At 71.1% G+C, this 57,327-nt stretch carries 52 protein-coding genes and 1 tRNA gene (1 of these 53 only partly in view); 27 read left to right on the top strand and 26 right to left on the bottom strand.

Features of this window, described 5'->3' with window-relative positions:
- The 7 genes from VFO68_RS33510 to VFO68_RS33480 form a co-directional block, all read right to left on the bottom strand.
- Positions 1-557: the 5' portion of an amidohydrolase gene (locus tag VFO68_RS33510; protein WP_325162447.1), read on the bottom strand. The gene continues 754 nt to the left of window position 1, outside the view; 557 of the gene's 1,311 nt are visible here — the first part of the coding sequence; it begins with the start codon at positions 555-557; its stop codon lies beyond the left edge, outside the window.
- Positions 558-702: 145 nt separating this feature from the next.
- On the bottom strand, positions 703-1,338 hold the full coding sequence (gene trmB / locus VFO68_RS33505; protein WP_325162458.1) for a tRNA (guanosine(46)-N7)-methyltransferase TrmB: 636 nt from the start codon (positions 1,336-1,338) through the stop codon (positions 703-705).
- Positions 1,339-1,393: 55 nt separating this feature from the next.
- The gene (locus VFO68_RS33500; protein ID WP_325162446.1) at positions 1,394-1,972 is read right to left on the bottom strand and encodes a hypothetical protein; all 579 of its coding nucleotides are present in this window, start codon (positions 1,970-1,972) and stop codon (positions 1,394-1,396) included.
- A 237-nt stretch (positions 1,973-2,209) separates the two neighbouring features.
- The gene (locus VFO68_RS33495; protein WP_325162445.1) at positions 2,210-2,971 is read right to left on the bottom strand and encodes an ABC transporter permease; all 762 of its coding nucleotides are present in this window, start codon (positions 2,969-2,971) and stop codon (positions 2,210-2,212) included.
- Positions 2,968-3,915: an ABC transporter ATP-binding protein gene (locus VFO68_RS33490; protein ID WP_325162444.1), complete on the bottom strand. Its 948-nt coding sequence runs from the start codon at positions 3,913-3,915 to the stop codon at positions 2,968-2,970. The genes VFO68_RS33495 and VFO68_RS33490 overlap by 4 nt, the downstream gene beginning before the upstream one ends.
- A gap of 183 nt (positions 3,916-4,098) precedes the next feature.
- A complete protein-coding gene (locus VFO68_RS33485) occupies positions 4,099-4,755 on the bottom strand; it encodes a response regulator transcription factor (RefSeq protein ID WP_325162457.1) in 657 nt (218 codons plus the stop codon).
- A gap of 31 nt (positions 4,756-4,786) precedes the next feature.
- Positions 4,787-5,959 carry a sensor histidine kinase gene (locus tag VFO68_RS33480; protein WP_422652905.1) on the bottom strand — a complete coding sequence of 391 codons (1,173 nt, stop codon included), beginning with the start codon at positions 5,957-5,959 and terminating at the stop codon, positions 4,787-4,789.
- A 66-nt stretch (positions 5,960-6,025) separates the two neighbouring features.
- Between VFO68_RS33480 and VFO68_RS33475 the strand changes: the two genes are divergently transcribed.
- The gene (locus tag VFO68_RS33475) at positions 6,026-6,169 is read left to right on the top strand and encodes a hypothetical protein (protein WP_325162443.1); all 144 of its coding nucleotides are present in this window, start codon (positions 6,026-6,028) and stop codon (positions 6,167-6,169) included.
- Here VFO68_RS33475 and VFO68_RS33470 read toward each other — a convergent pair.
- Positions 6,154-6,663 carry a hypothetical protein gene (locus VFO68_RS33470; protein WP_325162442.1) on the bottom strand — a complete coding sequence of 170 codons (510 nt, stop codon included), beginning with the start codon at positions 6,661-6,663 and terminating at the stop codon, positions 6,154-6,156. The two genes, VFO68_RS33475 and VFO68_RS33470, sit on opposite strands and share 16 nt — an antisense overlap.
- Before the next feature lie 102 nt (positions 6,664-6,765).
- Here VFO68_RS33470 and VFO68_RS33465 point away from each other — a divergent pair, with 102 nt between their 5' ends.
- From VFO68_RS33465 to VFO68_RS33440, 6 genes are all read left to right on the top strand, one after another.
- The gene (locus VFO68_RS33465) at positions 6,766-8,352 is read left to right on the top strand and encodes a dynamin family protein (RefSeq protein ID WP_325162455.1); all 1,587 of its coding nucleotides are present in this window, start codon (positions 6,766-6,768) and stop codon (positions 8,350-8,352) included.
- Between the two features lie 20 nt (positions 8,353-8,372).
- Positions 8,373-8,888: a nucleotide exchange factor GrpE gene (gene grpE / locus VFO68_RS33460; protein ID WP_325162441.1), complete on the top strand. Its 516-nt coding sequence runs from the start codon at positions 8,373-8,375 to the stop codon at positions 8,886-8,888.
- Positions 8,885-10,726 (top strand): dynamin family protein, encoded by a 1,842-nt coding sequence (locus VFO68_RS33455; protein ID WP_325162440.1) that lies wholly within the window; start codon positions 8,885-8,887, stop codon positions 10,724-10,726. Before grpE (VFO68_RS33460) ends, VFO68_RS33455 begins: the two co-directional genes overlap by 4 nt.
- Positions 10,727-10,797: 71 nt before the next feature.
- Positions 10,798-11,541, top strand: a complete 744-nt coding sequence (locus VFO68_RS33450) for a DUF6802 family protein (RefSeq protein WP_325162439.1) — start codon at positions 10,798-10,800, stop codon at positions 11,539-11,541.
- Between the two features lie 293 nt (positions 11,542-11,834).
- Positions 11,835-13,658 (top strand): phosphoenolpyruvate carboxykinase (GTP), encoded by a 1,824-nt coding sequence (locus VFO68_RS33445; RefSeq protein WP_325162438.1) that lies wholly within the window; start codon positions 11,835-11,837, stop codon positions 13,656-13,658.
- 292 nt (positions 13,659-13,950) lie between these two features.
- On the top strand, positions 13,951-14,529 hold the full coding sequence (locus VFO68_RS33440) for a peroxidase-related enzyme (RefSeq protein ID WP_325162437.1): 579 nt from the start codon (positions 13,951-13,953) through the stop codon (positions 14,527-14,529).
- 191 nt (positions 14,530-14,720) lie between these two features.
- On the opposite strand, the gene VFO68_RS33435 is transcribed toward VFO68_RS33440, so the two are convergent.
- The 7 genes from VFO68_RS33435 to VFO68_RS33405 all read right to left on the bottom strand — a co-directional run bounded on the left by VFO68_RS33435 (position 14,721) and on the right by VFO68_RS33405 (position 24,635).
- Positions 14,721-15,653 (bottom strand): bifunctional helix-turn-helix transcriptional regulator/GNAT family N-acetyltransferase, encoded by a 933-nt coding sequence (locus tag VFO68_RS33435; RefSeq protein WP_325162436.1) that lies wholly within the window; start codon positions 15,651-15,653, stop codon positions 14,721-14,723.
- Between the two features lie 36 nt (positions 15,654-15,689).
- Entirely contained in the window at positions 15,690-16,613 is a 924-nt protein-coding gene (locus tag VFO68_RS33430) for an ROK family protein (RefSeq protein ID WP_325162435.1), read from the bottom strand.
- 35 nt (positions 16,614-16,648) lie between these two features.
- Positions 16,649-17,476, bottom strand: a complete 828-nt coding sequence (locus VFO68_RS33425) for a peptidylprolyl isomerase (protein ID WP_325162434.1) — start codon at positions 17,474-17,476, stop codon at positions 16,649-16,651.
- Entirely contained in the window at positions 17,473-21,618 is a 4,146-nt protein-coding gene (locus VFO68_RS33420) for an NEW3 domain-containing protein (protein WP_325162433.1), read from the bottom strand. The genes VFO68_RS33425 and VFO68_RS33420 overlap by 4 nt, the downstream gene beginning before the upstream one ends.
- 183 nt (positions 21,619-21,801) lie before the next feature.
- A complete protein-coding gene (locus VFO68_RS33415; RefSeq protein ID WP_325162432.1) occupies positions 21,802-21,936 on the bottom strand; it encodes a hypothetical protein in 135 nt (44 codons plus the stop codon).
- A 153-nt stretch (positions 21,937-22,089) separates the two neighbouring features.
- On the bottom strand, positions 22,090-23,283 hold the full coding sequence (locus tag VFO68_RS33410) for an ATP-binding protein (RefSeq protein WP_325162431.1): 1,194 nt from the start codon (positions 23,281-23,283) through the stop codon (positions 22,090-22,092).
- Positions 23,284-23,354: 71 nt separating this feature from the next.
- On the bottom strand, positions 23,355-24,635 hold the full coding sequence (locus tag VFO68_RS33405; protein WP_325162430.1) for an acetyl-CoA C-acetyltransferase: 1,281 nt from the start codon (positions 24,633-24,635) through the stop codon (positions 23,355-23,357).
- A gap of 83 nt (positions 24,636-24,718) precedes the next feature.
- Here VFO68_RS33405 and VFO68_RS33400 point away from each other — a divergent pair, with 83 nt between their 5' ends.
- A complete protein-coding gene (locus VFO68_RS33400) occupies positions 24,719-26,053 on the top strand; it encodes a 3-oxoacyl-ACP reductase (protein WP_325162429.1) in 1,335 nt (444 codons plus the stop codon).
- A 73-nt stretch (positions 26,054-26,126) separates the two neighbouring features.
- Positions 26,127-26,972 carry a MaoC family dehydratase gene (locus tag VFO68_RS33395; RefSeq protein WP_325162428.1) on the top strand — a complete coding sequence of 282 codons (846 nt, stop codon included), beginning with the start codon at positions 26,127-26,129 and terminating at the stop codon, positions 26,970-26,972.
- Here the strand turns inward: VFO68_RS33395 and galT are convergent.
- Positions 26,956-27,969, bottom strand: a complete 1,014-nt coding sequence (gene galT, locus VFO68_RS33390; protein ID WP_325162427.1) for a galactose-1-phosphate uridylyltransferase — start codon at positions 27,967-27,969, stop codon at positions 26,956-26,958. The two genes, VFO68_RS33395 and galT, sit on opposite strands and share 17 nt — an antisense overlap.
- Before the next feature lie 47 nt (positions 27,970-28,016).
- Between galT and VFO68_RS33385 the strand changes: the two genes are divergently transcribed.
- Entirely contained in the window at positions 28,017-28,436 is a 420-nt protein-coding gene (locus VFO68_RS33385; RefSeq protein ID WP_325162426.1) for a hypothetical protein, read from the top strand.
- On the opposite strand, the gene VFO68_RS33380 is transcribed toward VFO68_RS33385, so the two are convergent.
- From VFO68_RS33380 to pdhA, 4 genes are all read right to left on the bottom strand, one after another.
- Positions 28,433-29,077, bottom strand: coding sequence for a TetR/AcrR family transcriptional regulator (locus VFO68_RS33380; protein ID WP_325162425.1), 645 nt, complete (start codon positions 29,075-29,077; stop codon positions 28,433-28,435). The genes VFO68_RS33385 and VFO68_RS33380 overlap by 4 nt on opposite strands.
- Before the next feature lie 101 nt (positions 29,078-29,178).
- Complete coding sequence (locus VFO68_RS33375; RefSeq protein WP_325162424.1) at positions 29,179-30,546, bottom strand: dihydrolipoamide acetyltransferase family protein; 1,368 nt, start codon at positions 30,544-30,546, stop codon at positions 29,179-29,181.
- Between the two features lie 12 nt (positions 30,547-30,558).
- Positions 30,559-31,578 (bottom strand): alpha-ketoacid dehydrogenase subunit beta, encoded by a 1,020-nt coding sequence (locus tag VFO68_RS33370; protein WP_325162423.1) that lies wholly within the window; start codon positions 31,576-31,578, stop codon positions 30,559-30,561.
- Positions 31,578-32,783 carry a pyruvate dehydrogenase (acetyl-transferring) E1 component subunit alpha gene (pdhA, locus tag VFO68_RS33365; RefSeq protein WP_325162422.1) on the bottom strand — a complete coding sequence of 402 codons (1,206 nt, stop codon included), beginning with the start codon at positions 32,781-32,783 and terminating at the stop codon, positions 31,578-31,580. The genes VFO68_RS33370 and pdhA overlap by 1 nt, the downstream gene beginning before the upstream one ends.
- 221 nt (positions 32,784-33,004) lie before the next feature.
- Here pdhA and VFO68_RS33360 point away from each other — a divergent pair, with 221 nt between their 5' ends.
- The 8 genes from VFO68_RS33360 (at position 33,005) to VFO68_RS33325 (ending at position 44,545) form a co-directional block, all read left to right on the top strand.
- Positions 33,005-34,486 carry a M20/M25/M40 family metallo-hydrolase gene (locus VFO68_RS33360; RefSeq protein ID WP_414635616.1) on the top strand — a complete coding sequence of 494 codons (1,482 nt, stop codon included), beginning with the start codon at positions 33,005-33,007 and terminating at the stop codon, positions 34,484-34,486.
- Between the two features lie 197 nt (positions 34,487-34,683).
- Positions 34,684-37,374, top strand: coding sequence for an MGH1-like glycoside hydrolase domain-containing protein (locus tag VFO68_RS33355; RefSeq protein ID WP_325162420.1), 2,691 nt, complete (start codon positions 34,684-34,686; stop codon positions 37,372-37,374).
- Between the two features lie 159 nt (positions 37,375-37,533).
- Positions 37,534-38,319, top strand: coding sequence for an ABC transporter substrate-binding protein (locus tag VFO68_RS33350; RefSeq protein ID WP_325162454.1), 786 nt, complete (start codon positions 37,534-37,536; stop codon positions 38,317-38,319).
- Between the two features lie 76 nt (positions 38,320-38,395).
- Positions 38,396-39,226, top strand: a complete 831-nt coding sequence (locus VFO68_RS33345; RefSeq protein WP_325162419.1) for an amino acid ABC transporter permease — start codon at positions 38,396-38,398, stop codon at positions 39,224-39,226.
- Entirely contained in the window at positions 39,223-40,002 is a 780-nt protein-coding gene (locus tag VFO68_RS33340; RefSeq protein ID WP_325162418.1) for an amino acid ABC transporter ATP-binding protein, read from the top strand. The genes VFO68_RS33345 and VFO68_RS33340 overlap by 4 nt, the downstream gene beginning before the upstream one ends.
- A 107-nt stretch (positions 40,003-40,109) precedes the next feature.
- The gene (locus tag VFO68_RS33335; RefSeq protein ID WP_325162417.1) at positions 40,110-42,326 is read left to right on the top strand and encodes a hypothetical protein; all 2,217 of its coding nucleotides are present in this window, start codon (positions 40,110-40,112) and stop codon (positions 42,324-42,326) included.
- Between the two features lie 104 nt (positions 42,327-42,430).
- Complete coding sequence (locus VFO68_RS33330) at positions 42,431-42,724, top strand: co-chaperone GroES (protein WP_325162453.1); 294 nt, start codon at positions 42,431-42,433, stop codon at positions 42,722-42,724.
- A gap of 69 nt (positions 42,725-42,793) precedes the next feature.
- Positions 42,794-44,545 carry a VanW family protein gene (locus tag VFO68_RS33325; protein ID WP_325162452.1) on the top strand — a complete coding sequence of 584 codons (1,752 nt, stop codon included), beginning with the start codon at positions 42,794-42,796 and terminating at the stop codon, positions 44,543-44,545.
- Positions 44,546-44,558: 13 nt separating this feature from the next.
- Here VFO68_RS33325 and VFO68_RS33320 read toward each other — a convergent pair whose 3' ends face one another.
- The 4 genes from VFO68_RS33320 to VFO68_RS33305 form a co-directional block, all read right to left on the bottom strand.
- Complete coding sequence (locus VFO68_RS33320; protein WP_325162416.1) at positions 44,559-45,515, bottom strand: DUF1152 domain-containing protein; 957 nt, start codon at positions 45,513-45,515, stop codon at positions 44,559-44,561.
- A gap of 93 nt (positions 45,516-45,608) precedes the next feature.
- A complete protein-coding gene (locus VFO68_RS33315; RefSeq protein ID WP_325162415.1) occupies positions 45,609-47,441 on the bottom strand; it encodes an acyl-CoA dehydrogenase in 1,833 nt (610 codons plus the stop codon).
- 120 nt (positions 47,442-47,561) lie between these two features.
- A complete protein-coding gene (locus tag VFO68_RS33310) occupies positions 47,562-48,314 on the bottom strand; it encodes a response regulator transcription factor (protein WP_325162414.1) in 753 nt (250 codons plus the stop codon).
- 79 nt (positions 48,315-48,393) lie between these two features.
- A complete protein-coding gene (locus VFO68_RS33305; protein ID WP_325162413.1) occupies positions 48,394-48,699 on the bottom strand; it encodes a metalloregulator ArsR/SmtB family transcription factor in 306 nt (101 codons plus the stop codon).
- 134 nt (positions 48,700-48,833) lie between these two features.
- Here VFO68_RS33305 and VFO68_RS33300 point away from each other — a divergent pair, with 134 nt between their 5' ends.
- Both VFO68_RS33300 and VFO68_RS33295 read left to right on the top strand, forming a co-directional pair.
- Complete coding sequence (locus tag VFO68_RS33300; protein WP_325162412.1) at positions 48,834-49,331, top strand: hypothetical protein; 498 nt, start codon at positions 48,834-48,836, stop codon at positions 49,329-49,331.
- A gap of 23 nt (positions 49,332-49,354) precedes the next feature.
- A tRNA-Gly gene (locus tag VFO68_RS33295) sits at positions 49,355-49,428 on the top strand.
- On the opposite strand, the gene VFO68_RS33290 is transcribed toward VFO68_RS33295, so the two are convergent.
- Entirely contained in the window at positions 49,417-49,683 is a 267-nt protein-coding gene (locus tag VFO68_RS33290; protein ID WP_325162411.1) for a hypothetical protein, read from the bottom strand. The genes VFO68_RS33295 and VFO68_RS33290 overlap by 12 nt on opposite strands.
- 126 nt (positions 49,684-49,809) lie before the next feature.
- On the opposite strand from VFO68_RS33290, the gene VFO68_RS33285 reads away from it, so the two are divergent.
- The 7 genes from VFO68_RS33285 (at position 49,810) to VFO68_RS33255 (ending at position 56,229) form a co-directional block, all read left to right on the top strand.
- Complete coding sequence (locus VFO68_RS33285; RefSeq protein WP_325162410.1) at positions 49,810-50,277, top strand: TFIIB-type zinc ribbon-containing protein; 468 nt, start codon at positions 49,810-49,812, stop codon at positions 50,275-50,277.
- Positions 50,278-50,321: 44 nt separating this feature from the next.
- Positions 50,322-50,906, top strand: coding sequence for a dCTP deaminase (gene dcd, locus VFO68_RS33280; protein ID WP_325162409.1), 585 nt, complete (start codon positions 50,322-50,324; stop codon positions 50,904-50,906).
- A 109-nt stretch (positions 50,907-51,015) separates the two neighbouring features.
- Positions 51,016-51,831: a DUF4097 family beta strand repeat-containing protein gene (locus tag VFO68_RS33275; RefSeq protein ID WP_325162408.1), complete on the top strand. Its 816-nt coding sequence runs from the start codon at positions 51,016-51,018 to the stop codon at positions 51,829-51,831.
- A 156-nt stretch (positions 51,832-51,987) separates the two neighbouring features.
- Positions 51,988-53,847, top strand: coding sequence for a molecular chaperone DnaK (gene dnaK / locus VFO68_RS33270; protein ID WP_325162407.1), 1,860 nt, complete (start codon positions 51,988-51,990; stop codon positions 53,845-53,847).
- Positions 53,844-54,554, top strand: a complete 711-nt coding sequence (gene grpE / locus VFO68_RS33265) for a nucleotide exchange factor GrpE (protein ID WP_325162406.1) — start codon at positions 53,844-53,846, stop codon at positions 54,552-54,554. Before dnaK ends, grpE (VFO68_RS33265) begins: the two co-directional genes overlap by 4 nt.
- Before the next feature lie 20 nt (positions 54,555-54,574).
- Positions 54,575-55,768 carry a molecular chaperone DnaJ gene (gene dnaJ / locus VFO68_RS33260; protein WP_325162405.1) on the top strand — a complete coding sequence of 398 codons (1,194 nt, stop codon included), beginning with the start codon at positions 54,575-54,577 and terminating at the stop codon, positions 55,766-55,768.
- Positions 55,769-55,809: 41 nt separating this feature from the next.
- Positions 55,810-56,229, top strand: a complete 420-nt coding sequence (locus tag VFO68_RS33255; RefSeq protein ID WP_325162451.1) for a heat shock protein transcriptional repressor HspR — start codon at positions 55,810-55,812, stop codon at positions 56,227-56,229.
- Between the two features lie 84 nt (positions 56,230-56,313).
- On the opposite strand, the gene VFO68_RS33250 is transcribed toward VFO68_RS33255, so the two are convergent.
- On the bottom strand, positions 56,314-57,327 hold a 1,014-nt coding region (locus tag VFO68_RS33250; protein ID WP_325162404.1), incomplete at its 5' end, for an FAD-binding oxidoreductase.

Below are 57,327 nucleotides of genomic sequence, written 5' to 3'. Positions count from 1 at the left end.
TGCGGCCCGTACCCGACCTCGATCCGCTCACCCGGCCCGCTGCGCAGCCCGTCCGCGTCGATCCAGGCGTCCACCCCGGCGAGCATCGCCTCCCAGTCCCAGCCCGGCGCGTCGATGATCCCCATGGTGGCCACCAGCCGGGCGCCGGAGGCCAGCACCGCCCCGGCCAGCTCCTCGCCGTGGAAGTACATCTCGGTGCTCGTGGTGACCCCGGCGCGCAGCATCTCCACCGATCCGAGCAGCATCCCGGCCCCGATGTCGGCCGGCCTCAGCCGGGCCTCGGCCGGCCAGATCACCTCGTGCAGCCAGCGCAGCAGCGGCAGGTCACCGCCCATCCCGCGGAGCACCGTCATCGGGCTGTGCGCGTGCGCGTTCACCAGGCCCGGCAACAGGATCCCGGAGCAGTCCAGGACGGTGGCCGGGCTCTCCGGCGCCGCCGCGGCCGGCCCGACGTAGCCGATCCGGCCCCGCTCGTCGATGTCCAGCACGGCGTCACGCAGCACCGAACACTCCGGATCGCAGGGCAGCACGACCGGTGCCCGCAGACGGTAAGACATTTCCGCCTCCCCGGATTTCAATGCGGTCGTCGCGTTCCGGCGAACGGTACCGATTTCGGGCGGATTGTGGCTGGGCGCCGTCACGGTCCCCTGAGGTGCGGTTGGTCGGGCACGGGACTTTCCCACAACCTCTGCGGGGCAGGCCCTAACCGAGGCGCTCGAACTCGAGGTCGTGGCTTGGCCGGCCGGCGGTGTTGGCGCGGTCCTCGAACTTGGTGACACTGCGCCATTCCGGGCGCGGGGCGTAGTCCGGGTGCGGGTTGCGCAGGGCCGGTTCGGCCTGGCAGACCTCCAGCATCTGCTCGGCGTAGGGCGCCCAGTCGGTAGCCAGCCGCAACCGGCCGCCCGGGCGCAGCCGGTCGGCCACCAGGGCCACGAAGCCGGGCTGGACCAGCCGGCGCTTGTGGTGCTTGGTCTTCGGCCACGGGTCGGGGAAGAAGATGCGCACCTCGGTCAGCGAGCCCGGGGCCAGGTGTTCGGCCAGCAGCACCACGGCGTCGCCACGGACCAGGCGCAGGTTGTCGATCCCGCCGGCCTCGGCGCGCATCATGAGCTGCGCGAGGCCGGGCTGGTAGACCTCGACGGCCAGGTAGTTGACCTCCGGCTCGGCGGCGGCCAGCCGGGCGGTGGTCTCCCCCATGCCCGATCCGATCTCCAGCACCAGCGGCGCGGACCGGCCGAACCAGGCGTCGGTGTCCAGCGGGCCGGGCGGCAGTTCGGCGAGGTCGCGGCCCATCCGCTCCCAGTTCCGCTGCCACGCCCGGGCCTGCCCGGAGGTCATTCGCCGCCCACGGTGGACGAAACTCACGACGGTCCGTTGGCTCACCCGCGGAATGTTAGGCGGGCGGCAGCGACTCCAGCCGGGCGAGGTTCGCCCGGAGGTCGGCCAGACCCTGCACCGGGATCGGGCTCGGCGGGGAGCCGGCGTGCGCCGGGATCACGTCCAGCCAGCCGCCATGCCGGTGGGTCAGGGTCAGCGTGGTCGGCACCCCGGGCACGGTCAGGGCGCGTTCCGAGGGCATGTACTCCCAGAAGCCGGAGTCGCCCTCGGCCGCCCACGGGACGAACACCCACCCCGGACGGGTGGCCAGCATCTTGGCCACCCGGTCCTCGACCGAGAAGCCGTCGGTGCGCGACCGGATGTCCCCGGCGGCCAGGGCACGCAGCCACCAGGGCGCCGGCAGGTGCGGGTCGAACTCGCGGGCGGACAGGTAGAAGTTGAGCACCTGCTGTTCAGGCGCCCGGTGCAGCCAGGCGCCCCGGGCCTCGGCCGGGCTCTTCGCCCGCTCGCTGCCCCACTGCTCGATGGCCTGCGACCATTCGAGCGCGATCGTGGGTTCGACCCGCAGCTCCTCGCCGCTGCTGTAGGTGTCGCCCGTCAGGGCGAGGTCCCGGGACGAGCTGGCGTCAACCACCGGCAAAATTCAGCTCCCACACACCGTTCGCTGACCGTCACCATCCGATATGACCGGGTTCCGCGCACCCCTGTCCCCGTGGTGTGGTCAGGATCACAACAGCTTAACGTAGCTTTTACCCGTGGGTCTGCTGTACAAAACACGGCCCCAAAGAATCGTGGTGAACGACACGAACCCGGGCCACCCCCCGTCGGTGGCCCGGGTCCGTCCCCCGGCAGCGGTCCCCAACCGCCGTCTCTAGGCGTCGCGCCTGTTGGTCACGAACAACGCGGTCAGCAGGCAGGCCAGCGCGATTCCGGCGAAGTAGGCCAGCGCCCACCACGGGGTCAGCACCGATTCGGACGGCGGCGGGCCCTCCTCGATCGGCCGGTTGGTCAGGTCCGGGTTGCCGGTCAGGAACCGGTTGGCGACGTAGAACGGCATCCACTTCTGGATGTCGTCACCGACCTTCGGGATCAGCGCGACCAGGCTCTCCACCAGCATGACCCAGATCAGCAGCAGCGAGATGGCGCCGGCGGAGTGCCGGATCAGCGTCCCGACCGCCACCGCGATCACCGCGGAGACCGCGTAGACCAGGCTCACGCCGGCCACCGTCCGCCACTCGAAGGCGGTGTTCAGCGCCAGGTCCGCGTTCGGCTGAACCAGCTTGGAGATGGCCAGCGAGCCGAACGCGGCGGCCAGCCCGATCAGCCCGGAGACCAGCGCCACCACGGCGGTCTTGGCCACCAGCACGGCACTGCGGTTCGGGATGGCCTGGAAGGTGGCCCGGATCGTGGAGAACCGGTACTCCGTGGTGATCGCGAGCGTGGCCATCACCATCACCACGACCAGCCCGAAGTTGTAGCCGAACTGGGTGCTGGCGACGGTCACCGGGCTCTCCGAGTCGACGCCGGCGATCAGCGCGGCGAATCCGACGGTGAGCCCGAGGGCGAGCAGCGTGCACCACAGCGGCGAGCGCGTGGTGAACAGCTTGATTCGTTCGACGGCGAGCAGAGTCATCGGGTCACATCCCCACTGGTGACGAGTTCGGACGGGGTGGCGTCCAGGCCGGCGTGGTACTCGACCGAGTCGCCGGTCAGCTGGATGAACGCCTCCTCGAGCGAGCCGCGCTGCGGGCTGAGCTCGTGCAGCACGGCGCCGTTGGCCGCGGCCAGCTCGCCGATCTGCGCACTGTCCATTCCGGACACGACCAGGCTCTCGCCCTCGTCCCGGACCTGCACGCCCTCCCGGCCGAGCACCGTGCGCAGAGCGGCCAGTTGCGGGCTGCGCACCAGCACCGTGCTCTCGGTCGCGTGCGCGACGAAATCCTCGGTGCTGCTCTGCGAGATCAGCTTGCCCCGGCCGATCACGACCAGCTCCTGCGCGGTGAGCGCCATCTCGGAGAGCAGGTGGCTGGAGACGAACACCGTGCGGCCCTCGTCGGCCAGCCGGTGCATGAACCGGCGGATCCACAGGATGCCCTCCGGGTCCAGGCCGTTGACCGGCTCGTCGAACAGCAGCACCTGCGGGTCGCCGAGCAGCGCCGCGGCGATGCCCAGCCGCTGCGACATGCCGAGCGAGAACCCGCCGGCGCGCCGGCCGGCCACATCGCTCAGGCCGACCAGGTCGAGCACCTCGTCCACCCGCCGGGCGGGCAGGCCGTTGGACCGGGCCAGCCAGCGCAGGTGCGCGCGGGCGGAGCGGTTGGGGTGCACCCACTTGGCGTCGAGCAGCGCGCCGACCATCCGCAGTGGCTCGTGCAGGTCCCGGTAGCGCTTGCCGTCGATGCGGACCTCGCCCGCGGTGGGCGCGTCCAGCCCCAGGATCATCCGCATGGTGGTCGACTTGCCGGCGCCGTTCGGCCCGAGGAACCCGGTCACGCGTCCGGATGCGACGGTGAACGACAGATCGTCGACGGCCACCGTCCGTCCGTATCGTTTGGTGAGGCCTACTGCCTCGATCATGGCTTCTTCCCCTCTGGTGAGCTGACGTGTTCACATGCTGTCGCCGCGCCGGGTCTGCGCACGTCGGCCTGAGGTCGACAGTTGAGATCAGCTTGTAGACGTAGGGTCCATCAGCCTGAGGTCGAATGCGATCAGTGAGGACCCTGAGGCGACCCTGAAAAACCGACCCAGGGGTATGGGGGATCAGGAGTCGCCGGGACGGACCAGACCGGTCTCGTAGGCCAGTACGACGGCCTGCACCCGGTCCCGCAGCTCCAGTTTGGACAGCACCCGGCCGACGTGCGTCTTGACCGTCGCCTCGGACAGGAAGAGCTTGCGGGCGATCTCGGTGTTGGACAGTCCCTGGGCGATCAGCAGCAGGACCTCACGCTCCCGCTCGGTGAGCGCGTCGAGCATGGTCGCGTCGCGCAGCTGCCCGCCGGCCGACCCGAGGAACCGGTCCAGCAACCGGCGGGTGACGCTGGGTGAGACCACCGCGTCGCCGCTGGCGACCGAGCGCAGCGCGGACACCAGATGGTCCGGCGGGGTGTCCTTGAGCAGGAAGCCGCTGGCTCCGTTGCGCAACGCCGACAGGGCGTACTCGTCGAGGTCGAAGGTGGTCATCACGAGCACCCGGGACAGGCTCCGCTCGGTGATCAGCCGGGTGGCCTCGACCCCGTCCAGCACCGGCATGCGCACGTCCATCAGCACCACGTCCGGGCGCACGGTCTCGACCAGCGCCACCGCGTCGCGGCCGTTGCCGGCCTCGCCGACGACCTCCATGTCCGGCTGCGCGCCGAGCACCATCCGGAACCCGACCCGCATCAGCTCCTGATCGTCGACCAGCACCACCCTGATCACGTCCGCCCCCGTCACGTCGTCACCGTAGCCGTCAGCCCGCTTCGAACGGCAACACCGCGCGGACCCGCCAGCCGCCTGCCGGGTTCGGCCCGGCCTCCAGCGAGCCGCCGAACACGTGCGCCCGCTCGCGCATGCCGATCAGGCCGTTGCCGCCGGAGAGCCCGGCCAGGGCCCGGCTGCTGGCCACCCCGTTGTCGCACACGTCCAGCTCCACCCGGTCCGGCCCGCGGTGCACCGCGACGATGGCCGAGGCGCCGGGGCCGGCGTGCTTGAGTGAGTTGGTCAACGCCTCCTGCACGATCCGGTACAGGCCGAGGCCCACGCCGGCCGGCAGGTCGTCGATCGCCCCGACCAGTTCGAGCCGGACCGGCAGGCCGACCGCCCGGACCCGGTCGGCGAGCTCGGACAGCGACTGCGCGCCCGGTTGCGGGGTGCGCTCCTGCCGGGTCTCGTCGCTGCGCAGCACCCCGAGCAGCCGGCGCAGTTCGGTGAGCGCCTCCCGGCCGGTCGTCGCGATCGTCTTCACGGCCCGCTCGGCGACCTCCGGCGCGGTGCGCACCGAGTACGCGGCGCCGTCGGCCTGCACCACGATCACGCTCACCGCGTGCGCGACCACATCGTGCAGCTCGCGGGCGATCCGGGCGCGTTCGTCGGCGACGGCGATCCGGGCCTGCTGGTCCCGCTCGGTCTCCAGCAGGTGCAGCCGGGCCTCGACCTCGGCCTGGTACGCCCGGCGGGCCCCGACGAACTCGCCGAGCAGCCAGCAGAACGCGAAGCAGACCGCGCCGAGCACCACGGTGAACACCAGCATCGTGGTGGAGTCGGTCTGCAGCGGTATCCAGACGCCGCCGAACACCAGGTTGGCGATCAGGTAGAGCAGCGCCGGGCGGCGGCCGACGTAGGCGAGCAGCGTGTAGAGCGCGATGCAGACCGTGGCGAGGCTGGCCACGCCCAGCTCGAAGACGGCGTGCGGGGTGCCCAGGACCAGCAGCAGGTAGGCGGCGAGCACCGGCCGCCTGCGGCGCAGCACCAGCGGCAGCACGGTGATCACGATGAGCGGAACCGCCACCCACGGGTCGATCTCACTGGTGCCCGACACGACCCTGGCGACGTAGATCAGCAGGTCGAACAGCGCAAACCCGATGGCGAGCATGCTGTCGCCGACCATCGGGTGCGCCTTCAGCCACAGACTCAACCGCCGCACCTGATCAGCGTAGGCACGCCCGGCTCGGCGCACGTCGTCCTGCGGGGTGAGCCGGGATCCGCCCAGGTGTTGACTCCCGGCCCGCTACCGGTCGACGTGGCCGAGGCCGCCACCGCGTACGCGGTGACGGCCCGGGCGGCCGGCGCGGACGTGCGCCAGGCCGTGGCCGCGGTGATCGCGGCGTACGAGCACGGCTACGTGGTCGGGTAGGGGTTCTGCTGCTCCTCGATCGGCGGGCTGACCGCCGGGTGCCGGTTGGGGTACTCGTCGACCACCGGGGCGGTGGTCACGCCCGGCATGGCGGGGGTCACGCCCGGCACGATCCCGTTGGGTGGGGTGGGGGCGCCGCCGGTGAGCAGCTCGTCCTCCAGATGTTCGCCCCGGAGCCGGTCCCGCAGGTGCGACAGGATCGAGATCGTCGCGGCGTGCGCGGCGGCCAGCACCAGCAGCACCACGCCGAGCTTGACCACGACGTTCTGCACGGCGTTGCCGGTGTCGATGTCGATCGTGGAGATCAACGCGAGCACACCGAGCACGATCAGCACGAACAGCATGGTGACCAGCTGCACCATCGACCGCGCGCCTCTCGGGTCTCGGTACGCCTCGTCCAGGTAGGCCCGGCCGCTGCGGTACACGATCGCCGCGTCCAGCCCGACGAGGACCACACCGATGATCAGGAACATCACGTAGCTGTTGGTGTCCACGCGCCCACCACCGTCCCTTCCGAGGTAACCCGGCACCGGGGTACCCGTCGCGCTACGTGGGAAAACCACTACCGGTCCAATGAAAGGGCAGGGCATGGCACGATTTGGAGCGTGACCACGGCGACCGAGCAGCAGCACGTGGCCGGGCCGTTGTCCGCCGCGGTCGCCCACCTCTGCCACCGGCTGCAGCCGCAGGTCTCCGCGCGCACGGCGGCCGGCTTCCGGGAGGTGTTGCGCCGGCTGTCCGCGCCGCTCCAGGTCGCCGTCGCCGGACGGATCAAATCGGGCAAGTCGACGCTGGTGAACGCGCTGATCGGGCGCCGGGTGGCGCCGACGGACGTGGGCGAGTGCACCCGGCTGGTCACCCGGTTCCAGTACGGCACCGTCGACCGGGTCGAGGTGGTGTTCCACGACGGGCGCAAGCAGGTGCTGCCGTTCGACTCCGGCGGGGTGATTCCCAGTGACCTCGAGGTCGACTTCGAGGCGGTCTCGCACCTGGAGGCCTACCTGACCAACGCGGTGCTGCGCGACCTCACCGTCATCGACACCCCGGGCCTCGGCTCCCTGGACGCCGCCTCGGTGCGCCGTACCGAGCAGTTGCTCGGCGCGGCCCGGCACCGCAAGGACGAGGAGCCGGACGAAGCCGAGGACGGCGCCGGCACCGACGAGCTGGACCACACCTCGCGCAGCGCGGTGGCCGGCGCCGAGGCCGTGCTGTACGTGGTCACCCAGGGCGTGCGCGCCGACGACCAGCAGGCGCTGGCCGCGTTCACCGCGGCGACGGCCAGCCGGGAAGCCGGTCCGGTGAACGCGATCGCGGTGCTGAACAAGGCGGACACCATCGCACCCGAGTCGGTGTCCGGTTCGGACGGTGACGTCTGGCGGGCCGCCACCCTGCTGGCCGAGCGCCAGGCCCAGACCCTCAAGCCGCGGGTGGCCGACGTCATCCCGGTGATCGGCCTGCTGGCCGAGTCCGCCGAGTCCGGCGGGTTCACCTCGGCCGACGCCGACGCGCTGCGCCAACTGTCCCAACTGGACGATGCCACCTGGGAGACCATGCTGCTCTCGGCCGACATCTTCACCACCTGGGAATGTGAGGTGCCGACCGGTACCCGGGTGCGGCTGCTGGAGAAGCTGGACCTCTACGGCGTGCGCACGGCGGTCGAGGCGCTGCGGGCCGAGCCGGAGCTGACCGCGGGCGCGTTGCGCCGCCGGCTGCTGGACGCCTCCGGCCTCGCCGGGGTGCGCAACCGGCTGGACGCGGTGTTCCGGGCCCGGGCCGACGGGATCAAGGCGGCCGCCGCGCTGGCCTCGGTGACCGCGCTCGCCCACGCCTCCGGCGATCCGGGCGAGCGGCAGCGCGTGCACGACGCCATCGAGGTGCTGCTGGCCAAGCCCGAGGCGCACCAGCTGCGGCTGCTGGAGGCGTTGACCCTGGTCACCTCCGGTGCGGTGGCGATGCCGGAGGATCTCGCCGAGGAGGTGCTCCGGGTGGGCAGCCATGCCGACATCGGCGACCAGCTGGGCATGTCCGGCCGGCCGCAGCGGGAGCTGGCTGCGTTCGCACTGGAGCGGGCCGGGTGGTGGCGTTCGTTCGCCTCGTTCGGCGCGACACCTGCGCAAAGTCGCGTGGCGCACGTGGTGCACCGCGCATACTTCCTGATCTGGCAGCAGCTTCGGGCAGAGTGAGAGAGCGGGGGTGAGCCTGGATGCCTTCCTGGTTCAAGCGGGGCAAGCCGGACGACGACCCGGCCGAGTCCACCATCGAGGTGAAGGCGAGCGTGATCGCCGACGCGGTGCGGGCCGGCGCGGAGCAGCCGGGCGGCGGGATCGCCGCCGATGGTGTGATCGCCGGCGCGGACCTGGACCCGGGCGCCCGGGCCGCGGCGCCGAACGGGCGGGACGGCGCGGCCGAGGCGGCGGCCGGCCGGGCGCTCGCGGAGCGGAAGTCGTTGGTGCAGTTATGCATGTACGCGCTGGACCGGGCGCGCAGCTCCGGGGTGGCCGAGCGGATCGAGGAGGGCCTCGCTGCGGTCGGGGTGACCGCGCTGCGGCCGGACGGTCAGCGGTTCGACCCGGCCCAGCACGAGGCCGGCGGCACCGTGGCCACCGAGGACGAGGCGCTCAACGGAGTGGTCGCCGAGACCGAGGTGGTCGGGTTCAGCGACCGGGGTGAGGTGCTGCGCGCGCCGGTCGTGACGGTCTACAACCGGACGGCTCCATGACCACGGCTCCGGCCGCCGCCCAGGCCTCGCTGCCCAAGCAGGTGGCGCAGGCCCGGGAGAAGCTGCTCACGCTGATCCGGGACGCCGACCCGGACTCGGCCCGCTGGGTCGAGGAGATCCGGGCCCGGCGGCGGAAGAACCCGGCGGCGGTCGTGGTGGGGGAAACCAACCGCGGGAAGAGCTCGCTGGTCAACGCCTTGATCGGGCACCCGGGGCTGTCCCCGGTCGATGCCGAGGTGGCCACCGCGACGTACCTGGTGTTCGGCCACGCGCCGCAGTGGGAGGCCCGCGCCTGCTACCCGGGCCAGTTGGCGCCGGTTCCGATCGACCTGGCCGAGCTGATCAGCTGGGTGTCCGCCGCGCACGACCTGCCGGCCGGTGAGCTGCCGCCGCGCTACGTCGAGGTGGACGGCCCGGTGGAACTGCTCAGCAAGCTGTCCATAGTGGACACTCCGGGTGTCGGCGGGCTGGACTCGATCCATGGCGAGCTGGCCCGGGAGGCGGCCGCCTCGGCCACCGCGCTGCTGTTCGTGGTCGACGCGTCCGCCCCGTTCACCGTGGGTGAGCTGAACTTCCTCGCCGGCGTAGGCGAACGGGTGGAGACGGTGCTGTTCGCGCTGTCCAAAGTGGACCAGTACCGGGGCTGGCGGCAGGTGCTCGAGGCCGACCAGGCACTGCTCGCCGAGCACGCCCCCCGGTTCGCCGGCGCCCGGTTCCATCCGGTGTCGGCGCGGATGTGGGAGCTGGCCGGCAAGGCGCCCAACCCGGACGCCGCCGCGATGCTGCGCGAGCAGTCCGGGGTCGGGGCGCTGCGCACCGCGATGCAGGACCTGCTGGTCGGCCGGTCGATCATGCTGTCCGAGGCGAACACCCTGCGCGCGCTGTCCACCACGCTGGGTGCGCTGCGGGTCCGGCTGGAGGCCGAGCGGCGCGCGCTGTCCACCGGCGAGGCCGAGGCGGAGACGCTGCGGGCCCGCAAGGACGAGCTCACCGCCGACCGCCGGTCGTCCACCAAGGGCTGGCAGGTCCGGCTGCGCAGCGAGGTGCAGCGCACCCGGGTGGAGAACAACCACGAGATCAGCCGGCAGATGCGGGACGTGCAGTCGTGGTTTCGGCAGGCGATCGACGCGGCCGACAAGGACCGGTTGCGCGAACTGCCCGCCCAGGTGGACACGGCGCTGCAGATGGTGTCCGCGCGGCTCAGCGCGAGCGTGAGCCACCGGCTCAACCAGGTGACCGAGACGGTGCTCGGCGAGCTGTTCCAGGCCGATGAGCTGGACGTGATCCGGGCGCAGTTCGCTCGGGCCGGCTCCTCGCCGATCGTGCTGCGGCCGGCCGACAAGCGACCGCCGACCGCCGAGGACAAGCTGCTGGTGTTCATGGGGGTCAGCGGCGGGTTCGGCGCCGGGAAGATGGCGCTGCTGCCGCTGGCCGGCGCGATGGCCGCGCCGATCCTGCTGGTGCCGACGATCGTGATCGGCCTGGGCGCCGGGTGGTGGATCGCCAAGACCCGCAAGCACACCGCCGACAAGCAGCACATGAAGCAGTGGCTGACCGAGTCGATCGCGGACGCCCGGTCCACTTTGGACCAGCTGGTGGCCGAGCAGCTGATCGAGGCCGAGTCGCAGCTGTCGCTGGCCCTCGACGAGGCGCTCGGCCGGCGCATCGCCGGCATCGAGGAGGAGCTGCGCGAGGTGGACAAGGCGCTACGACTTGACACGAACGAGCGCTCCAAGCAGCTGGCTGTGGTAAACAAGCGGCTGACCGAGGTCGGCTCCGGCCGGGATCGCGCCGAGCAGCTGCTCGCCAGCATCCGGTCGGTGCGCGACCGGGTTTGATGTCTCGGGAACCGGACCGAACAGCGCGCAGTCATACCAGCCGACATCAGCCACAGATTGGGGGTTGACCCGTGTACGTCGACGAGCACGGTGACGACACCAGCACCACGCCCGAGGCCGACAGCGGCAACGACGAGCTGACCGTCGAGATGGACGGCGAGAGCTACGAGGTCGAGGAGAACGAGGACTTCGACCGGGACGGCCACAACGACACGGCCGTCGTCGAGACCGAGGACGGGTACATCGCGTTCGCCGACACCGACGGCGACGGCACCGCCGACGTCGCGGTGGAGTTCGACCAGGACGGCAACGTGGTGGCTGGCGCGGAGTACGACGAGGCGTCCGGTGAGTGGGTGGAGGAGGACGTCAAGAGCCTGCCCACGCCCAGCGGCGACGGAGCGGACGAGGGCGACTCCGGCCGGGACCGCCAGGCCTCCGACACCGACGACAAGAACGACCGGGAAACCGACGACCGGGACTCCGGCACGATCACGGTGGACACGCCCAACGGCGAGGTCACCGCGGGCGAGGCCGAGTACGACACCGACGGCGACGGCGTCAAGGACACCGCGATCGTCACCGACGACGACGGCACCACCTACGCCTTCACCGACACCGACCACGACGGCACCGCGGACACCGCCGTGGTGATCGAGGCCGACGGCGACGTGACTGTGGCCGAGAACACCGGCGGCGACGACTGGAAGGTCGTCGAGGAGGGTCACCTCAACCCGGACGGCACCTACGAGTCCGACTCCCGGCCGACCGGCGGCACGGACGCCAGCTCGGACGAGTTGTGGGCCGACGCCAAGTAATCCTCACCACATTCTCAATGCGGATCCCGGTACGCCAGGCGCGTATCGGGATCCCGTGTTATTGAGTGCTGCATCTGAGTGCTGAATCGATACCCTTATCGGTCCTGTGAGAGAGCTGACAGCCTCGACGGCGATTACCTGCGCATAGACGGGTTAGCCTCTAGCCACACCTTGCGGCAAACCCGCTCGTAAACGGGCGGGTACTTTGCCATTCGGTTAATGAGGACGCTGGAGTCCGGTCCGGACGAAGGCGTCCTTGATGACTTTTTGTGCAACGTCAGGAGACGAGGCAGATGACGGCAGTGGCAATTCCTGGTTTGGACCAGGCACCGACTACCCACTCGCGGCTGGTGTCGTGGGTGCAGGAGGTGGCCGAGCTGACGGCGCCGGACCAGGTGGTCTGGTGCGACGGCTCGGACGCCGAGTGGGAGCGCCTCACCACGAAGCTGGTCGAGGCCGGCACGTTGACCAGGTTGTCCAAGAAGCCCAACTCGTTCTGGGCCGCCTCCGACCCCAACGACGTCGCCCGCGTCGAGGAGCGCACCTTCATCTGCTCGCAGCACCCCGCCGACGCCGGTCCGACCAACAACTGGATGGACCCGGGCGAGATGAAGGCGATCATGACCGAGCTCTACCGGGGCTCGATGCGCGGTCGCACCATGTACGTGATCCCGTTCTGCATGGGCCCGCTGTCGGCCGAGCAGCCGATGCTCGGCGTGGAGATCACCGACTCCGAGTACGTCGTGATCTCCATGCACATCATGACCAGGATGGGCGACAAGGCCCTGGCGCAGTTCTTCGACGAGCGCGGCGAGGAGCGGGAGTTCGTGCCGGCCCTGCACTCGCTGGGCGCTCCGCTGGACGCCGATGAGGCCGACGTTCCCTGGCCGTGCAACGAGACCAAGTACATCACCCACTTCCCCGAGGAGCGGATGATCTGGAGCTACGGCTCCGGCTACGGCGGCAACGCGTTGCTCGGCAAGAAGTGCTACTCGCTGCGGATCGCCTCGGTGATCGGCCGCGACCAGGGCTGGCTGGCCGAGCACATGCTGATCCTGAAGCTGATCTCGCCGGAGAACAAGGTCTACTACATCGCCGCCGCGTTCCCGAGCGCATGCGGCAAGACGAACCTGGCCATGCTGGCGCCGACCATCCCGGGCTGGCGGGTGGAGACGCTCGGCGACGACATCGCCTGGATGCGGTTCGGTGAGGACGGCCGGCTCTACGCGGTCAACCCGGAGTTCGGCTTCTTCGGCGTGGCCCCCGGCACCGACTGGCACACCAACCCCAACGCGATGCGCACGATCGCCAAGGGCAACTCGCTGTTCACCAACGTCGCCCTGACCGACGACGGGGACATCTGGTGGGAGGGCATGGGTGACCCGCCCGCGCACCTGACCTCGTGGAAGAAGCAGGACTGGACGCCGGACTCGGACGAGCCCAGCTCGCACCCGAACTCGCGGTACTGCACGCCGATGGCGCAGTGCCCGATCCTGGCGCCGGAGTGGGACGACCCGAAGGGCGTGCCGATCTCGGCGATCTTCTTCGGCGGCCGCCGAGCCACCACCATCCCGCTGGTGACCGAGTCCCGGGACTGGCAGCACGGCACCTTCATGGGCGCGACGCTGTCGTCGGAGACCACGGCCGCGGCCAAGGGCAAGGTCGGCGTGGTGCGCCGGGACCCGATGGCCATGCTGCCGTTCATCGGCTACCACGCCGGGGACTACTTCCAGCACTGGATCGCGATGGGCAAGAAGGCCGACGCGGCCAAGCTGCCGAAGATCTTCTACGTGAACTGGTTCCGCCGGGGCGAGGACAAGCGCTTCCTGTGGCCGGGCTTCGGCGAGAACTCGCGGGTGCTCAAGTGGGCGATCGAGCGGATCGAGGGCAAGGCCGCGGCGACCGAGACGCCGATCGGCTGGGTGCCCTCCGCCGACGATCTGGATCTGTCCGGTCTGGACGCGTCCCGCGCGGACATCGAGGCGGCCCTGGAGGTCGACGCCGAGGAGTGGCGGGCGGAGCTGCCGCTGATCGAGGAGTGGTTCGCCAAGATCGGCGAGAAGCTGCCCACGCTGCTCAAGGATGAGCTGGACGCGCTCAAGCAACGCTTGAGCTGAGGAATGATCATGGATTGACCGGGTATCCACAGGTTGTGGACGCATCTGTGCACAGCCTGTGGAGCCGGTCGACACCTGGTCGAGACCGGCTCGAAATTTGGTTGTCCACAAGGGGAAGCAACGCGCACCCTCCTACATACGTCCCATTGGTGAAGTCGGTCACTATGGACGAAGGAGGTGTGCCATGATCGCCGGAGTGGCGATGCTCGTCTTAGCTCTGGGGGCCGTGCTGATGGTGGCTGTAGCCCCCACGGGCCGTGGCTGACCCCCCGCCTGTTCTAGGGTCCTGACCATGGGCCAGGACGTGAGCAGGTTCGGTGCGGTGACGCTGGACGAACTACCTGATGATCTACGGGACCGGATCGGCGTGATCGCCGAGAAATCCGGGTTCGTGCCCAACGTGTTTCTCGCTCTCGGGCATCGTCCCGCCGAGTTGCGCGCGTTCTGCGACTACCACGACGCGGTGATGGAGCGGGAGACCGGACTGACCAAGGCCGAGCGGGAGCTGGTCGTGGTCGCCACGTCCGGCGCCAACCACTGCACGTACTGCGTGGTGGCGCACGGGGCGATCCTGCGGGTCCGGGCCCGCGACCCGCACCTGGCCGACCGGGTGGCCACCAACCCGTGGTCGGTCGAGCTGAGCGCTCGGCAGCGCGCCATCGTCGACCTCGCTCTGACCCTCGCCGTCGATCCGGGCGCGTTCACCGCCGAGGACATCGAGGCGGCCCGGGACGCCGGCCTGACCGACGAGGAGATCTGGGACGTCGGCGCGGTCACGTCCCTGTTCGCGCTGTCCAACCGGATGGCCCACCTGATGGCCCTGGTGCCTAATGACGAGTTTTACTTGATGGGGCGCTTGCCCCGGGAATAGGTCAGGCCCGCAGCGATGCGCGCAGCCGGCCGATCGTCCGCAGGACCTCGTCGCGATGTTTCGCGGACTTCACCCAGGCCGGCAGCCGCTCCACCAGACTCAGGGTGCCCGAGATCCGGCCGCGCTCGCGTAGCCGGGCGGCGACGTAGGGTCTCGGAACCGGTGCTGACCAGCCGGAGGTGTTCGGTCCATCAGGGGCCGAACTCTAACCGCCAGGTCTGGCCGGTGACGTCGGCGCCCCAGAGGTGCTGCTTCTTCTCGGCGACGAGGCGGAAGCCGGCGTGCTGGTAGATCCGCCGGGCGGAGACCAGCACATCAACGGTGAACAGTTCCATCGCGCGGTAGCCGGCGCCGCGGGCGAAGGCGATGCACTCGGCGACCAGCCGGGCGCCGATGCCGTGGCCGCGCGCGGCCGGTTCCACCAGCAGCAGCCGGAGCTTCGCGGTGTGCTCGTCCTGACGCACACAGAAGATGCAACCCACCGGCTCGCCGTGCAGCTCGGCGATCCAGCCGGCCTCGGTCCGGGGGTCGTGGCCGGCCACGTAGTCGGCGACCACCTGGGCGGTCAGGCCCTCGAACGTGCTGTCCCAGCCGTACTCCTGGCCGTAGAGAACGCCGTGCCGGTGCACCACCCAGCCGTAGTCGCCGGCGCGCGGCGGGCGCAGCACCACCGTGTCCGGCCGGGGATCCGGGCCGAGCGTGTCCCGGATCAGGTCCATGGCCCGCACCAGCCGGCGCTGGTGTTCGTCGGTCACCCCGGCCAGCAGCGTCCGCACCTGCTCGGAGGACCGGCGGTCGAGTGCGTGAAAGACCTCCGCGCCCGCCTCGGTGAGCGTGACCAGCTGGGCCCGGGCGTCGGTGACCGACCGCTCCCGGACGACCAGCCCGGCCGTCTCGAACTTGGTCAGCAGCCGGCTGAGGTACCCGGCGTCCAGGCCGAGCACCCGGCGCAGCACCGCCACCTCGACCTGGCCGCGATCGGACAGCTCGAACAGCAGCCGGACCTCGGTGAGCGAGTACGGGGAGTCCAGCAGGCCCTCGTCCAGCACGCCGATGACCCTGGTGTACATCCGGTTGAACGCGCGGACCGCCGCCACGCGCTCGGTCGGGACCGTGGAGTTCATTGCCCACCTCAACTATTTCGTTGACTGAGGCAAAGACTATCCGGTGATCGATTCGAGCGCCAGAGCCGCCGCCCCGACCAGCCCGGCCCGCTGCCGCAGACCCGCAGGCTCGACCCGTAACGAGTGCACGAAGGACAACCCGGTGTGCCCGGCCAGGGCCGCCCGCAGCGGGTCGAACAGCAGGTCACCGGCCTGCGCGACACCTCCGCCGACCACCACGAGGTCGAGGTCGCAGACCACCGCGGTGGCGATCACCGCGAGCCCGACGGCCCGGCCGCCGCGCGCGAACGCCGCCAGCGGAATCTCGTCGCCGGCCCGGGCGGCCGCCGCCAGATGGGCCGCGTCGGCGTGGTCCGGGGCCTGCCAGCCCTGCCGCCGGGCCCAGCGCACCAGGTTCGGTCCGCTCGCGACGGTCTCCACGCACCCGTGGCCGCCGCAGGTGCACGGCCAGCCGTCCGTGGTCTCCACCACGATGTGCCCGATGTGCCCGGCGTTTCCGGTCCGGCCGCCGTAGGGCCGGCCGTCCAGCACCAGCCCGCCCCCCACGCCGGTCGAGACGACCATGCCGAGCATCGAGGCGCTACCCCGGCCGGTGCCCATCCAGTGCTCGCCCACCGCCATGCACAGGCCGTCGCCGGCCAGCGTGACCGGAAGGTCCGGCAGCACGGCCCGCACCCGGTCGCGCAGCGGGAAACCCTGCCAGCTCGGGATGTTGATCGGCCCGACCGAGCCGGCCGTCACGTCCACCGGTCCGGCCGAGGCGATCCCGACCGCCTCCACCGGCGCCGGTGCGGCGGCCAGCGCCTCGTCGATGGCCGCCCGGACCGCGCCGAAGGTGCTCTCCGGATGGTCGGTCGGGGTCGGCCGGCTGACGGCGGCCAGCACCTGCCCGGAGTCGTCCACCACCCCGGCCGCGATCTTGGTGCCGCCCACGTCGACGGCCAGCACGGTCCGTGCCACTCGTCCGCCTCTCCGCAACTCTCGACACCAGCAACCTAATGCCGGTGGGTGTTGTCAGGCTGGGCCGGGTCCCCGGGGTGCTCGTACCCCTCGGCCAGCACGACCTGCTCGGCGGTGCGGCCGTCCAGCCAGGCGGTGAAGCTGCGGCGGCGCCGGGCGGCCAGCAGTTCGGCCTCGGCGTCGGCCAGCGGCCGGGCGGTCGCCGGGCGCACGGCTTCGAGGCGGAGCACGTGCCAGCCCAGCGGGTCCCGCACCGGGCCGACCACCGCGCCCGGCGCCGCGCCGAACACCGCGTCCTCGACCGGCCCGGTCAGCTCGCCGCGGCGCAGCGTCCGCACCGGCCGGGCGGCCAGTGCGGGTTCGAGGTCCGGTCCGGTCAGCACCGCGTGCCGGACCAGCCGGCACTCCGGCCGGCCGAACCGCTCCGGGTTGTCCGCGTGATACCGGGCCACCTCGGCCTCCTCGACCCGCACCCCGGCGGTCACGGCCACGAACACCGCCCGGGCCAGCGGGTCGCGAGCCAACAGGGCGGCCGGCACGCTGCCCAGCTCGAGCAGGGCCGCCGAGTCCGCCGCGAGGGCCGCCAACTCAGGCGCGGTCTGGGCGGTGACCCCGAGCCGGGCCGCCTCCCGCCGCACCAGCCGCTCGGCCGCGATCAGCTGCACCAGCCAGCGCCGCAACTGCCGTCCCTCGCTGGTGTCCACCCTCGGTAGGGCCGCCCGGCCCGGCCCGGCCCGCAGCTCCCGCTCCCGCTCGTCCACCGTGCCCACGTCCACCGGCTCCCCGTCCACCCACGCCACCGGCGAGTCCCCCGCTCCAGCCCCGCGAGTCCCCACTTCCGGCCCGGCGAGTCGCCCACTCACGGCGCCACCTCCAGCGGGACCGCCGGCGAGTACAGCACCGTGCCGGCGCCGGCAACCCTGATCAACGCCCACCACCGGCCGGCCGGGGTCCACGGCGGCGGGGTGACGTCGAAGGCCAGCTCCGCCTCGCCGAGCGCGGGCACCTCCGCACCCACGGCCCGGGGGCCGGCCAGCTCCCAGGTCCCCCACGGGCTGATCAGCGCCGCCTCCACGGCCAGCGCGGCGTGCGCACCGGACCGGACCCGGACCGCGATCCGGCCGCGCGCCCCGGGAGCCAGCCGGACCGGTTCGGGATCGGCGGCCAGCTCCAGCAGCGGCGGGCGGTCCCCGGGGACGGTCAGCACCGCGACGTCCTCCACCACCTGACGCCAGCTGGGCGGCAGGTCCGGCCCGGCGAGCTCCAGCCGGGCCCGCACCGGATACGCCCCGGGTTCCGCGTCCTGCGGCGCCGTCACGGTCAGCTCGGTGTCCAGGTGACCCTCGGCCGGCAGGCCGAACGGCACCTCGGCCGGCTCGACCCGCCACCCGTCCGGTGCGGTCAGCCGGACGAACCCGTGCACGTCGCCGTCGGTGCGGTCGGACGCGACGGTGAGCCGGACCCGCTCGCCCGAGGTCTCCAGGTGCACCGCCACCGGAAGGCCCCCGAGCGGCGCCGGCCCCCGGTTGTGCAGCCAGTACTTGGCGTACAGCGGTTGCGCGAGCTCCGCCTCGGGCCCCAGCTCCGGACCGGCCGGGACGGTGGGCAGGCCGGCCGGGGTGGCCAGCACGGTCACCGCGTCGCAGCCCGGCACCGGCACCGCGAGGGAGTCCAGCGCCTCCCCGGGCCGCTCGAGCAGATCGGAGCGTCGCACGTCGACCAGGTCCAGCAGGGGCGAGTCGACCCGGGCGGTCACCGGCTCGCCGGTGTGCGCCACCAGCCGCAGCGCCACCCCGAGCCGCGGATCGGCCGGCGCCGCGCTGCCGTGCGTCAGCGGGTTGCCGGCCGCCTTCAGCGCCGCCAGCCGGACCCGGTCGGCCGGCCGCACCGTCAGCAGCGACCCGGACGCCGGCAGCTCGCCGGGCCCGGCTGTGGCCACGACCGGCAGCGGCGGCCGGCTGTACTCCGCGCTCGCCGCGTCGATACCGGCCGCCCGCCAGTCCCCGGAGCCGCTGACGACCGCGTAGCCGAACTCGTGCGTCCAGTGCTGCAGCTGGAAGTTCGAGCCGTCCGGGACGGTGCGCCGGGGCGGGTCGATCCACACCCCGGACGGCCAGCCGGTGCACGAGCGCAGCAGCGAGGCGTGCAGCGTGCCGCCGGAGTCCACGGCGAACCCGGGCAGCCCCCGGTTGAGCAGCGCGACGGTCCGGCCGGCGTAGGCGTCCTGGCCGGGGTCGCCGTCGCCTACCTCGATCACGTGGTCCGCCAGGTCGGCCACCACCGCCGCGACCGAGCCGGTGGGCACCACCAGCACGCCGAGCGCCCGGCTGTCCCGCAGGTCGGCGCTGGGCTGCCAGACCTCGGCCAGTGGCTTGTCCGGCGGCACCCACCGTGGCCGCCCGTCGTCCTGGACGCCGACCCGGTCCAGCACCTCGGCGGTGAACGGGTTCTCGCCCGGGCCGCAGATCGAGATCCGCACGTCCGGCAGGTTCGAGTCGACGCCGAGGTCGCCGTAGCGCGCCCCGTCCGCCGTGCTCACCGTGGCGGTCACCCCGGACCGCGCCAGCGCCACCGCCAGCTCCCGGGCCAGCGGTGCGGCCCGCTCCCGGCTCGGCACGATGATCTCGGCGACGCCGATCGGCCGCAGCGTGCCGCCGGCCAGCCGCAACGCGGCCGTGGCGGAGAGCCCGAACCAGGTGTGCGCCGGGTTGTCCAGGGTCCACGGGTGGTGCGCCGAGTTCACGTCGATCAGGCCGAACCCACGGCCCACCACCGCGTTTCCCACCTCGCTGACCGGCAGCGCCCCGGGCACCTGGGCCGGCCAGCGCACCCGCAGCAGCTGGTCCGAGCCGGTGAACTCGTCCACCGTGGTCAGGCAGTCGACCCGGCCGACCCCGTGCCACAGCGTGATCGTCTGGGTGTACCCGACCGGTCCCACGTGGCCGGTCACCACCAGCCGCTCGCCGGCCGGGCTGGTCAGCTTCGTCACCCGGGCGGCGGTGCGGGCCGAGGTGGTGACCGTGCCCCGGGGCAGCAGGTGCCACGGTCCCGCGCCGAACACCGGGTGCTGGGCGTACTCGTCGTATACCGCGAGCTCGTTGCCCAGCCGCCCGTCGGTGATCAGCTCCCGGCCGGTGGCCCGTTCGACCAGGCTGGTCACCCCGCCGCCCCGGGTCGGCTCGACGTCGACCAGGTAGGTGTCGTTGGCCGCGCTGACCCCGCCGGCCGGTGTCCAGCCCTGGTCGTCCCGGTCGGCGGCGCTCAGCCAGAACGTGCGCCAGCCCAGCGGGGGCAGGTCGTAGGCGAGGAAGGTGATCGAGTGCCCGCCGTGCTCGACCAGCGCCGGCAGCTCCGTTCCCGCCTCGTCCCGCACCGCCACCCCGGTGCCCAGCGGCTCGGCCAGCCGCACGGTCACCACGTCGGTGCGTTCGTGGGTCAGCGGGTTCCAGACCACCACCGGGGTGCCCGTCCCGGTGGTGTCCACCAGGCCGGAGAGCACTCCCAGCGCGGCGTCGCGCACCCCGGTGGCCAGGTCGTGCGCGTCCCGCCAGCCGGTGAGCAGGTCGAGGTAGACCTGGTCGGACTCGGAGCCGGTGATCCCGTCGTGGTGCGCGCCGTAGGCCAGCTGCACCCAGGCCTTGGCCAGCGCCGCGTCCGGGTAGCGCGCGCCGCCGAGCAGGCTGGCGAACACCGCGAACGGCTCGGCGGCGAGCAGCGCGGTCTCGGCCGCGCGCTGGGCCTGTTTGGTGTCGATGTAGGAGACGTCCTTGCCGGTGTAGATCGGGTTCATGTCCCGGGTCTGCGGCATCGGCGCCGCGCCGCGCTCGGCCAGCTCGGCCCGCACCGCGGCGAAGAAGTCCCGGGGCAGCGCGCAGACGAACCGCGGCCAGCGGTAGCGGGAGTTCCAGCTTCGGTGCACCTCGGTGACCCACTTGTTCGGCGGGGTGTAGTCGCCGCCGACCGGGAGCAGCACGTTGCGGGTGCTGGCCACCGGCTTGAGCCCGAGGAACAGCCGGTACGCGGCCTCCTCGGCGGCGTCGACGGTGGGCGCCGAGTCGAGCACCCAGCCCGAGCCGTAGTGGTCGACCATGTACGCGGTGAGCAGGCCTCGGCCGGACGGCGAGACCCATTCGAACTCGCTGGGGAACTGCATGCGCCGCGGGTCGCCCTTGCCGGCGGCGGTGCGTTCCATCGGCCCCCACTGATGGAACGGGCCGCGCGCCCAGGAGCTGGAGGTCAGCCCGGCGTCCGCGGCGAACCCGGGGAACGCCGGGTCGTGCCCGAACGCGTCGAGCTGCCAGGCGGTGTGCGGGTCGGCGCCGAGCACGTGCCGCTGGAAGCCCATGCCGTGCACGAAGTTGCGCACGGTGGTCTCGGGGTCGGTGAGGTTGGTGTTGGGCTCGTTGTAGGCGCCGCCCATGATCTCCACCCGGCCCTCGGCGAGCAGCCGGCGCAGCACCGCGCGGTCCTCGGGGTGGGCGTCCCAGTACGGCTTGAGGTAGTCCACCTCGGCCAGGACGAACCGGTACTCGGGCTCGGCCAGCGCGATCGCCAGGTGCGCCCGGACCAGGTCGAACCCGGCCTGCTGGCGGGCGCCGCGCGGCGAGCCGGGGAAGTCCAGCCGGTCCCAGGCGACGGTGTAGGCGGCCTGGGTGTTCCACCACACCGGGTCGTAGTGGAAGTGGTTGACCATGTGCATGGTCCAGCCGGGTTCGGCGACCACGAGCTCGAACTCGGTCTCCAGCCGTGCCCCGCCGGCGTCGAGCACGACCCGCGCCGGCAGCCGGCTGCCGGGCGCGGCGCCGTGCGTGTCCACCGGCACGTCGAGACCGAACGGGCCGTACTCGGAGAGGTGCACGGCGGCGGGCGTGGACAGGCCTGGTCCCTCGACGTGGACCCGGCCGGGCTCGCGATGCGCGGCGGTGGTCACCCGAACGATCTGCAGGAGGGCGGAGTCGTCACCGACGAACAGCTCGGTGCTCTCGGCGGACACGGCGTGCGGCATGGACCGACCTTGGTCGGTCGATCACCTCGCACACAAGCCCTTGACCGGGGCGGACAAAGAGAAACCCCGTACTGCTGCCAGGTCGGGGGTCCGCCAGCACTACGGGGTCAACCGGAACATCGTGACGCCCGGGTTTCGCGTTACACAACGAGACGATGTGCGCCACGTCACACTCGGTAGGCGTTACCGGGGACGGTCGGCCTGGCTCTGAGCGATCACGATCAGCTCGTTGCGCAGGGCCGGGGTCGCGGCCCGGTCGATCGCCCGGTACACCGCCCGGCGGTTACGCGCGGCGCGGAGCTTCGCGGCAATGTTCATCGGACTACCTCCTTTCTCTACTCCCCATGATGCTCCGTGCAACGGTGTCATCGCCAACGATTGTCCGGTGAGATCCGGCACAGCCCGATGAATCATCGGCCATCGCGTTGTATGGAGCTTTCTAGTGACAGAGCTAGAGAGACCGAGAAAGCGCTACTCGTCCATCCCCAGGAGGTATCGGCCGAAGTGCGGCACAGTGAAGGCGATCCGGCCGCGTTCCGCCGAGTAGATCAGGCCCTTCTTGATCAGACTGTCCCGCGCGGGCGACAGCGACGAGGGCTTGCGGCCCAGGTACACCGCGATGTCCGAGGTGCCCGCGCTCTCGTCCTTGCCCTCGGTCATCTCAGCCATGGCCCGCAGGTACTCCCGCTCGGACGGTGTGGCCCGCTCGTAGCGGGAGCCGAAGAAGCCCACCGCCAGCTCGGTCTCCGCCTCCGGCGCGGCCACCGCCACGTCCTCCTCGGTGATCGGGTCGGCCGCCGCGGCGTCCCAGGCGGCCTTGCCGTAGGCCTGGATGAAGTAGGGATAGCCGCCGGACACCTCGAACAGTGCGGTCAGCGCGGCCGGGGTGATCCCGGCGCCCTCCCGGGCCACCGGGGCGAGCACCGCCAGGTCGGCGTCCTCCCGGTCCAGCCGGTCGATCCGCACGTACCGGAACAGCCGCTCGGAGTAGGACTTGCTGGCCGACAGCACCGCCGGCAGGTGCGGCAGGCCGGCCCCGACCACGACCAGCGGCGCGCCGGACTGGGACAGCTCGTGGCAGGCCGCGCACAGCGCGGAGATGTCCTCCGGCCCGATGTCCTGCATCTCGTCGATCAGCACCGCCACCCCGGTGCCCACGTCCTGGGCCAGCTCGGCCACGTCGGTGAGCAGCTCGACCAGGTCGATCTCGATGTCGCCGGAGTCGGCCCGGCCCTGCGCCGCCGGCACGTCGATGCCCGGCTGCCACCGCTCGCGGAGCTTCGCCCCGGACGGGGTGGCCCGCAGGGCGAACGCCTTGAGCACCCCGAGCACCGACTCGACCCGCTCCGGCGCGCGGTGCTGCACCGCCAGGTCGCGGATCGCCCGGTGCAGCGCGGCGGACAGTGGCCGGCGCAGGTCCGCCTCGGGCCGGGCCTCGATCTTGCCGGCGCCCCAGCCGTGCCGGACCGCCATCGAGCGCAGCTCGCCGAGCAGCACGGTCTTGCCGACGCCACGCAGCCCGGTCAGCACCAGGCTACGTTCCGGGCGACCCCGGGCCACCCGCTCCAACACCACGTCGAAGGCGTCCAGCTCCCTGTCCCGCCCGGCCAGCTCGGGCGGCCGCTGGCCGGCGCCGGGAGCGAACGGGTTGCGCACCGGGTCCACGATCGCACCGTATCCAGGTTTCTAGGACGAAGCCGATATTGGCGCAGAAACGGCTACTGGCGTGTCGGGACCTACTTCTCCAAGATCGCGACGACGCCCTGCCCGCCGGCCGCGCAGATCGAGATCAGACCCCGGCCGGAGCCCTTGCGGTCGAGCAGCTTGGCCAGGGTGGCCACGATGCGGCCGCCGGTCGCGGCGAACGGGTGCCCGGCGGCCAGCGACGAGCCGTTGACGTTGAGCTTGGCCCGGTCGATCGCACCGAGCGGCTCGTCCAGACCGAGCCGGTCCTTGGCGAAGTCGACGTCCTCCCAGGCGGCCAGGGTGGCCAGCACCTGGGAGGCGAACGCCTCGTGGATCTCGTAGAAGTCGAAGTCCTGCAGGGACAGCCCGGCCCGGGCGAGCATCCTCGGCACCGCGTAGGCGGGCGCCATCAGCAGCCCCTCCTGGCCGTGCACGTAGTCCACCGCCGCGGTCTCGGTGAACGTCAGATAGGCCAGCACCGGCAGCCGGCGCTCCTTCGCCCACTCCTCGCTGGACAGCAGGACCGCGGACGCGCCGTCGGACAGCGGAGTGGAGTTGCCGGCGGTCATGGTCGCGTCCGGGCCGCCGAACACCGGCTTGAGCGTGCCGAGCTTGTCCGCGGACGACTCCGGGCGCAGGTTCTGGTCGCGGGTCAGCCCGAGGTAGGGCGTGACCAGGTCGTCGAAGAACCCGGCGGCGTAGGCGGCGGCGAGCTTGCGGTGGCTGGCGGCGGCCAGCTCGTCCTGCGCCGCCCGGCTGATCCCCCACTCCCGGGCGGTGATCGCCGCGTGCTCACCCATGGACAGCCCGGTGCGCGGTTCGGCGTTGCGCGGGATGTCCGGCACGATCTGACCGGGCCGCAGCCTGGTCAGCAGCCGGAGCCGGGCACCGACGCCGCGTGCGGCGTTCAGCCCGACCATGATCCGGCGGAGGTCCTCGTTGATCCCGAGCGGCGCGTCGCTGGTGGTGTCCACCCCGCCGGCCACGGCCGAGTCGAGCTGGCCGAGGGCGATCTTGTTCGCGGACTGCAGGATCGCCTGCAGCCCGGTGCCGCAGGCCTGCTGGATGTCGTAGGCGGGGGTCTCGGGGGACAGCCTGCTGCCCAGCACGCACTCCCGGGCCAGGTTGAAGTCCCGGCTGTGCTTGAGCACCGCGCCCGCGGCCACCTCGCCGAGCCGCTCACCCCGTAGCCCGAACCGGCTGACCAGCCCGTCCAGGGCGGCGGTGAACATGTCCTGGTTGGACGCGGCGGCGTAGGGGCCGTTGGACCGGGCGAACGGGATCCGGTTGCCCCCGAGGATGGCTACCTTCCGTACCTGGGCGGGGGGCATGGTCGTTCCTCCAAGTGTGGCTTGTTGGCAATCCTACTTTACTCATGAGTAGTCTTACTCGTGAGTAGGGAGCGTGCACACACATGACGGACCGGTACCAGCAGTTCACCACCACCAGCGTGGGCCGCACGATCGTGCGCCGGCTGGGGCTGCCCGACCCGACCCCGCTCCGCCGGCACCGCCCGGGTGAGCCCCCACTGCCCGGACCGGCCCGGCTCGGCGCCGCACCCGGCGGGCGGCTGCTCGACGCGGTCAGTGCCGCGCTCAAGTCGGCCGGGGTGGACCTCGGCACCGAACCCGCCCCCGGCGCGCTGGTGTTCGACGCCACCGGCATCACCGACCCCGCCGGCCTGCGCGAACTGCACACGTTCTTCAAGCCGGAGCTGCGCTCGCTGGCCGGCTGCGGGCGGGTGCTGGTGCTCGGCACCCCGCCCGAGGCGGCCGGTTCGCCCGGCGCGGCCATCGCCCAGCGCGCGCTGGAGGGCTTCACCCGCTCGGTCGGCAAGGAGCTGCGCCGGGGGGCGACCGCGCAGCTCGTGCAGGTCGCGCCCGGCGCCGAGACGGCGATCGAGTCGACCCTGCGCTTCCTGCTGTCGGCCCGCTCGGCCTACGTGTCCGGCCAGGTGATCCGGATCGGCACGCACGGCGCCGGCCGCCCGGCCGAGCCGCAGGACTGGGACCGCCCGCTGGCCGGCCGGGTCGCGCTGGTCACCGGCGCCTCGCGGGGCATCGGCGCGGCGATCGCCGAGGTGCTGGCCCGGGACGGCGCGCACGTGGTGGCGCTGGACGTCCCGGACCAGGGCGCGGAGCTGTCCGCGGTGGCCAACCAGGTCGGCGGCGCCGCGCTGCAACTGGACATCACCGCGCCGGACGCGGCCGAGCGGTTGGCCGGGTACCTGCGCGAGCGGCTCGACGGGGTGGACGTCGTGGTGCACAACGCCGGCATCACCCGGGACCGGCGGCTGGCCAACATGCCGGACGCGGACTGGGACGCCGTGCTCGCGGTGAACCTGAGCTGCCAGCCGGTGATCAACGACGCGCTGCTCGAGGCCGGCCTGCTGCGCCCCGGCGGCCGGATCGTCGGGGTGTCCTCGATCGCCGGGATCGCCGGCAACACCGGGCAGACCAACTACGCCACCACCAAGGCCGGGGTGATCGGCATGGTCGACGCCTACGCCCCCGTGCTGGCCGCCCGGGACGCCACCATCAACGCGGTCGCCCCCGGGTTCATCGAGACCCGGATGACCGCCGCCGTGCCGCTGGTGATCCGCGAGGTCGGTCGCCGGATGAACAGCCTGTCCCAGGGCGGGCTGCCGGTGGACGTGGCCGAGACCGTCGCCTGGTTCGCCAACCCGGCCTCCGGCGCGGTCAACGGCAACGTGGTGCGGGTGTGCGGGCAGAGCCTGCTTGGCGCGTGAGCGCCGCCGGGGTCCTCGCAACGCGCGTCCGCGCCGGCGGCCGGGCCCACGGTTGGTCACGAGAAAGGACAGCGTGACGGTGACCACACTGGACTCGGCGCCCAACCTGCTGGCGCTGTACGGAAAGGCCGTGCTCACCGGGTTCGCCCGGCGCGGCGGTGCGCTGCCCGACACCGGCTACGAGCTGACCGGGGTCACCGTCGACGCCGCTCACCTGGCCGCCTACGACCGGGTCTGCGGGTTCCGGCTGTCCGACGAGCTGCCGCTCACCTACCCGCACATCCTCGGCTTCCCGCTGCAGATCAAGCTGATGACCGACCCGGGTTTCCCGTTCCCGCTGGTCGGCTCGGTGCACCTGGCCAACCGGATCACCCGCACCCGGCCGCTGCCGCGCGGCGAGCGGTTCGGCATCCGGGTGCGCGCGGAGCACCTCCGGCCGCATGCCAAGGGCCGGCAGTTCGACGTGGTCACCGAGGTGTCGGCCGGCGGCGAGGTGGTCTGCACGGGAGTGAGCACCTACCTGCGCCGCGGCGGCGGGTCCGGCGAGCGGGAGCCGGCCGCTCCCGGCGCCGCGCCCCCCGCGACCGCCACCTGGCGGGTGCCCGGTGACACCGGCCGCCGCTACGCCGAGGTGTCCGGCGACCGCAACCCGATCCACCTCTACCCGCTGACCGCCCGGCCGTTCGGCTTTCGCCGGGCGATCGCGCACGGCATGTGGACCAAGGCCCGCTGCCTGGCCGCGTTCGAGGGCCGGCTGCCGGACGCCTGCACGGTGGACGTCCGGTTCCAGCGGCCGGTGCTGCTGCCGGCCACGGTCGGCTTCGCGGTGGAGTGGACCGACGAGGGGGCCGGCTTCCAGCTGTTCGGCGCTCGCACCGGCGAGCCGCACCTGACCGGCACGCTCACCCGGCGGCCCTGAGCAGCTCGGCCGCCCGCTCCGGGGGGATGTCGTTGATGAACGCCCCCATCGCCGACTCCGAGCCGGCCAGGTACTTCAGCTTGTCCGGGGCGCGGCGGATGCTGAACAGCCGCAGATGCAGGTGGACCAGCTCGCGACCGGCCCGGACCGGGGCCTGGTACCACGCCGAGATGTAGGGCAGCGGCCGGTCGAACACCCGCCGGAACCGGCCGAGGACGTCCAGGTAGACCTCGGCGAAGGCGTCCCGCTCGGCCTCGTCCAGCCCGGTCAGGTCGGCCACCTTGCGATGCGGGTAGAGGTGCACCTCGAACGGCCACCGGGCGGAGTGCGGCACGAACGCCGTCCACAGCTCGTTGGCCGCCACCACCCGCACCCCGGCCGAACGCTCGGCGGCCAGCACCTCGGCGAACAGGTCGCCGGTATGCCGGCGCACCGCGTCCAGCATCCGCGCGGTGCGCGGGGTGACATACGGGTAGGCGTAGATCTGGCCGTGCGGGTGATGCAGGGTCACCCCGATCTCCTCGCCGAAGTTCTCGAAGCAGAACACCTGCTCGACGTTCGGCAACGCGGACAGCTCGGCCGTGCGGTCGGCCCACGCCGCCAACACGGTGCCGACCTGCCCGGCGGGCAGCTCGGCGAACGAGGCGGTGTGGTCGGAGGTGAAACAGACCACCTCGCACCGCCCGTGCGGCTCCCGGAAGGTGGCGAACCGGTTCTCGAACACGGCCACCTCGTAGCCGGCGGCCGGGATCTCGGTGGGCCGTCCGGGGCGGGACGGGCACAGCGGGCACTCGTCGGCCGGGGGCAGGAAGGTGCGGTCCTGCCGGTGGCTGGCCACCGACACCCACTCGTCGAGCAGCGCGTCGTGCCGCAGCTCCCCGCCCGGCCCGAGCGCCGGCAACGTCCGGGTGTCCGGCGCGGTGCGGTCGGCGCCCTCGTCCCGGTCGAAGTAGATCAGCGTACGGCCGTCGGCGAGCCGGACCTGTGTACGTTTCACGTTTCCGACCCTATGATGCGCCGACCCGCATGTTCAGGAGGTAATCGGTGGGAGCTTCGGGCTGGGAGTACTTCGTTCCCTACCAGGCCGACGTCGGCAAGGCGTTCGCGGAGTTACAGCGCCAGGTGCTGGCCGACGGCGACTACTACCAGGGTGAGAAGTATGACTCCCTGGCCGAGCTCGTGGCGGCCAAGCAGCAGGAGGAGTTCTGGGAGGAGGGCACCCACTCGATCCTGGACATGCACCGGGTCAACCACGCGTTCGCCGCGGACGAGACCGGCCAGATCCGGGAGCTGTCCCCGGTCGAGGTGGACGCCCTGCTCGGCAGCGAGACCCCGACCCGGGCCGACTTCGAGCAGGTCGACGAACCGTGCGCCGACTTCGACTCCTGGCAGGGCCGCTACACCGTGCTCTACCAGGACGGCCAGCCGCACGAACTGGTGTTCTGGGGCTACTCCGGGGACTAACTCGGGGTCCAGACCTTGCCGTCGACCAGGTCGCCGAAGCCCATCCAGGCCAGGTTCATCAGCCAGGAGGCGAGCATCTTGTCGGTGACGTCGGGGTGGTCCAGCCACCAGTCGGCCAGCGACTCGGCCGAGCCGACCAGGGCGGCGGCCAGCGCCTCGGTGGACAGCCGCGCCTGCTCGTCGCGCTCGGGGCGCGGGGTCGAACGGGTCAGCAGGCCGGTGACCAGCGTGATCGCCCGGGCGCGCATCTGCAGCAGCTCGTCGTTGAACGGGCCGCCGTGTGAGGCGGCCTGCCGGTGCAGCACCCGCCAGCTCTCCCGGTTCTCGCCGACGAACCGGAAGAACGCGCCGAGCCCGTGCCAGAGCTGCATGTCCGGCGCGAGCGCGTCGCGCACCCCGGCGGTGACCGCCTCGAACAGCAGCGTCGCCTCGCGCCGGATGCAGGCCCCGAACAGGTCCTCCTTGGACCCGAGGTAGGCGTAGATCATCGGCTTGGAGACGCCGGCCACCTCGGACACCTCGTCCATCGAGGCGTCGTGGTAGCCGTGCCGGGAGAAGACCAGGACGGCGGCGTCCAGGATCTGCCGCTCCCGAACCTCGCGGGGCAGCCGTTTGGGCCGCCGCCGCTCATCCACGTCCATGCCCCAACCGTATCCTTACTTTCCAGTAGGTACCGCACGGGACCGGGCCGAACGCGCGAGTCCCCGGTTCCGGGTGGTCCGGAACCGGGGACTCGAGCTGATCAGTAGGTGATCGCGAAGGCCGGGTCGGCCAGCAGCGCGCCGACGTCGGCCAGGAACCGCGAGCCCTGCTCGCCGTCCACCACGCGGTGGTCGAAGCTCAGCGAGAGCTGGCAGACCTTGCGCGGCACGATCTGGCCGTCCACCACCCACGGCATGTCCCGGATCGCGCCGAGCGCCAGGATCGCCGACTCACCCGGGTTGATGATCGGGGTGCCGGTGTCCACTCCGAACACGCCCACGTTGGTGATCGTGATCGTGCCGTTCACCATCTCCGCCGGCTGCGTCTTGCCGTCCCGCGCGGTGGCGGTGAGCGCCTCGAGCGCCTCGGCCAGCTCGCGCAGCGACATCCGGTCGGCGTCGCGCACCTTCGGCACGATCAGGCCACGCGGGGTGGCCGCGGCGATGCCGAGGTGCACGTACTCCTTGTAGACGATCTCGTTCGCCGCGCCGTCCCAGACCGCGTTGATGTCCGGAGTCCGTTGCACGGCAAGGCAGACCGCCTTGGCGGCGAAGGTCAGCGGGGTGAGCTTCACCCCCCGGAACGCGGGGTGTTCCTTCAGCCGGGCGCGTAGCTCCATCATCGGCGTGACGTCGACGGTGAGGAACTCGGTCACATGCGGCGCGGTGAACGCACTGTCCACCATGGCCTGCGCGGTCGCCCGCCGCACGCCCTTGACCGGCACCCGGCGCTCCCGGGTGGCCGGGTCGTACCCCGGCCCGGCGGCCGGCGCGGCAACGGCCGCCGTCCCGCTCGCCGCCCGCTCCACGTCCTCCCGGGTGATCACGCCGCTGGACCCGGACCCGGTCAGCGAACGCAGGTCCACGCCGAGATCCTTGGCCAGCTTGCGCACCGGCGGCTTGGCCAGCGGGACGTAGCCGCCGGGCATGTCCAGCAGCGCGGCCGGGCTGTCCGGCACCACGGGGATCTCCTCCTCCACCACCGGCGGTGGCGGCGGGGCCGCGGTCCGGGCGAACGCGCTCTGCACCGAACCCGCCGGAACCGGCGAGTCCTTGCGCGCCCGGCGCTTGGCCACCCCGGTCTTCGGGCCGTAGCCCACCAGGGTCGCGGTCCGCCCGTTGTCGCTCTGCTGCTCCTCGGCCGGGGCGGCCGCGGCGCCGTGCGGGTCGACGTCGATGGTCAGGATCGGCGATCCCACCTCGACCGTCTCCCCGGCCGCCGCGTGCAGCTCGGTGACCACGCCCGCCCACGGGCAGGGCAGTTCGACCGCCGCCTTGGCGGTCTCGATCTCCACGATGATCTGGTTGACGGTGACCTCGTCGCCCGGCTTGACGTGCCAGGTCAGGATCTCCGCGTCGACCAGCCCCTCCGCGGTGTCCGGGAGGGGAAACACTTTGTAGTCAGGCATGTGTTGTTTCCCTTACCAGGCAAGCGAACGGTCGACAGCGTGCAGCACCCGGTCGAGGTCGGGGAGGAACTCCTCCTCGAGCTTCGACGGTGGGTACGGCGTGTCGAACCCGGTCACCCGCAGCACCGGTGCCTCCAACGAGTAGAAGCACTCCTGCTGCACCCTGGCCGCGATCTCACCGGACAGCGAGCTCTCCCGCGGCGCCTCGCTGACCACGACCAGCCGGCCGGTGCGGCGCACCGACTCGAACACCGGGTCGAGGTCCAGCGGCGAGAGCGTCCGCAGGTCGATGACCTCCAGCGAGGTGCCGTCCTCCGCGGCGGCCGCCGCGGCGTCCAGGCAGGTCTTCACCATCGGGCCGTACGCCACCAGGGTGGCGGCATCGCCCCGGCGCAGCACCCGGGAGGCGAACAGCGGGTACGGCTCGGCGTCGACGTCGAGCTGACCCTTCTCGTAGTAGCGCCGCTTCGGCTCGAAGAACAGCACCGGGTCGTCGCAGCGGATCGCCTGCTGGATCATCCAGTACGCGTCCACGGCGTTGGAGCAGGACACCACGCGGAGGCCCGCGGTGTGCGCGAAGTACGACTCCGGCGACTCGGAGTGGTGCTCGACCGCGCCGATCCCGCCGCCGAACGGCACCCGGATCACCATCGGCAGCTTGACCTTGCCCTGGCTGCGGTAGTGCAGCTTGGCCACCTGGGACACGATCTGGTCGAACGCCGGGAAGATGAAGCCGTCGAACTGGATCTCGCACACCGGGCGGAAGCCGCGGATGGCCAGGCCCACGGCCGTGCCGATGATCCCGGACTCGGCCAGCGGCGTGTCCAGCACGCGGTGCTCGCCGAAGTCCTTCTGCAGGCCGTCGGTGATCCGGAAGACGCCGCCGAGCTTGCCGACGTCCTCGCCCATGATGAGCACCTTCGGGTCGGCCTCCATGGCCGCCCGCAGGCCGAGGTTGAGGCTCTTGGCCAGCGTCGTGGTCTGGGTGGCCGACGCGGCGGCCGAGGTCTTGTTCAGCACCGGGGTAGCCATCAGTGCGCACCTCCCGAGAAGCCGGCCAGGTACTCCATGAACTCGTCGCGCTGGGCGTCGACCTGCGGGCTGGGCTCGGCGTAGACGTTGCGGAACATGCGGTCGGGTGGCGGATCGGGCATGTTCACGCAGAACTCCCGCAGTTCGGCGGCGAGCTGGTCGGACTCGGCCTGGATCGAGTCGAAGAAGGCCTGGTCGGCGTGCTCGTGCCGGATCAGGTTCACCCGGACCCGCTCGATCGGGTCCTTGAGCTTCCACGCCTCCAGCTCGTCGGAGAGCCGGTAGCGGGTCGGGTCGTCGGTGGTGGTGTGCGCGTCCATCCGGTACGTGTAGGCCTCGATCAGCACCGGGCCGTTGCCGTGCCGGCACTCGTCCAGCGCCCAGCGGGAGACCGCCAGCGTGGCGAGCACGTCGTTGCCGTCCACCCGGACGCCGGGGAAGCCGTAGCCGCGGGCGCGCTGGTAGAGCGGGAGCCGGGTCTGCCGCTCGGTCGGCTCGGAGATCGCCCACTGGTTGTTCTGGCAGAAGAACACCAGCGGCGCGTCGTACACCGACGCCCACACGAAGCCCTCGTGCACGTCACCCTGGCTGGTCGCGCCGTCGCCGAAGAAGACCATCGTGGCCTCCCCGTCGTCGTCGCCGACCTTGCCGTCGAACCGCTGACCCATCGCGTACCCGGCGGCGTTGAGCACCTGGTTGCCGATCACGATCGTGTACAGGTGGAAGCGGTTGGCGATCGGGTCCCAGCTGCCGTTGTCGGTGCCGCGGAAGATGCCGAGCAGCTCCTCCGGGCGCACGCCCCGGCACCAGGCCACGCCGTGCTCGCGGTAGCTGGGGAACGCCATGTCCTGGGGTCGCATCGCCCGGCCGGCGCCGATCTGGGCGGCCTCCTGGCCGAGCAGCGGGACCCAGATGCCGAGCTGGCCCTGCCGCTGCAGGGCGTTGGCCTCCCGGTCGGCCCGGCGCACCAGCACCATGTCGCGGTAGAGCCCGCGCAGGTCCTCGGCGGTGACATCCGCCACATAACGGTCGAACTCGGGGTTTTCGACCCGTTCGCCCTCCGGCGTGAGCAGCTGAACCAACTCCGCTCCGCCTTCGCTCGTCGCACGCAAACCCGCGATCACCTGCTCAGCCGTGGGGGCGGCAGCTGTGGCGGCGGGTGCCGCCCCGGGTTCGGGGTGCGTCCACTGTTCTGGGGACGACATGCGCCTTCTCCTCGTGTCGGTGCCGCGTCTGTCACTTGTGGCGACGTTTACGGCCGCGCCGCCGGGGCCCGCCGCCACGGGTGTTGGCAGTCGGTCAACGGTCAGCACTGACGGTCTCTCGGTTTCCATCCTGGCATGACCGCACGCCTTCTGGTGAGTCCGCCTGGTGGGATCGGTTCCCGGGTAAGACGCGCTGAACTGGGAAAACGTTAGGACACCCGATGGTAGGGGCACCTAGAGAGACGCTGGAGGCATGGCAGGATCGACTGGTGGACACAGCACTCGATACCGGGACCGTGCGCGACGATGTCCGGCGGCGCTGGGACGTGGACATCCTGCCGAGCCTGACCGAGTTCGTCGCCATCCCCGCGCTGTCGCCGAACTTCGACGCGGACTGGGCGCGGACCGGGCACCTGGACCGCGCCGTCGCGCACGTGCGGGACTGGGCGCTGGCCAGGGCCATCCCCGAGGCCACGGTCGAGGTGGTCCGGCTGCCCGGGCTGACCCCGGTGCTGCTGGTGGACGTGCCGGCCACCGACGGCGCCGCCGGCGCCGGGACCGTCCTGCTCTACGGCCACCTGGACAAGCAGCCGCCGTTCGGCGAGTGGTCCGACGGGCTCGGCCCGTGGACCCCGGTGCGCCGGGATCACCGGCTCTACGGCCGGGGCGCGGTGGACGACGGGTACTCCGGGTACGCGGCCATCGCGGCGATCGAGGCGGTCCGCGCGGCCGGCGGCCGGCACGCCCGGTGCATCGTGGTGCTGGAGACCTCGGAGGAGTCCGGCAGCCCGGATCTGCCGGCCTACCTGGAGCACCTCAAGCCCCGGCTGGGCGAGGTGACCCTGGTGGTGTGCCTGGACTCGGGCGGGTTCGACTACGACCGGCTGTGGCTGACCACCTCGCTGCGCGGCCTGACCTCGCTCGAGGTGACCGTGCGGGTGCTGCCCGCCGGGCTGCACTCCGGGATGGCCAGCGGCGTGGTGCCCAGTTCGTTCCGGGTCATGCGGATGCTGCTGGACCGGCTGGAGGACGCCCGCACCGGTCAACTGCTGGTCCCGGAGATGTTCGTCGAGGTCCCGGCCGACCGGATGGCCGAGGCGCGCAACGCGGTGGCCACCGCGCCCGGTGTGGTGCGTTCGGCGTTTCCGCTGCTGGAGGGCGTCGGGCTGGTGTCCGACGACGAGGTCGAGCTGACGATCAACAACACCTGGCGGCCGACGCTGTCGGTGATCGGCGCGGCGGGCTTCCCCGAGCCGGCCGTCGCGGGCAACGTGCTGCGGCCGTACAGCACGCTCATGCTGAGCTTCCGGCTGCCACCGACCGCGGACTCGCGCTCCGTGCTGGAGGCGGTGCGCAAGGTGTTGACCACCGACGTGCCCTACGGCGCGCACGTGGAGATCGGCCATGTCGACGCCGCGGACGGCTGGAACGCGCCGGCGCTCGCTCCGTGGCTGCGGTCCACTTTGGACGACCTGAGCGAGTCGGTGTTCGGCAACCCTTGGCGCACCGTGGGAATCGGCGGCTCGATCCCGTTCATGGGCCTGCTCGCGCAGAGCTACCCGGACGCCCAGTTCGTGGTCACCGGCGCCGCCGGCCGGGACAGCAACGCGCACGTGCCGGACGAGTGGCTCAACCTCGACCACGCCGCCCGGGTCACCGAGTCGGTGGCCATGATCCTGCACGGCCACGCCACCCGCGGCTGAGTACCGGTCACCCGCACCGGGGAGAACGGGTGCCGGACTTGAGCCTTGGTCGCGCCCGACTCGAGCGCCGCCCGCTCCGCGGCGGTCCGCGTCGGGCCAGCGCGGCCCCATCTTCCCGCGTGCGCAACGGACCAAACCAGTGACATGCCGCTAAAGCCGGGGTTGGGTGACCGGCGACGCTCGCCCAGACTGGACAGGTGAGCGAAGACGCGGAGCGGCGCCGGTTGGCCGACGCGCCGACGGCCGAGGCGCCGTGGCGGTTATGGGGTCCCTACCTGGCCGGCCGGCAGTGGGGCACCGTGCGCGAGGACTACTCCGCGCACGGCGACGCCTGGGGCCACTTCCCGTTCGACGCCGCCCGCTCGCGCACCTACCGCTGGGGTGAGGACGGCATCGCCGGCATCTGCGACCGGCACGGTTTTCTCAACCTGGCGCTGGCGATGTGGAACGGCCAGGACGAGATCCTCAAGGAGCGGCTGTTCGGTCTGGCCAACCACGAGGGCAACCACGGCGAGGACGCCAAGGAGTACTGGTGGGTGTTGGACGGCACCCCCACGCACTCGTGGATGCGGGTGCTCTACCGGTATCCGCAGGCCGCGTTCCCGTACCGGCAGCTGCGGGCGATGTCCGCCGAAGCTCGGCGCGACGAGCGCGAGCCGGAACTCGGCGACACCGGAATCCTTGCCGAGAACCGGTTCTTCGACATCACGGTGACCTACGCCAAGGCGGCGCCGGACGACATCTGTGTCGAGATCACCGCGGTCAACCAGGGTCCGGACCCGGCGCCGCTGCACCTGCTGCCGCAGCTGTGGTTCCGCAACACCTGGTCCTGGGGCCGGGACGACCGCCGGCCGGCGCTGACCGCCTCCACCGCGCACGGCTGGGCCCGGGTGGTCGCCGAGCACTCCCGGCTCGGCCGCTACACGCTGCACGCCAGCGGGTCGCCGACCATGCTGGTCACCGACAACGAGACCGACACGGTCGAGCTGTTCGGCCGCGGCGTCAACGCCAGCCGCTACACCAAGTCCGGGATCGACAACCATGTGGTGCGCGGCGCCGCGGACACCTGCCAGGTCGTGCCGGCCGGCGGCGCCTCCGAGCCCGGCACGAAAGCCGCCGCCTGGTACCACTTCGCGGCCGTGCCGCCCGGTGAGTCGGTCACCGTGCGGCTGCGGCTGATCGCCGGCGCCGGGCACGGCAGCGCGTTCGGGCCGACCTTCGCGTCCACAATGGACAGCCGGGAGCGGGAGGCGGACCGGTTCTACGCCGGCCTGCCCACCCCGCAGACCCCGGACGAGACCAAGGTGATGCGCCGGGCGCTGGCCGGTCTGCTGTGGACCAAGCAGGTCTACCGGTTCCGGGTCCGGCACTGGCTGGACGGCGACCCGGCCAGCCCGCCGGCGCCGGAGGAGCGCCGCTGGCTCTACGCGCGCAACGCGCACTGGCGGCACCTGGACGTGGCCGACGTGCTGTCCATGCCGGACGAGTGGGAGTACCCCTGGTTCGCCGCCTGGGACCTGGCCTTCCACATGCTGCCGTTCGCCCTGGTGGATCCGGCGTTCGCCAAGGAGCAGCTGCTGCTGCTGTGCCGGGAGTGGATGATGCATCCCAACGGCCAGCTACCCGCCTACGAATGGTCGTTCGGCGACGTCAACCCGCCGGTGCACGCCTGGGCCAGCCTGCAGGTCTACCGGGCCGAGCAGGCCGCGACCGGCCGGGGCGACCGGGTGTTCCTGGCCCGGGTGTTCCACAAGCTGCTGCTCAACTTCTCCTGGTGGGTCAACAACAAGGACGCCGACGGCAACTACCTGTTCGAGGGTGGCTTCCTCGGCATGGACAACATCGGCCCGGTGAACCGGTCCGCCCGGCTGCCCGAGGGTTGGTGGTTCGAGCAGTCCGACGCGACCTCCTGGATGGCCACCTACTCCTTGCACCTCATGCAGATCGCGCTGGAACTGGCCCGCGAGGACGAGGCCTACGAGGACGTGGCCACCAAGTTCGTCGAGCACTTCCTTTCCATCGCCCAGGTTTCCGCGCAGTTCGGCTCGGCCGGCCGCGGCATCTGGGACGAGCGGGACGGGTTCTGCTACGACCTGGTGTCCCGGCACCTGCCCGGCGGCGGGGTGGAGTCCGCGCCGGTGCGGGTGCGCTCGATGGTGGGGCTGATCCCGCTGCTGGCCTGCGCGCCGCTGGAGCGCTGGGTGTTCACCGAACTGCCGAACTTCGCCCAGCGGCTCAACTATCTGCTGCGCCACCAACCGGAGTTCGGCCAGTTCATCACCTGGCAGGCCGACGACGAAGGGCGCCGGGCGCTGCTGTCCCTGCTCGACGAGGACAAGCTGCGCCGGGTGCTGGACCGGATGCTGGACGAGGCGGAGTTCCTGTCACCGCACGGGATCCGCTCGATGTCCGCGACCCACCGGGACGGCGTGGCGGTGGAGATCGCCGGTGAGCACCACGGCGTCGGCTACGAGCCGGGCGAGTCGCACACCCCGATGTTCGGCGGCAACTCCAACTGGCGCGGGCCGATCTGGTTCCCGTGCAACGCACTGCTGGTCGAGGCGCTCTACGAGCTGGACGCCTTCCACGGCGGCGCGGTGGAGGTGGAGCTGCCCACCGGCTCCGGGCGCCGGATGTCGCTGGGCGCGGCCGCCCGGGAGCTGTCCGGCCGGCTCGGCGCGCTGTTCCTGCCCGGCACGGACGGCCGCAGGCCCGCTGACGGCAAGCGGATCGAGGCCAGTGACTCCCCGCTGTGGTCCGAACACGTTACGTTCAACGAGTATTTCGACGGCGACACCGGCGAGGGTCTCGGCGCCTCGCACCAGACCGGCTGGACCGCCCTGGTCGCGGTCCTGCTGGTGGGCTGGCCTGGGCATCGGCACCGGTGAGCCACGGTTAACGTCGGGCTACAACTCCGCTGCGGCCACGCAACGGATCGCCCGACGTTACAAACCGGACTGCCGGGATGGCAGTATGCGGTCACTCGCACGAACGAAGTAACGAGGAGTGACGACGTGGCAGGTCCTTCCAAACTGAGGGTGTTGGCCTTGTTGCCCGCCCTGGCCATCGCGGTCGCGGGCTGCGGGAACAGTGAGACGCCCAGTGGCAACACGGGGGGCAGCAGTGGCGCCGCGGCGCCGAACGTCCAGCTCGTCAACGCCGGCCAGCTGACCAACTGCACCGGGTTGCCCTACAAGCCGTTCGAGTTCGAGGACGGCGGCAAGGTGGTCGGCTTCGACATCGACCTGATGGACCTGGTGGCAAAGAAGCTGGGCGTGAAGCAGGAGGTCGTCGACACGCCGTTCGACGGGATCCAGTCCGGCGCCGACTTCAACTCGGGCAAGTGCGACCTGTCCTCGGCCGGCATGACCATCACGGACAAGCGCAAGGAGAACATCGACTTCTCCGACCCGTATTTCGACGCCACCCAGGCGCTGGTGGTCAAGAAGGGCTCCGGCCTGGACGACCTGGCCAAGCTGAAGGGCAAGAAGCTGGGCGTGCAGAACACCACCACCGGCCAGGAGTACGCGGAGAAGAACGCCGCGGGCGCCGAACTGGTGACCTTCGAGGACCTCGGTCTGCTGCTGACCGCCGTCGAGACCGGCCAGGTGGACGCCGGCATCAACGACAACGGCGTGCTCTACGACTGGGTCAAGGAGAAGACCGGCTTCGAGGTGAGCAAGGAGTTCGACACCGGCGAGCAGTACGGCATCGGCCTGAAGAAGGGCAACGCCGACCTGCTCAAGGTGATCAACGACGTGCTCAAGGAAGCCAAGTCCAGCGGCGAGTACGACAAGATCTACGAGAAGTGGTTCGGCAAGAAGCCGGAATGATCGTCTGACCGAGGGGGCCTGCGCTTCGCCGGCGCGGGCCCCCTCGCCCGCTTCACGTCCCCACTCAGGAGGGTTCATGGCCCTGACCAAACGGCAACGTGCCCGGGTGTTCCGCGGTGTGCAGTACGGAATCGGCCTCTTGATCGTGGTGATCTTCGCGCTCACCGCCAACTGGGCCAACCTGAAGAACGCCTTCTTCAACGTCGACGTGGCGCTGTCGATGTTCCCCAGGATCATCACGGTGGGCCTGTACAACACCGTGATCTACACCGCGCTCGGGTTCAGCGTCGGTCTGGTGCTCGGGTTGGTCCTGGCGCTGATGCGGCTGTCCACTGTCCGGGTCTACCGCGGGCTGGCCATCGCCTACATCGAGTTCTTCCGCGGCCTGCCCGCGTTGCTCGTGCTCATCGCGGTCGGCTACGGCGTGCCGCTGGCCTTCCCCGGCACGATCTTCGACAAGTACACCGCGCTGGCGATCGGACTCGGCATCGTGGCCTCGGCGTACATGGCCGAGACGTTCCGGGCGGGCATCCAGGCGGTGCCGGCCGGGCAGGTCGAGGCGGCCCGGTCACTGGGTCTGTCCTCCGGCCGGACGACCTCCTTCGTGGTCATCCCGCAGGCCTTCAAGATCATCCTTCCGCCGCTGACCAACGAGCTGATCGCGCTCACCAAGGACTCGTCGCTGGCGCTGTTCCTCGGCAGCACGATCGCCGAGCAGGAGCTGACCCAGATGGGCCGGATCGCGCTGAACACGTCCAAGAGCCTGACGCCGGTCGTGGTGGCCGGGTTCTGCTATCTGATCATCACGCTGCCGCTCGGCTACCTGTCCCGGTACCTGGAGCGCCGCACCGGCGGCGCGAAGATCAGCACCACGCCGGAGTCGATCTCGGTGGGAGGGCCGGCATGACCGCGTCGAACGAACCCGAGGTCGTGGTGGAGGTCAGCGGTCTGACCAAGTCGTTCGGGCCGCTCGAGGTGCTGCGCGGGATCGACCTGCGGGTCAACCGCGGCGAGGTCGTGTGCATCATCGGTCCGTCCGGCTCCGGCAAGTCCACCCTGCTGCGCTGCGTGAACCTGCTCGAGGCGCCCAACGGCGGCCGGGTGGCGGTGAACGGGGTCGAGCTGACCGACCCGGACGTCGACATCGACGCCGCCCGCCGCCGGATCGGCATGGTGTTCCAGTCGTTCAACCTGTTCTCCCACCTCAACGTGCTGAACAACCTCATGTTCGCCCAGCGCAAGGTGCTCGGCCGGGACAAGGCGCAGGCGCAGGAGGTGGCGATGGCCAACCTCACCCGGGTGGGCCTGGCCGAGAAGGCCAACGCGATGCCCAACCAGCTTTCCGGCGGTCAGCAACAGCGGGTGGCCATCGCCCGGGCGCTGTCCATGGATCCGGACGTGATGCTGTTCGACGAGCCCACCTCGGCGCTGGACCCGGAGTTGGTCGGCGACGTGCTCAACGTGATGCGCACCTTGGCCGAGGACGGCATGACGATGCTGGTGGTCACCCACGAGATGCTGTTCGCCCGCGAGGTCGCCAGCCGGGTGCTGTTCATGGACGCCGGTGTCGTGGTCGAGGAGGGTCCGGCCGAGCAGGTCATCGGCGACCCCCAGCAGGAACGCACCCGCACCTTCCTCGCCCGGGTGCTCGACCCGATCCACCAACACGGGAACCCCCAATAACCGGACACCCAGTAACCGGAAACATCCGGTAACCCGCCAGGAACCTTGCGTCAGCCCGGGCTCGTCGGATTGTGTGAAGATCCGGGCGAGGGAGGGAAGGTTCGGTCATGGCGGAGGAAGGGCCGGTCCGCGGCAGGATCCTCGACCCGCGCGAGGAGTATCCGCCGACCTGGGCGTACATGGACGCCGACGAGGTCGTGCGGGAGGTGCTGGAGCGCGACACCGGCGGTGCGGTGCTGCGGCTGCGCCGGCGGCCGACCGTGGCCCCGGTGCTCACCGTGTCCGACCGGTACCTGGTCGGCGTGCTGGACCTGCGCGCCGTGGAGTTCCCGTACATGCTGGAGTTCGTCCGGTGCCGGTTCCAGCACCCGCCGGACCTGCGCCAGGCCCGGCTCGCCGGGTGCGAGTTCAACGACTGCTGGCTGCCCGGCCTGACCGCCCGCAACCTCAACTGCGACAACGACCTGTCGCTGATCGCCGGCACCACCGTCGCCGGCATGGTGGACCTGACCGACGCGCACATCCACGGCTCGTTCTCGCTGCGGGACGCCCGGCTGAACAACCCCGGCAAGCTCGCGCTGCACGCCGACCGGCTGAACGTGGCCGGGGCGCTGCTCGCCGCCCGGTTACGGACCAACGGCGAGTTACGCGTCGCCGGCCTGCGCAGCGGAGGCAACATCAACTTCGCCGGGGCCTCGCTGAACAACCCCCACGGCTACTCGCTCAACGGCAACGGCCTGCACGTCGGCGGCAACCTGCACATGACGGCCGACCCCCGGACCGGACGGTTCACCTCGGTCGGCCGGCTGTTCCTGCCGAGCGCCCGCATCGACAGTGACTTCTCGCTGCGCGGAGCGCGGCTCCAGCCGCCCGAAGAGGAGGTCCGCCAGCTACCGGTGCAGGAGCCGTTCTTCGACGCCAAGGCCACGCTGATCGCCGACCGCATCCAGGTGTCCGGCAACGTCGACGTCGACCAGGGCTTCGAAAGCCTCGGCACGCTGCGGATCGTCAACGCGCACGTGGGCGGTTCGGTGCGGTTGACCGGCGCCCTGATCGACCTGTCCGGCGGGGTGGAGCCGTTCGAGGAACTGGTGGAGGGGCCGCGCCCCGGTCCCTACGAGGACCTCGCCCTGCACTTCGACGGCACCGAGATCCGGGGCGGCATCGACGGCCGGGACGCCCGCATCGCCGGGCAGGTCCGGCTGGTGGACGTCGACGTGCGGGGCACCGTGCTGCTGGACCGCGCGATCCTGTCCAACCGCGACGGTGACGCCCTCGAGGGCCGCCGCTTCTCCACCGGCGGCAACCTCGACGGGCGCAACATCCTGGTGTTCGGCTCGGTGCTGCTGCCCGGCGCCAAGGTCGGCGCCAACGTCGACTTCGGCGGCGGCCGGCTGCTGCGGCCGGGGCACTACCGGGACGGCACCCGAAAACCGTCGATCGACCTGCGGGTGGCCACCATCGGCCGGGACCTCATCTGCGCCATCCGGGCCAGGCGCGCGTTCTCCTCGCACGGCGAGATCCGGATGCGCCGGGCCCAGATCGGCCGGGAGACCAACTTCCGCGGCGCCGAGCTGGGTTCCGACCTGGCCGGCACCTCGCTCAACGCCTTCGGCCTGGTCACCCAGGAGCTGCGGCTGGACGTCGGGCTGCCGCCGCGCGGCCGGGTCAACCTGCGGCACGCGCGGTGCGCCTCGCTGTCCGACAACGCCCTGTTCTGGGACGCCGGCGGTCGCATCGAGCTGGACGACTTCCGCTACGACGCGCTCGCGGTGCCGATCGACCTGGAGGACGACGCCACGGTCCGGGAGCGGCTGCGCTGGCTGCGGCCCGCGATGCGCAACTACTACCGGCCCGGCCCGTACGACCAGTTCGCCGCGATGCTGCGGGCCAGCGGAAACGAGGAGCACGCCGCCACCGTGCTGATCGCCAAGCAGCGCTGGCGCTACGTCGCGCTGGCCGAGGGCTACCGGGTGCTCGGGCCGATGGTGCGGGTGTGGAGCTGGCTGCAGCTGTGGATGGTGGGCTACGGCTACCGGCCGATGCGGGCCCTGCTGTGGCTGGTGGCCTGCCTGATCGGCGGCACGGTCTGGTTCTCGCTGCACCCGGCGCCGACCGAGGCCAACGCCGACGACCACCTGGTCTGGAGCCCGCTGCTGTACACGCTGGACAACCTGATCCCGATCGTCGACTTCGGGCACAAGAACCGCTGGCTGGTCACCGGCGCCTCGCAGTGGATCTCCGCGGCGCTCATCGCGGCGGGCTGGGTGCTGGCCACGACCGTCGCCGCCGGCCTGACCCGGATGCTGCGGCGCAACAACTGACCGTGATCGTCCGATCACCCAGCGACGGCTCGTGATACCGGCGCACCCTGTTGTCCGCAGGCCGATACCATTCGTCGGTGCCGGAACCGAAACTCGAGATCACGATGCTGCACGACCGTGTGTTGGTGCGGCTCACTCCCGAGGAAGGGGAACGGCGCAGCACCGGCGGTATCGTCATCCCGGCCACGGCCCAGATGGCCAGGCGGCTGGCCTGGGGAGACGTACTCGGTGTCGGTACCAACGTGCGCAACGTCAAGGTGGGAGACCGGGTGCTGTTCAACCCGGACGACCAGCTCGAGGTCGAGGTCCAGGGGCACTCCTACCTGGTGATGCGCGAGCGTGACCTGCACGCGTTGGCTAGCGAACGCACCGAGCACGGAACCGGTCTCTACCTGTAGGAGGGCGTTGTGTCGTACCCGTGGCCGGAGACGCACGCGGAGCAGACCGACGTGCTGCCCACCGTCGTCATGCGGGCGCCCGGCTACGACGCCGACCCGGCCGGCTCCGGCGCCGACCCGGAGCGCGGGCCCCGGCGGTTACGGCGGGCCGGCATCGTCGCCGGCGCGGTGTTCGGCGCTCTCGCCCTGCTCTACGGCGTCGACCTGCTGGTCTCCAGCGGCGACGTGCCTCGTGGGGTCACCGTCGCCGGGATCGACATCGGCGGGCAGTCGCACACCGAGGCCGAGCGGACCCTGCACCAGCAGCTCGAGCCCCGGCTGACCCAGTCCGTGCGGGTGCGGGCCGGCGACGTCGAGGAGTCGCTCGAACCGAACCAGGCGGGTCTGCGGCTGGACTGGGGCGCCACCCTGGACCGGGCCGGCACCCAGCCACTCAACCCGATCACCCGGCTGACCTCGCTGTTCGGCGGCGCCCGGGAGATCGGCGTGGCCACCAGCACGGACGACCGGGCACTGGACGCGGCCGTCGAGGCGCTGCGCGCCAAGACCGACCGCGAGCCGGTGGAGGGGGGCATCCGGTTCGACGGCGCCACCCCGGTCGCGGTGGACGCCAAGGACGGGCAGAAGCTCGACGCCGCGGCGGCCCGGGAACGCATCCTCGACGAGTGGGCGCACGGCGAGACGATCGAGCTGCCGGTGTCCAGCACCCCGGTGAAGACCAACCCGGACGCGGTGCGTGAGGCGCTGGCCACGATCGCCGCGCCGGCCGTCTCCGGCCCGGTGACCGTGCGCGGCGAAGGCAAGGACGCCACCCTGGCGCCGGACGCGATCGCCGGCGCGCTGCTGTTCGAACCGGACGGCAACGGCGGGCTGACCGCCAAGCTGGACCAGGCCAAGATCGTCGCGGCGGTGCAGCCGCAACTGGCCAGCACCGAGAAGGAGGGCAAGGACGCGGCGATCGTCTTCGAGGGCGGCAAGCCCACCGTGCAGCCCTCCGTGGACGGCAAGCAGATCAACTGGGACACCAGCTTCGCCGGTCTGCTCGACGTGCTGAAGCAGGGCGACAAGCGCGAGGTCAAGGCGCAGTACGCGACCAAGCCGGCCAAGGTCACCACGGACGCGGCGAACAAGCTCGGCATCACCGAGGTGATCGGCGAGTTCACCACCGGTGGCTTCGCGGTCGACTCCGGGCAGAACATCCGGACCGTGGCCCGCGAGGTGAACGGCGCGATCGTCAAGCCGGGCGACACCTTCAGCCTCAACGGTTTCACCGGCCCGCGCACCGCCGCGCAGGGCTACGTCGAGGCCGGCGTGATCAAGGACGGCGCGCCCGGCCGGGAGGTCGGCGGCGGCATCTCGCAGTTCGCCACCACGCTCTACAACGCCGCCTACTTCGCCGGCATGACCGACGCCGGCCACAAGGAGCACAGCTACTACATCAGCCGCTACCCCGCCGCGCGGGAGGCGACGGTGTTCCAGAACCCCAACGGCAGCAGCGTGATCGACCTGAAGTTCACCAACGACGCGCCGACCGGCGTCGCCATCCAGACCATCTGGACCCCGTCCAGCCTCACGGTCAAGATCTGGGGCACCAAGCGGTTCATCGTGGAGTCCGTCACCGGCGAGCGCACCAACTTCGTCGAGCCGCAGGAGAAGCAGGGCCCGGCGCAGAACTGCCACACCACCGCCGGCATCCGCGGCTTCACCACCACCGACACCCGCATCATCAAGGACCTCTCGGGCAAAGAGATCAAGCGCAACACCCGCACCGTCAAGTACAACGCCCAGCCCAAGATCCTCTGCGCCACCCCACCCGCCTGACCGGCGTCGAGGATCAGTGCGGAAATGCCCGCCTGACGCGTCGGGTCACCTGATCCCGATGGGCCTCGATCTGCAGCGCCACGTCGATCATGGTTCGGGTGTCCTGCAGCTGGTCGAGGTAGCCGACGGAGTTGGCTAACGCGGGCAGGTCGACGCTGAAGTACACCGCCATCAACGGGTTGACGAACAGTTCGCTGGTCCCGGTGCGGACGGTGAACGCCACGTTGCCGAACTCGCCGCGCAGTGCGGCGGCGATCTGCCCGTTGACGATGCTGGGCCGAAGAGGTGTGGCGGCCTGGGCGTGCGCCACGGCCGCCAGGTAGGCCCGCGCCTCCGGCGAGCCCGACGGGATCGACAGCGCGCCCAGGTAGCCGCCGGCCCGGTCCAGTGCGGCGAGGTTCTCCAGCACGTGCGCGTGGCAGACGCCGTGGTAGGCATCGATGCCGAACCCCAGGCACACCACGACGCGCGTCACATCGTCCAGCGCGGCCACGGCGGCCAGGCTGGCCATGTCCTCCTCGGGGGTGCCGAGCCCGGCCTCATCGCCACGCATGAGGATGTCCGTGCCGCCGTCGACGAGCACGACCGCGTCCACGCCCAGCCGCTCCACCAGCACGCGATAGGCGGCCGCCAAGGGTCTGACCCCGGTCCGGGGGAAGGCGAACACCGTCGATGGCAGCCCCTGACCGTCGAGCCAGCGGGCCAGGGTGCGCTCCGGGAAGTAGTCGTCGGATCCGGCGCTGTCCGGACCGACCGCCGCCACGTCGGGTGCCAGCCAGTCGTCGAGGTCGAGCAGGCCCAGCTCGCTGAACGACAGGTTGGCCAGGTGCACCTGCTTGCCCTGCTCACGAAGGGCCAGGGCCAGCGGCAGGCCCGCGTACACGTCGAAGCCCCCACCCGCCCCGGCGACCAGCACCCTCGACGCCGATCGCAACCGAGCGAACAGCGGCGGCTCCCCCAGCGAAAACACGACACGATCCTATGTGGCACGGCCGCGTGGTAGGGCCGGTAAACACACCGCGGCCCACCCGGGTGCGGGTGGGCCGCGGTGTGCGGTCCGTGATCAGAACGCGGCTTCGTCCAGGTCCATCAGGCCGTTGTCGGCCGTCTCGACGATCTTGCGGCCGGCGGACAGCTCGGGCAGCACGTTGCGGGCGAAGAACGACGCGACGGCGATCTTGCCCTCGTAGAAGGCCCGATCCCGGCCGGTCGCGCCGGCGTCCAGCTTGGCGATGGCCACCTCGGCGTGCCGCTGCAGCAGCCAGCCGATCAGCAGGTCGCCGGTGGCCATCAGCAGGCGCACCGTGTGCTGGCCGACCAGGTACACGCTGCGCGGGTCCTCCGGCGACTTCGTCAGGTACCCGATCATCGCGCCGAGCATGCCCTGCACGTCCTCCAGGGCCTGCTTGAGCAGCAGCCGCTCCTCCTTGAGCCGGCCGTTGCCGCGCTCGGCGGTGATGAACTCGGTGATCTCACCGGCGATGTGGCCCAGCGCCTGCCCCTTGTCCCGCACGATCTTGCGGAAGAAGAAGTCCAGCGACTGGATGGCCGTGGTGCCCTCGTACAGCGAGTCGATCTTCGCGTCGCGGATGTACTGCTCGATCGGGTAGTCCTGCAGGAAGCCGGACCCGCCGAGGGTCTGCAGCGACTGCGCCAGCTGCTCGTAGGCGCGCTCCGAGCCGACGCCCTTGACGATCGGCAGCAGCAGGTCGTTGACCCGCTCGGCGAGCTTGCGGGCGTCCTCGTCGCCCTCGCCGGTCCAGAGCTGGTCCTGGAACGAGGCGGTGTAGAGGTACACCGCGCGCAGACCCTCCGCGTAGGCCTTCTGCAGCATCAGGCTGCGCCGCACGTCCGGGTGGCGGGTGATGGGCACCCGGGGCGCGGCCTTGTCCAGCATCTGGGTCAGGTCGGCGCCCTGCACCCGCTCCTTGGCGTAGGCCAGCGCGTTGAGGTAGCCGGTGGACAGCGTGGCGATCGCCTTGGTGCCGACCATCATCCGGGCGTACTCGATCACCTGGAACATCTGCGCGATGCCGTCGTGCACCTCGCCGAGCAGCCAGCCCTTGGCCGGAACGCCGTGCTGGCCGAAGGTCAGCTCGCAGGTGCTGGACACCTTCAGGCCCATCTTGTGCTCGACGTTGGTGACGAAGGCGCCGTTGCGCTCGCCGAGCTCACCGGTCTGCGTGTCGAAGTGGAACTTGGGCACCAGGAACAGGCTCAGGCCCTTGGTGCCGGGGCCGGCGCCCTCCGGGCGGGCCAGCACCAGGTGCATGATGTTCTCGGTCATGTCCTGGTCACCCGAGGTGATGAACCGCTTCACGCCGTCGATGTGCCAGGAGCCGTCCTCCTGCTGGATCGCCTTGGTGCGGCCGGCGCCCACGTCGGAGCCGGCGTCCGGCTCGGTGAGCACCATCGTCGCGCCCCAGCCGCGGTCGATGATGATCTGCGCCCAGCGTCGCTGCTCCTCGGTGCCGTTCTTGTTCAGGATCATGGCGAAGTTCGGGCCGGCCATGTACATGAACAACGCCGGGTTGGCGCCGAGCACCAGTTCGGAGGCGGCCCACTGCACGGTCGGCGGGAGACCGAGGCCGCCCATGTCGTTGGTCAGGCCCAGCCGCCACCACTCGCCGTCGACGAGCTCGCGGTAGGTCTTCTTGAACGCCTCGGGGACCGTGACGCTGTGCGTCTTCGGGTCGAAGACCGGCGGGTTGCGGTCGGCCTCGGCGAACGACTCGGCGAACGGGCCCTCGGCGAGCCTGGCCAGTTCGGCGAGCACTCCACGCGCGGTCTCCTCGTCGGCTTCCGCGAGCACCCCCGTGCCGAGCCGGTCCTGTACGCCGAGGACTTCGAACAGGTTGAACTCCAGGTCCCGGACGTTGCTCCGGTAGTGGCTCATGTCGCCCTCCCCTTCGCGGCAGGAGATCGCTACTCGTCAGTAACATAAGGGTATTACCTGTCGGTAACCCCGGCAAGGTGAAGTGCACCCCAAGGCACTTGAGGATGCCTATGGCCTGCGTCACTTCACGCTCGTCCCGCCCTCACTGTCGTCCTGGAAGGCGCCGACGTGAGCGGAATACGGCGGCTGTTCGGTGTCCTCGGGGGTGAGCACCCCGGTGCGGAACGCGACCGCGACGGCGTGCGTGCGGTCCCGGGCCACCAGTTTGCGCAGGATGCTCTTGACGTGCGTGCGGACCGTCTCGACGGAGACGAACAGCAGGCGGGCGATCGCCTGGTTCTCCAGCCCGTCGGCGATCAGTTGCAGCACCTGGTACTCGCGCTGGGACAGCGGCTGGGCCGGCCCGCCCGGATGCGCGAGCCGGCCGCGCGGCGCGGCCAGCACGGGAGCCAGTCCGGCGTCGACGTAGCGGCGGTCGGTGTGCACGGTCCGGATCGCGTCGACCACCTGAGGAGCCTCGGCGGTGCGCAGCAGCACCCCGTGCACGCCGGCGGCCAGGGCGCTGGCCACGTACCGGGTGGTGCGGTGCGGGTAGGCGACCAGCACCAGCAGGCCCAGCGTGGGGTCGCCGCTGGCCAGCATGCTGGACAGATGGTTACGGGGGTCCAGGTCGGAGTCGATCACCAGCACGTTCGGCCGGAACCGCTCGCACAGCGCCAGCGCGGTGTTCGGCCGCTCGGCGGCACCCACCCAGCGCAGGCCCGGCGTGCGGTGGATGAGCGCGGTCAGGCCCTCCCGGTACAACGGCAGCCCGTCGGCCAGCGCGACGGTCAACCCGCCTGGCTGTGTTGGGCGCCGAGTGAACTGCGGCATTCGTCCTCCCCGGACCATTCACCTTGTCGTGGGGAGTGACGTACCTGGCGCCGCAGCGTGACGAGGTTTTCTCAGATAGCTACCTCGGGTCCGGAACATTTCCGGATCTGGTGACGATAGGCATGGCCAACTGTTGCTGGATGCGCTGGAGCGGCGCCGGTTCGAGGTGGTTGATCCGGTGCCGGCCGCGGGACTCGACGCGCACCAGTCCGGCGTCCCGCAGGACGGCCAGGTGCTGCATGAGCACGTGCCGGTCCACGCCGAGGACGGTGGCCAGGTCTCCGGTGCCGCGCGGGCCGTCCCGCAGCACGCCCACGATCGCCCGGCGGACCACGTTGGCCAGCGCCCGCCAGACCTGGTCGTCCGGATCGTGTAGCAATTTCATTACGTAATATTTATATCACACGTGTTCGGTCTGGGAAGGGTATAGCGAAGAGTTAGTAGACGGGATGGATCACTGGCTACATTGATCGCCACTCTGGCGGTCGAAGGTCGTTTGAACCGGTGAAGGTGTGGCGGGTGATCTGGGAGCACGAGCCGGAACGGGAAGAGGGGCGACCGGTGGAGGCAGAGACGAACCGCAGCGCCCAGGACTGGTTTCGGCTCATGATCGACATGGGTCTGGCGCCCGGCCTGCGCACGCTCGGGTTCCTGGGCGCCGGCCGGCGCTACCGCATGGATGTCGAAGGCCGCCGCGCCGAGGTCTACATCGTGCAGTCCCAGTCCCTGATCGACAGCCGGATCCGGTTCACCCTGGCCCTGCGGGTGCCGAGCAAGGACGAATGGGCCGCCCAGCTCCGGGTCCGCCCGTACCACTCGGCCCGCCCCTCCGCCGACCCCACCGGCTGGGAGGCCACCATCGGCCAACTGGTCACCGTCGGCGGCTACCCCATCGAGGACCTCTGGTGGGAGCTAGAAGTAGGCCACCCCTTCGAATCCCTCGCCCGCGAGGTCCTCGGCACCCTCACCACCTACGGCCTGCCCGCCCTCCGCCACCACATCCGCGCCAACAGCTAGTTCGTGTACGCTCACCCCACCGCGCGGATGTAGTTCAATGGCAGAACATCAGCTTCCCAAGCTGAGAATGCGGGTTCGATTCCCGTCATCCGCTCCAGCGCTCTTGCCAGCCATCGCGATAGCGGTTTTTGATGCAGTGGTCGAGGCCGGTTTTCTCGACCTTGACCAGGATCTCGCCGCTGGCGCACTCGCGGTCGCCTTCGCGGGGTGGCTCGCACCAGCTTGATCCGGTGGCGCCGATTATGGCGACTTCTCCTGGCGTGCAGATCTGTTCGTAGAGGCTGCACGCGGCCGGGGCGACCAGCGTCGAGATTCCGATCGCCAGCGCAGCTCCCAGCGGAGGTAGGCGCACCCTTCGAGTTTACGAGGCGGCATGCACCTGGCGGCGAAAAACCGGCGGCTTTGGGATGTCCGGGCGGGTAGGGTGCGCGATCGAGTAGGTGAGCGGGCAGATCCGTTCGGAGAAGGTCGGATCCAGATGAGTACACAGCGCGGTGGTCCGCAGCGCTTTCGTGATCCGTTGATCTGGTTGGAAATGCTCGCGAGGCGTGACATCCATGTCGTGTGTCCGCGCTGCGCGGGTCGGGCGGTGGATGTGCCGCGGTCGGCGGAGCAGCGGGTCGGTCCGCGTCGGCTGGTGTGCGGGAGCTGTGGGTACACCGCGGACACCACACCGCGCTCGGTGATGTGGCGGGGACCGGTTGATCCCTACTTTCACGTGCCGTTGTGGTTGCAGGCGCAGTGTTGTGGCGGGGAAACGCTGTGGGCGCTCAACGAGGAGCATCTGGATTTGCTCGAAGGGTATGTGGGCGCGAAGTTGCGGGAGCGGCAGGCGTTTCCGGGCAGCATGACCATGGTGGCGCGGCTGCCGGTGGGGATGAAGTCGGCGAAGCACCGGGACGAGGTGCTGCGCACGATCGGCCGGCTGCGGGCTTCGCTGCGCTGAGGGCGCGCCCGACGGGGTGGGGCAGGCGTCGTTAGGGTGGGCGGGTGCTGCTGAGCGACCGGGATCTGCGCAAGGAACTGGAGTCGGGGCGGCTGGGGTTGGAGCCGTTCGACGAGGCGATGCTGCAGCCGTCGAGCGTCGACGTCCGGCTGGACCGGTACTTCCGGGTCTTCGACAACTCGCGGTACACGCACATCGATCCCATGGTGCAACAGGACGAGCTGACCACTCTGGTCGAGCCGGTGGGCGACGATCCGTTCGTGCTGCACCCCGGGGAGTTCGTGCTCGGGTCCACGTTCGAGCGGGTGACGCTGCCGGACGACCTGGCCGGGCGGCTGGAGGGGAAGTCCTCGCTGGGGCGGTTGGGACTGCTGACGCACTCCACGGCGGGGTTCATCGATCCGGGGTTCTCCGGACACATCACGCTGGAGCTGTCCAACGTGGCGAACCTCCCGATCACGCTCTGGCCCGGCATGAAGATCGGCCAGCTGTGCCTGTTCCGGCTCACCTCGCCATCCGAGAGCCCGTACGGCTCGGCCAAGGCGGGTTCGCGCTACCAGGGCCAGCGCGGGCCGACGCCGTCCCGGGCGTACCTCAACTTCCACCGCGTCGACACCCGGCGGAAGTGACGGGGTAGGGACAACCCCAGGGTCGACTCGGGGGGCTCCCCGATGGTTACCCGCAGCACACCGCCCTAGCGTCGGGGAGACGCAATCTTGGTGAGCTGAGGGGTGTGCGATGCGACGGTTGGTCATTGCGGGGTTGGGCGCCGGACTGTTGATGCTCGGCGCCTGTGGCTGGGCCATGGGCCGCAACTCCTTCGACGACGGCGCCCGGGTGGACGAACGGATCTCCAGCATCCGGGTGGCCAACGACGCGGGCGACGTCATCGTGCGGGCCGGCGAGACCACCACCGTGCACCGCAAGGTGCACTACGACCGGGAACAGCCCGGCGCGACCCACCGGGTCGAGGGCGACGTCCTGGTGATCGAGTCCTGCCCGGCGCGCAACTGCTGGATCGACTACGAGATCACCGTGCCGGCCGGGACCCGGCTGGACGGCGTGCTGCACTCCGGGCGGATCGAAGCGGAGGGCCTGGCCGCGGTCAACCTCAAGGTCGACTCCGGGGACGTCACCCTGCGCCGGGTGGCCGGCGCGGTCAACCTGCAGGCCGACTCCGGCCAGGTCACGCTGGTCGACATCGGCGCAGCCGTCGCGGTCAAGTCCGACTCGGGTGACGTGACCGTGAACGGCGCCAAGGCCGCGGTGACCATCGTGGCCGAGTCGGGCAACGTGGTGGCCGGGGGTGTCGGCGGTGCGGTCGACGTGCGGAGCTCGTCCGGCGACCTCACCCTCGGGCTGGTCAGCGCCCAGAACGTGCGGGCGCGGGCGGACAGCGGCGCGGTGGCCGTGACCGTGCCGCGCGGCGCCTACCGGGTGCGCGCCGAGACCGACAGCGGCACGGTGAACAGTGACGTCGCCGACGACCCGGCCGGCGGTCACCAGCTCGACCTGCACAGCGACAACGGAGACATCACACTCCAGTACAGCTGAGTCCCGGGAACACCACCGGAGCCCCGCGCGTTGAGCCATCAGGAAGGTTGAGCGAGCGGGGCTCAAGTCTGGTTTGACGGGTTGCCCGACCCGTTGCAAACTTGAGCTAACAACGCTCAATCCAGCGTTATGCACAGCAACGATCAGGAGGAATCCATGGCGCGAGCGGTCGGCATCGACCTGGGGACGACCAACTCGGTCGTCGCCGTCCTCGAGGGCGGTGAGCCCACGGTCATCGCCAACTCGGAGGGTTCGCGGACCACGCCATCCATCGTGGCCTTCGCCAAGAACGGCGAGGTCCTCGTCGGCCAGCCGGCGAAGAACCAGGCGGTCACGAACGTGGACCGCACGGTCCGTTCGGTCAAGCGGCACATGGGCACCGACTGGAAGACCGAGATCGACGGCAAGACCTACACCGCCCAGGAGATCAGCGCCCGGGTGCTGATGAAGCTCAAGCGGGACGCCGAGTCCTACCTCGGCGAGCAGATCACCGACGCGGTGATCACGGTGCCGGCGTACTTCGAGGACGCCCAGCGGCAGGCCACCAAGGAGGCCGGGCAGATCGCCGGCCTGAACGTGCTGCGGATCGTGAACGAGCCGACCGCGGCGGCGCTGGCCTACGGCCTGGACAAGGGAGAGAAGGAGCAGACCATCCTGGTGTTCGACCTCGGCGGCGGCACGTTCGACGTGTCCCTGCTGGAGATCGGCGACGGGGTGGTCGAGGTCCGCGCGACCAGCGGTGACAACCACCTCGGCGGCGACGACTGGGACCAGCGGATCGTCGACTGGCTGGTGGACAAGTTCAAGCAGTCCTCGGGCATCGACCTGAACAAGGACAAGATGGCGCTGCAGCGCATCCGCGAGGCCGCGGAGAAGGCCAAGATCGAGCTGTCCAGCTCGAACAGCGCCAACATCAACCTGCCGTACATCACGGTCGACGCGGACAAGAACCCGATGTTCCTGGACGAGACCCTGACCAGGGCCGAGTTCCAGCGGATCACCTCGGATCTGCTCGACCGGACCAGGGCGCCGTTCAACAACGTGATCAAGGACGCCGGGATCAAGGTCGGCGACATCGACCACGTGGTGCTGGTCGGCGGGTCCACCCGGATGCCCGCGGTCACCGAGTTGGTCAAGGAGTTGACCGGCGGCAAGGAACCGAACAAGGGCGTCAACCCGGACGAGGTCGTCGCGGTCGGCGCGGCCCTGCAGGCCGGTGTGCTCAAGGGTGAGGTCAAGGACGTCCTGCTGCTCGACGTGACCCCGCTGTCGCTGGGCATCGAGACCAAGGGTGGGGTGTTCACCAAGCTCATCGAGCGCAACACCACGATCCCGACCAAGCGCAGCGAGATCTTCTCCACCGCGGACGACGGCCAGACCACGGTCGGCATCCAGGTGTTCCAGGGTGAGCGGGAGATCGCCATCCACAACAAGAAGCTGGGCACCTTCGACCTGACCGGCATCCCGCCGGCACCGCGGGGCGTGCCGCAGATCGAGGTCACCTTCGACATCGACGCCAACGGCATCGTGCACGTGTCCGCGAAGGACCTGGGCACCGGCAAGGAGCAGTCGATGACCATCACCGGCGGCTCGGCGCTGCCGAAGGACGACATCGACCGGATGGTCAAGGACGCCGAGGCGCACGCCGAGGAGGACCGCAACCGTCGCGAGGAGGCCGAGACCCGCAACCAGGCCGAGACGCTCGTCTACCAGACCGAGAAGTTCGTCAAGGACAACGACGACAAGATCCCGGCCGAGGCCAAGGAGAAGGTCAACGTCGCGATCAAGGAGGCCAACGAGGCGTTGGCCGGCTCGGACACCGCCAAGATCAAGGCGGCGATGGAGAAGCTGGCCACCGAGTCCCAGGCGATGGGTTCGGCCATGTACGCCCAGACCGGCACGACCGGTGCGCCGGGCGGCGACGGGTCCGGCCCGGCCGGTGACGCGGGTCCCGGCGCGGCCGGCGCCGAGGACGTGGTGGACGCCGAGATCGTCGACGAGGAAGGCAAGAAGTGAGCTCGGACGAGCGGACCGAGGGCGACCCTGGCGAGGAGCCCCGGGTGGTGGTTCGGGATCGCCGGCGGATCGACCCGACGACCGGCCAGGTCCGGGCGAGCGCCGAGCCGGACGCCGCGGTCCCGCCGCAGCCGGAGTCGGACGGTCCGGCGGTCGCGCAGCCGGCCGCCGACTCGAACCTGGAGGCGGAGTTGAAGCTGCAGCTCGACGAGCGCACGGCTGATCTGCAGCGGCTGCAGGCGGAGTACGCCAACTACCGCAAGCGGGTCGACCGGGACCGGGAAGGGGTGATCACCTCCGCGAAGGCGCAGGTGGCCACCGAACTGCTGGCGGTGCTCGACGACATCGAGCGGGCCGACGCGCACGGCGACCTCACCGGTGCGTTCAAGTCGGTGGCGGACAAGCTGGTCAGTGCCCTGCAGCGGGTCGGTCTGGAGCCGTTCGGCCACGACGGTGAGCCGTTCGACCCGTCGGTGCACGAGGCGGTGCAGCACAACACCTCGCCGGAGGTGTCCGGTCCGACGGTGACCGCCGTGCTGCGGCGCGGCTACCGGTTCGGCGACCGCGTGGTGCGGGCGGCGCTGGTGGGTGTCACCGACCACGAGCCGGGTCCGGCCGGCGCCGTTGTCGACTCCGGTCCGGACACCGGCAACGAGTGGTTCGCGCCGGTGGACGACGACGACAACGGGAATGACAACAGGAACTGAGCGGAAGGAGGGGATGTCCGATGAGCGCTAGAGACTGGATCGAAAAGGACTTCTATCGCGAGTTGGGGGTCTCCTCCGACGCGTCCGACTCGGAGATCAAGAAGGCGTACCGCAAGCTGGCGCGGGAGTTGCATCCGGACGCCAACCCGGGCGACTCCCGCGCCGAGGCGCGGTTCAAGGCCGTGTCCGAGGCCTACGGGGTGCTCGGCGACGCCGAGAAACGCAAGCAGTACGACGAGGCCCGCCGGTTGTTCTCGACCGGCGGGCTGCGCGGGTTCGGCGGCGGCGGGTTCGGCGGCGCCGGCGGGTCCAACTTCGACTTCGGCGACCTGTTCAGCGGAACCACGCAGGGCGCCTCCTCCAGCGGCGGCTTCGGCGGGCTCGGCGACATGCTGGGCAACCTGTTCAACCGGCGGAGCGGAACCGCGTCGGCGGCCGGCCGGCCGCGCCGTGGCGCGGACGTCGAGACCGAGATCAGGATCGACTTCCTGGAGGCGGTCCAGGGCGCGACCGTGCCGTTACGACTGTCAAGTCCGTCCACCTGCGACACCTGCCTCGGCACCGGCGCGCGCGCCGGCACCACCCCGCGCACCTGCCCCACCTGCAACGGGGTCGGCCTGGTCAACCGCAGCCAGGGGGCGTTCGCGTTCAGCGAGCCGTGCCGGGACTGCCGCGGCACCGGCCGGCTGGTCGACGACCCCTGCCCGGACTGCGCCGGGGAGGGCGTGAGCACCAAGACCAGGACGTTGACCGTCCGGATCCCGCCGGGCGTCGACGACGACCAGCGCATCCGGCTCGCCGAGCAGGGCGAGCCGGGCCAGAACGGCGGGCACGCCGGGGACCTGTACGTGCGGGTGCACGTCACGCCGCACGCGGTGTTCGGCCGCTCCGGCAACGACCTGACGATCAAGGTGCCGGTGACGTTCACCGAACTGGCCCTGGGCACCACGCTGGACGTGCCGACGCTGGACGGAAAGGTGTCGCTGCGGGTCACGCCGGGCACCGCAAGCGGGCGGGTGCTTCGGGTGCGCGGCAAGGGAATCGCCCGCCGGGACGGTCAGGTCGGCGATCTGCTGGTCACGCTGCAGGTGGCGGTGCCGGCCAACATGGACGGCAAGGCGCGGGCGGCGCTGGAGAGCTATGCGCAGGCCACCGCCGGGCTCGACCCCCGCCCGGAGCTGACCCGGATGCTGGAGCGGAGGAGCGGATCGTGACCAACCGAGCCTTCCCGCCCGGGGCCAACGAGGACACCCCGATGTTCGTGATCTCGGTGGCCGCGCAGCTTTCCGGGCTGCACGCCCAGACGCTGCGCGGCTACGACCGGCTCGGCCTGGTGTCGCCCGGCCGGAGCGCGGGCGGCGGCCGGCGGTACTCGATGCGTGACATCGCTCTGCTGCGGGAGGTTCAGCGGTTGTCCCAGGAGGAAGGCGTCAACCTGGCCGGCATCAAGCGGATCATCGAGCTGGAGAACGAGGTGGACATGCTGCGCGGGCAGCTCGCGGCGCTCACCGAGGAGCTGGCCGCGGCCTACACCGCCGCCGAGCGCGCGGCCGCCGCGATCCACGCCTCCTACCGCAACGAGCTCGTCCCGGTCCGCCAGCAGACGGCCCTGGTCGTCTGGAAACCCAACGGAGGTAGGTCTTGGGCCGACCAACGGAACCTCAGGGGACCGTGACGGCACCCAGCCACAATCCACCGGCCCACATGACATGTCGCTGCTAGCGCAACCACCGCACAAAAATTCCGGAGAGGCGGACTGTTAATCCAGGGTGAACGGGTCGTAGGTGATGTGGTCTAGGGGGGTGCCGGCGACCAGCATCCGGGACACCGTGGAGCGGATCATGGCCGGGGAGCCGGCCACCAGCACGTCCCGGTCGGGCCAGGCGCCGTAGCGAGTGACCACGTCGGCCAGCGTGCCCTGCTGCATGGCGGTGGCGTCGGCGTCGGACTCCACCACCGGAACCAGGGTGAGCCACGGGTTGGTGGCGGCGAGGCTGACCAGGGCCGGCAGGTCGTAGAGGTCCGCGCGGACCCGGCCGCCGTAGAACAGGTGCACCCGCGGGTTCTCGCCCCACTGGGCCAGGTCCTCCAGGATCGCCCGCATCGGCGCGAGGCCGGTGCCGCCGGCGACCATCAGCACGTCCCGCCCGGACGACCGGTCCACCCGCAGCCGGCCCATGGCGGGCCCGATCCGCCACACGTCGCCGGGCTGCGCCTCGGCCACGATGGCCCGACTCACCCAGCCGGTCTGCACCGCGCGGACGTGGAACTCCAGGATCCCGTCGCCGTGCGGGGCGTTGGCCGGGGTCAGGTAGCGCCACATCCGGGGCCGCTGCGGCACCTCGACGCTGACGTACTGGCCGGGCAGGTAGGGCACCGGATGGTCCGGCTGTAGCCGCACGATCGCCAGGTCCCGAGCCTTGCGCTGGTGGTCCACCAGGGTCGCCGACCACCAGGCCGGCCCGTCGTCGGCGGCGGCCGCGTCCAGCATGGTCCGGGCGACGATCGTGTACGCCTCGGCCCAGGCGTGCTCGACCTCCACGGTCCATGCCGGCCCGGAGAACTTCTTGATCGCCGAAAGCAGCGCCATGCCGAATGGCTCGTAGTGCCCGGCGAGCACCCCGAACTTGCGGTGGTCGCGACCGAGCTGGCGCAGGAACGGCCCGAGCTCCTCCGGCCGGTCGATCATCTGCACGATGTGCACCAGGGCGCGCAGGAACCGGGACCGCTGCACCTGCATGTTCAGCGGGAACAGCTCCCGGATCTCCGGGGC

Source organism: Actinophytocola sp. (assembly GCF_035712165.1).
Classification (GTDB): domain Bacteria; phylum Actinomycetota; class Actinomycetes; order Mycobacteriales; family Pseudonocardiaceae; genus DASYTH01.
Note: the sequence above shows the minus strand (reverse complement) of the source record. Positions and strands in the feature narration are given on the sequence as shown.

What these genes read in the sequence shown, in the direction of transcription:
- VFO68_RS33285 (WP_325162410.1), top strand. Translation starts at nt 49,810, where the DNA reads ATGAGTACACAGCGCGGTGGTCCGCAGCGCTTTCGTGATCCGTTGATC.
- VFO68_RS33375 (WP_325162424.1), bottom strand. Translation starts at nt 30,546, where the DNA reads ATGCCTGACTACAAAGTGTTTCCCCTCCCGGACACCGCGGAGGGGCTG.
- VFO68_RS33360 (WP_414635616.1), top strand. Translation starts at nt 33,005, where the DNA reads ATGGTAGGGGCACCTAGAGAGACGCTGGAGGCATGGCAGGATCGACTG.
- dnaJ (WP_325162405.1), top strand. Translation starts at nt 54,575, where the DNA reads ATGAGCGCTAGAGACTGGATCGAAAAGGACTTCTATCGCGAGTTGGGG.
- VFO68_RS33435 (WP_325162436.1), bottom strand. Translation starts at nt 15,653, where the DNA reads ATGAACTCCACGGTCCCGACCGAGCGCGTGGCGGCGGTCCGCGCGTTC.
- VFO68_RS33490 (WP_325162444.1), bottom strand. Translation starts at nt 3,915, where the DNA reads ATGATCGAGGCAGTAGGCCTCACCAAACGATACGGACGGACGGTGGCC.
- VFO68_RS33310 (WP_325162414.1), bottom strand. Translation starts at nt 48,314, where the DNA reads ATGCCGCAGTTCACTCGGCGCCCAACACAGCCAGGCGGGTTGACCGTC.
- VFO68_RS33455 (WP_325162440.1), top strand. Translation starts at nt 8,885, where the DNA reads ATGACCACGGCTCCGGCCGCCGCCCAGGCCTCGCTGCCCAAGCAGGTG.
- VFO68_RS33495 (WP_325162445.1), bottom strand. Translation starts at nt 2,971, where the DNA reads ATGACTCTGCTCGCCGTCGAACGAATCAAGCTGTTCACCACGCGCTCG.
- dnaK (WP_325162407.1), top strand. Translation starts at nt 51,988, where the DNA reads ATGGCGCGAGCGGTCGGCATCGACCTGGGGACGACCAACTCGGTCGTC.
- VFO68_RS33370 (WP_325162423.1), bottom strand. Translation starts at nt 31,578, where the DNA reads ATGGCTACCCCGGTGCTGAACAAGACCTCGGCCGCCGCGTCGGCCACC.
- VFO68_RS33305 (WP_325162413.1), bottom strand. Translation starts at nt 48,699, where the DNA reads ATGAAATTGCTACACGATCCGGACGACCAGGTCTGGCGGGCGCTGGCC.
- trmB (WP_325162458.1), bottom strand. Translation starts at nt 1,338, where the DNA reads ATGACCTCCGGGCAGGCCCGGGCGTGGCAGCGGAACTGGGAGCGGATG.
- VFO68_RS33440 (WP_325162437.1), top strand. Translation starts at nt 13,951, where the DNA reads ATGGGCCAGGACGTGAGCAGGTTCGGTGCGGTGACGCTGGACGAACTA.
- VFO68_RS33255 (WP_325162451.1), top strand. Translation starts at nt 55,810, where the DNA reads ATGTTCGTGATCTCGGTGGCCGCGCAGCTTTCCGGGCTGCACGCCCAG.
- pdhA (WP_325162422.1), bottom strand. Translation starts at nt 32,783, where the DNA reads ATGTCGTCCCCAGAACAGTGGACGCACCCCGAACCCGGGGCGGCACCC.
- VFO68_RS33325 (WP_325162452.1), top strand. Translation starts at nt 42,794, where the DNA reads ATGCGGGCGCCCGGCTACGACGCCGACCCGGCCGGCTCCGGCGCCGAC.
- VFO68_RS33445 (WP_325162438.1), top strand. Translation starts at nt 11,835, where the DNA reads ATGACGGCAGTGGCAATTCCTGGTTTGGACCAGGCACCGACTACCCAC.
- VFO68_RS33315 (WP_325162415.1), bottom strand. Translation starts at nt 47,441, where the DNA reads ATGAGCCACTACCGGAGCAACGTCCGGGACCTGGAGTTCAACCTGTTC.
- VFO68_RS33330 (WP_325162453.1), top strand. Translation starts at nt 42,431, where the DNA reads ATGCTGCACGACCGTGTGTTGGTGCGGCTCACTCCCGAGGAAGGGGAA.
- VFO68_RS33415 (WP_325162432.1), bottom strand. Translation starts at nt 21,936, where the DNA reads ATGAACATTGCCGCGAAGCTCCGCGCCGCGCGTAACCGCCGGGCGGTG.
- VFO68_RS33420 (WP_325162433.1), bottom strand. Translation starts at nt 21,618, where the DNA reads ATGCCGCACGCCGTGTCCGCCGAGAGCACCGAGCTGTTCGTCGGTGAC.
- VFO68_RS33335 (WP_325162417.1), top strand. Translation starts at nt 40,110, where the DNA reads ATGGCGGAGGAAGGGCCGGTCCGCGGCAGGATCCTCGACCCGCGCGAG.
- VFO68_RS33380 (WP_325162425.1), bottom strand. Translation starts at nt 29,077, where the DNA reads ATGGACGTGGATGAGCGGCGGCGGCCCAAACGGCTGCCCCGCGAGGTT.
- VFO68_RS33345 (WP_325162419.1), top strand. Translation starts at nt 38,396, where the DNA reads ATGGCCCTGACCAAACGGCAACGTGCCCGGGTGTTCCGCGGTGTGCAG.
- VFO68_RS33275 (WP_325162408.1), top strand. Translation starts at nt 51,016, where the DNA reads ATGCGACGGTTGGTCATTGCGGGGTTGGGCGCCGGACTGTTGATGCTC.
- VFO68_RS33340 (WP_325162418.1), top strand. Translation starts at nt 39,223, where the DNA reads ATGACCGCGTCGAACGAACCCGAGGTCGTGGTGGAGGTCAGCGGTCTG.
- grpE (WP_325162441.1), top strand. Translation starts at nt 8,373, where the DNA reads ATGCCTTCCTGGTTCAAGCGGGGCAAGCCGGACGACGACCCGGCCGAG.
- VFO68_RS33400 (WP_325162429.1), top strand. Translation starts at nt 24,719, where the DNA reads ATGACGGACCGGTACCAGCAGTTCACCACCACCAGCGTGGGCCGCACG.
- VFO68_RS33405 (WP_325162430.1), bottom strand. Translation starts at nt 24,635, where the DNA reads ATGCCCCCCGCCCAGGTACGGAAGGTAGCCATCCTCGGGGGCAACCGG.